Origin of the sequence: Ralstonia sp. UBA689 (assembly GCF_002298975.1) — a bacterium.
Lineage (GTDB): Bacteria > Pseudomonadota > Gammaproteobacteria > Burkholderiales > Burkholderiaceae > Ralstonia.
Genome location: NZ_DBMV01000026.1, coordinates 1 through 55963, shown reverse-complemented (window position 1 = coordinate 55963; position 55963 = coordinate 1). Strand labels below are relative to the sequence as shown.

General features: G+C 63.6%; 52 protein-coding genes and 4 pseudogenes (1 of these 56 cut by a window edge). 27 read left to right on the top strand and 29 right to left on the bottom strand.

Going from position 1 to position 55963, the window contains the following annotated elements; all coding sequences use genetic code 11:
- Both B4F51_RS12640 and B4F51_RS12635 read right to left on the bottom strand, forming a co-directional pair.
- Window positions 1-277 carry the 5' portion of a hypothetical protein gene (locus B4F51_RS12640; RefSeq protein ID WP_296225965.1) on the bottom strand. Its footprint begins 125 nt before the window's first position, so 277 of the gene's 402 nt are visible here — the first part of the coding sequence; it begins with the start codon at window positions 275-277; the stop codon falls past the left edge of the window.
- An 84-nt stretch (window positions 278-361) separates the two neighbouring features.
- The gene (locus B4F51_RS12635) at window positions 362-820 is read right to left on the bottom strand and encodes a hypothetical protein (protein WP_414706762.1); all 459 of its coding nucleotides are present in this window, start codon (window positions 818-820) and stop codon (window positions 362-364) included.
- Between the two features lie 189 nt (window positions 821-1009).
- Here B4F51_RS12635 and B4F51_RS12630 point away from each other — a divergent pair, with 189 nt between their 5' ends.
- The gene (locus B4F51_RS12630) at window positions 1010-1567 is read left to right on the top strand and encodes a sugar O-acetyltransferase (protein WP_296225962.1); all 558 of its coding nucleotides are present in this window, start codon (window positions 1010-1012) and stop codon (window positions 1565-1567) included.
- A gap of 25 nt (window positions 1568-1592) precedes the next feature.
- On the opposite strand, the gene B4F51_RS12625 is transcribed toward B4F51_RS12630, so the two are convergent.
- From B4F51_RS12625 to infA, 3 genes are all read right to left on the bottom strand, one after another.
- The gene (locus tag B4F51_RS12625) at window positions 1593-1805 is read right to left on the bottom strand and encodes a hypothetical protein (protein ID WP_296225959.1); all 213 of its coding nucleotides are present in this window, start codon (window positions 1803-1805) and stop codon (window positions 1593-1595) included.
- Window positions 1806-1906: 101 nt separating this feature from the next.
- A complete protein-coding gene (locus B4F51_RS12620; protein ID WP_296225958.1) occupies window positions 1907-2161 on the bottom strand; it encodes a translation initiation factor 1 in 255 nt (84 codons plus the stop codon).
- A gap of 80 nt (window positions 2162-2241) precedes the next feature.
- Entirely contained in the window at window positions 2242-2463 is a 222-nt protein-coding gene (infA, locus tag B4F51_RS12615; protein WP_296225981.1) for a translation initiation factor IF-1, read from the bottom strand.
- A gap of 1000 nt (window positions 2464-3463) precedes the next feature.
- Here infA and B4F51_RS12610 point away from each other — a divergent pair.
- Complete coding sequence (locus B4F51_RS12610; RefSeq protein ID WP_296225957.1) at window positions 3464-3667, top strand: cold-shock protein; 204 nt, start codon at window positions 3464-3466, stop codon at window positions 3665-3667.
- 80 nt (window positions 3668-3747) lie between these two features.
- Here the strand turns inward: B4F51_RS12610 and B4F51_RS12605 are convergent, their stop codons facing one another.
- Complete coding sequence (locus tag B4F51_RS12605) at window positions 3748-3957, bottom strand: transposase (protein WP_296225978.1); 210 nt, start codon at window positions 3955-3957, stop codon at window positions 3748-3750.
- Window positions 3958-4011: 54 nt separating this feature from the next.
- Window positions 4012-5283 carry an IS256 family transposase gene (locus B4F51_RS12600; protein WP_414706764.1) on the bottom strand — a complete coding sequence of 424 codons (1272 nt, stop codon included), beginning with the start codon at window positions 5281-5283 and terminating at the stop codon, window positions 4012-4014.
- A gap of 57 nt (window positions 5284-5340) precedes the next feature.
- Between B4F51_RS12600 and B4F51_RS12595 the strand changes: the two are divergent.
- Window positions 5341-5480: pseudogene (locus B4F51_RS12595) on the top strand (transposase); the annotation flags it as partial.
- 59 nt (window positions 5481-5539) lie between these two features.
- Here the strand turns inward: B4F51_RS12595 and B4F51_RS12590 are convergent.
- Window positions 5540-5689, bottom strand: coding sequence for a hypothetical protein (locus B4F51_RS12590; protein WP_296225955.1), 150 nt, complete (start codon window positions 5687-5689; stop codon window positions 5540-5542).
- A gap of 41 nt (window positions 5690-5730) precedes the next feature.
- Window positions 5731-6716 (bottom strand): annotated as a pseudogene (gene chrA, locus B4F51_RS12585) (chromate efflux transporter); the annotation flags it as partial.
- Window positions 6717-7237: 521 nt separating this feature from the next.
- Here chrA and B4F51_RS12580 point away from each other — a divergent pair.
- The 3 genes and pseudogenes from B4F51_RS12580 to B4F51_RS12570 form a co-directional block, all read left to right on the top strand.
- Entirely contained in the window at window positions 7238-8620 is a 1383-nt protein-coding gene (locus tag B4F51_RS12580; protein ID WP_296225954.1) for a hypothetical protein, read from the top strand.
- A 1079-nt stretch (window positions 8621-9699) separates the two neighbouring features.
- Window positions 9700-12771 (top strand): autotransporter outer membrane beta-barrel domain-containing protein, encoded by a 3072-nt coding sequence (locus tag B4F51_RS12575; protein ID WP_296225953.1) that lies wholly within the window; start codon window positions 9700-9702, stop codon window positions 12769-12771.
- Window positions 12772-12909: 138 nt separating this feature from the next.
- A pseudogene (locus B4F51_RS12570) lies at window positions 12910-13157 on the top strand (transposase family protein); the annotation flags it as partial.
- Window positions 13158-13184: 27 nt separating this feature from the next.
- Here B4F51_RS12570 and B4F51_RS12565 read toward each other — a convergent pair.
- Window positions 13185-13615, bottom strand: a pseudogene (locus tag B4F51_RS12565) (hypothetical protein).
- 170 nt (window positions 13616-13785) lie between these two features.
- Between B4F51_RS12565 and B4F51_RS12560 the strand changes: the two are divergent.
- Window positions 13786-14289, top strand: coding sequence for a sugar O-acetyltransferase (locus B4F51_RS12560; RefSeq protein WP_296225952.1), 504 nt, complete (start codon window positions 13786-13788; stop codon window positions 14287-14289).
- 8 nt (window positions 14290-14297) lie between these two features.
- Here the strand turns inward: B4F51_RS12560 and B4F51_RS12555 are convergent, their stop codons facing one another.
- A complete protein-coding gene (locus B4F51_RS12555; protein WP_296225975.1) occupies window positions 14298-15167 on the bottom strand; it encodes an IS3 family transposase in 870 nt (289 codons plus the stop codon).
- Window positions 15168-15599: 432 nt separating this feature from the next.
- On the opposite strand from B4F51_RS12555, the gene B4F51_RS12550 reads away from it, so the two are divergent.
- A complete protein-coding gene (locus B4F51_RS12550; protein WP_296225951.1) occupies window positions 15600-16493 on the top strand; it encodes an amino acid ABC transporter substrate-binding protein in 894 nt (297 codons plus the stop codon).
- Between the two features lie 147 nt (window positions 16494-16640).
- Here the strand turns inward: B4F51_RS12550 and B4F51_RS12545 are convergent, their stop codons facing one another.
- Both B4F51_RS12545 and B4F51_RS12540 read right to left on the bottom strand, forming a co-directional pair.
- Window positions 16641-17999 (bottom strand): nitrate/sulfonate/bicarbonate ABC transporter ATP-binding protein, encoded by a 1359-nt coding sequence (locus B4F51_RS12545; RefSeq protein ID WP_296225950.1) that lies wholly within the window; start codon window positions 17997-17999, stop codon window positions 16641-16643.
- 32 nt (window positions 18000-18031) lie between these two features.
- On the bottom strand, window positions 18032-19801 hold the full coding sequence (locus tag B4F51_RS12540) for an ABC transporter permease (RefSeq protein ID WP_296225949.1): 1770 nt from the start codon (window positions 19799-19801) through the stop codon (window positions 18032-18034).
- 259 nt (window positions 19802-20060) lie between these two features.
- Between B4F51_RS12540 and B4F51_RS12535 the strand changes: the two genes are divergently transcribed.
- Window positions 20061-20348, top strand: coding sequence for an acylphosphatase (locus B4F51_RS12535; protein WP_296225947.1), 288 nt, complete (start codon window positions 20061-20063; stop codon window positions 20346-20348).
- A 17-nt stretch (window positions 20349-20365) separates the two neighbouring features.
- Here B4F51_RS12535 and ppk2 read toward each other — a convergent pair whose 3' ends face one another.
- The 4 genes from ppk2 to B4F51_RS12515 all read right to left on the bottom strand — a co-directional run bounded on the left by ppk2 (window position 20366) and on the right by B4F51_RS12515 (window position 25455).
- Window positions 20366-21271, bottom strand: coding sequence for a polyphosphate kinase 2 (gene ppk2 / locus B4F51_RS12530; protein ID WP_296225945.1), 906 nt, complete (start codon window positions 21269-21271; stop codon window positions 20366-20368).
- 142 nt (window positions 21272-21413) lie between these two features.
- Window positions 21414-22811: a phospholipase D-like domain-containing protein gene (locus B4F51_RS12525; RefSeq protein WP_296225943.1), complete on the bottom strand. Its 1398-nt coding sequence runs from the start codon at window positions 22809-22811 to the stop codon at window positions 21414-21416.
- Between the two features lie 307 nt (window positions 22812-23118).
- The gene (locus B4F51_RS12520) at window positions 23119-23976 is read right to left on the bottom strand and encodes a 23S rRNA (adenine(2030)-N(6))-methyltransferase RlmJ (RefSeq protein WP_296225941.1); all 858 of its coding nucleotides are present in this window, start codon (window positions 23974-23976) and stop codon (window positions 23119-23121) included.
- Between the two features lie 60 nt (window positions 23977-24036).
- A complete protein-coding gene (locus tag B4F51_RS12515; RefSeq protein WP_296225938.1) occupies window positions 24037-25455 on the bottom strand; it encodes a CoA transferase in 1419 nt (472 codons plus the stop codon).
- A gap of 116 nt (window positions 25456-25571) precedes the next feature.
- Between B4F51_RS12515 and B4F51_RS12510 the strand changes: the two genes are divergently transcribed.
- Window positions 25572-26804, top strand: coding sequence for a citrate synthase family protein (locus B4F51_RS12510; RefSeq protein WP_296225936.1), 1233 nt, complete (start codon window positions 25572-25574; stop codon window positions 26802-26804).
- Window positions 26805-26817: 13 nt separating this feature from the next.
- On the opposite strand, the gene minE is transcribed toward B4F51_RS12510, so the two are convergent.
- The 3 genes from minE to minC are packed head-to-tail and all read right to left on the bottom strand — an operon-like array spanning window position 26818 to window position 28737.
- A complete protein-coding gene (minE, locus tag B4F51_RS12505) occupies window positions 26818-27072 on the bottom strand; it encodes a cell division topological specificity factor MinE (protein WP_147214336.1) in 255 nt (84 codons plus the stop codon).
- A 14-nt stretch (window positions 27073-27086) separates the two neighbouring features.
- Window positions 27087-27905: a septum site-determining protein MinD gene (gene minD / locus B4F51_RS12500; protein ID WP_232041433.1), complete on the bottom strand. Its 819-nt coding sequence runs from the start codon at window positions 27903-27905 to the stop codon at window positions 27087-27089.
- A gap of 46 nt (window positions 27906-27951) precedes the next feature.
- Window positions 27952-28737, bottom strand: coding sequence for a septum site-determining protein MinC (gene minC, locus B4F51_RS12495; RefSeq protein ID WP_296225928.1), 786 nt, complete (start codon window positions 28735-28737; stop codon window positions 27952-27954).
- Between the two features lie 322 nt (window positions 28738-29059).
- On the opposite strand from minC, the gene B4F51_RS12490 reads away from it, so the two are divergent.
- The 3 genes from B4F51_RS12490 to B4F51_RS12480 are packed head-to-tail and all read left to right on the top strand — an operon-like array spanning window position 29060 to window position 33175.
- On the top strand, window positions 29060-31123 hold the full coding sequence (locus B4F51_RS12490) for a bifunctional 2',3'-cyclic-nucleotide 2'-phosphodiesterase/3'-nucleotidase (protein WP_296225926.1): 2064 nt from the start codon (window positions 29060-29062) through the stop codon (window positions 31121-31123).
- Window positions 31124-31136: 13 nt separating this feature from the next.
- Window positions 31137-31949 carry a tetratricopeptide repeat protein gene (locus B4F51_RS12485; protein WP_296225925.1) on the top strand — a complete coding sequence of 271 codons (813 nt, stop codon included), beginning with the start codon at window positions 31137-31139 and terminating at the stop codon, window positions 31947-31949.
- Between the two features lie 29 nt (window positions 31950-31978).
- Window positions 31979-33175 carry a fimbrial protein gene (locus B4F51_RS12480; protein WP_296225923.1) on the top strand — a complete coding sequence of 399 codons (1197 nt, stop codon included), beginning with the start codon at window positions 31979-31981 and terminating at the stop codon, window positions 33173-33175.
- 15 nt (window positions 33176-33190) lie between these two features.
- Here the strand turns inward: B4F51_RS12480 and B4F51_RS12475 are convergent, their stop codons facing one another.
- From B4F51_RS12475 to B4F51_RS12465, 3 genes are all read right to left on the bottom strand, one after another.
- Window positions 33191-34168, bottom strand: a complete 978-nt coding sequence (locus tag B4F51_RS12475) for a 2-dehydropantoate 2-reductase (RefSeq protein WP_296225922.1) — start codon at window positions 34166-34168, stop codon at window positions 33191-33193.
- A 219-nt stretch (window positions 34169-34387) separates the two neighbouring features.
- Complete coding sequence (locus B4F51_RS12470; protein WP_296225920.1) at window positions 34388-35326, bottom strand: DUF2272 domain-containing protein; 939 nt, start codon at window positions 35324-35326, stop codon at window positions 34388-34390.
- 141 nt (window positions 35327-35467) lie between these two features.
- On the bottom strand, window positions 35468-35746 hold the full coding sequence (locus tag B4F51_RS12465; RefSeq protein WP_004628548.1) for an HU family DNA-binding protein: 279 nt from the start codon (window positions 35744-35746) through the stop codon (window positions 35468-35470).
- A gap of 625 nt (window positions 35747-36371) precedes the next feature.
- Here B4F51_RS12465 and B4F51_RS12460 point away from each other — a divergent pair.
- Window positions 36372-36911 carry an SET domain-containing protein gene (locus B4F51_RS12460; protein ID WP_296225917.1) on the top strand — a complete coding sequence of 180 codons (540 nt, stop codon included), beginning with the start codon at window positions 36372-36374 and terminating at the stop codon, window positions 36909-36911.
- Window positions 36912-36918: 7 nt separating this feature from the next.
- Here the strand turns inward: B4F51_RS12460 and B4F51_RS12455 are convergent, their stop codons facing one another.
- Entirely contained in the window at window positions 36919-38589 is a 1671-nt protein-coding gene (locus tag B4F51_RS12455; protein WP_296225915.1) for a sensor histidine kinase, read from the bottom strand.
- 10 nt (window positions 38590-38599) lie between these two features.
- The gene (locus tag B4F51_RS12450; protein WP_296225913.1) at window positions 38600-39313 is read right to left on the bottom strand and encodes a response regulator transcription factor; all 714 of its coding nucleotides are present in this window, start codon (window positions 39311-39313) and stop codon (window positions 38600-38602) included.
- A gap of 86 nt (window positions 39314-39399) precedes the next feature.
- Between B4F51_RS12450 and B4F51_RS12445 the strand changes: the two genes are divergently transcribed.
- Window positions 39400-39627 (top strand): DUF3717 domain-containing protein, encoded by a 228-nt coding sequence (locus B4F51_RS12445; protein WP_296225973.1) that lies wholly within the window; start codon window positions 39400-39402, stop codon window positions 39625-39627.
- An 18-nt stretch (window positions 39628-39645) separates the two neighbouring features.
- Here B4F51_RS12445 and B4F51_RS12440 read toward each other — a convergent pair whose 3' ends face one another.
- Window positions 39646-39951, bottom strand: coding sequence for a 4a-hydroxytetrahydrobiopterin dehydratase (locus B4F51_RS12440; RefSeq protein ID WP_296225912.1), 306 nt, complete (start codon window positions 39949-39951; stop codon window positions 39646-39648).
- A 47-nt stretch (window positions 39952-39998) separates the two neighbouring features.
- The gene (gene phhA / locus B4F51_RS12435; RefSeq protein WP_296225911.1) at window positions 39999-40934 is read right to left on the bottom strand and encodes a phenylalanine 4-monooxygenase; all 936 of its coding nucleotides are present in this window, start codon (window positions 40932-40934) and stop codon (window positions 39999-40001) included.
- Window positions 40935-41072: 138 nt separating this feature from the next.
- Between phhA and B4F51_RS12430 the strand changes: the two genes are divergently transcribed.
- The 4 genes from B4F51_RS12430 to B4F51_RS12415 all read left to right on the top strand — a co-directional run bounded on the left by B4F51_RS12430 (window position 41073) and on the right by B4F51_RS12415 (window position 44347).
- On the top strand, window positions 41073-41549 hold the full coding sequence (locus B4F51_RS12430) for an Lrp/AsnC family transcriptional regulator (protein WP_296225907.1): 477 nt from the start codon (window positions 41073-41075) through the stop codon (window positions 41547-41549).
- Window positions 41550-41627: 78 nt separating this feature from the next.
- Window positions 41628-42398 (top strand): lysoplasmalogenase, encoded by a 771-nt coding sequence (locus B4F51_RS12425; protein WP_296225905.1) that lies wholly within the window; start codon window positions 41628-41630, stop codon window positions 42396-42398.
- A gap of 35 nt (window positions 42399-42433) precedes the next feature.
- Window positions 42434-43435 carry a delta(1)-pyrroline-2-carboxylate reductase family protein gene (locus tag B4F51_RS12420; RefSeq protein ID WP_296225903.1) on the top strand — a complete coding sequence of 334 codons (1002 nt, stop codon included), beginning with the start codon at window positions 42434-42436 and terminating at the stop codon, window positions 43433-43435.
- Between the two features lie 192 nt (window positions 43436-43627).
- Window positions 43628-44347: an OmpW/AlkL family protein gene (locus B4F51_RS12415; protein WP_296225902.1), complete on the top strand. Its 720-nt coding sequence runs from the start codon at window positions 43628-43630 to the stop codon at window positions 44345-44347.
- A 62-nt stretch (window positions 44348-44409) separates the two neighbouring features.
- On the opposite strand, the gene B4F51_RS12410 is transcribed toward B4F51_RS12415, so the two are convergent.
- A complete protein-coding gene (locus tag B4F51_RS12410; protein WP_296225900.1) occupies window positions 44410-45099 on the bottom strand; it encodes a TetR/AcrR family transcriptional regulator in 690 nt (229 codons plus the stop codon).
- Between the two features lie 192 nt (window positions 45100-45291).
- Here B4F51_RS12410 and B4F51_RS12405 point away from each other — a divergent pair, with 192 nt between their 5' ends.
- From B4F51_RS12405 to B4F51_RS12385, 5 genes are read left to right on the top strand one after another with little or no spacing between them, the layout of a single operon-like run.
- Window positions 45292-46482, top strand: a complete 1191-nt coding sequence (locus B4F51_RS12405) for a porin (protein WP_296225898.1) — start codon at window positions 45292-45294, stop codon at window positions 46480-46482.
- A complete protein-coding gene (locus B4F51_RS12400; protein WP_296225897.1) occupies window positions 46482-46865 on the top strand; it encodes a c-type cytochrome in 384 nt (127 codons plus the stop codon). The genes B4F51_RS12405 and B4F51_RS12400 overlap by 1 nt, the downstream gene beginning before the upstream one ends.
- Window positions 46849-48324 carry a D-arabinono-1,4-lactone oxidase gene (locus tag B4F51_RS12395; RefSeq protein ID WP_296225895.1) on the top strand — a complete coding sequence of 492 codons (1476 nt, stop codon included), beginning with the start codon at window positions 46849-46851 and terminating at the stop codon, window positions 48322-48324. The genes B4F51_RS12400 and B4F51_RS12395 overlap by 17 nt, the downstream gene beginning before the upstream one ends.
- Complete coding sequence (locus tag B4F51_RS12390; protein WP_296225893.1) at window positions 48317-49591, top strand: alanine racemase; 1275 nt, start codon at window positions 48317-48319, stop codon at window positions 49589-49591. Before B4F51_RS12395 ends, B4F51_RS12390 begins: the two co-directional genes overlap by 8 nt.
- A gap of 18 nt (window positions 49592-49609) precedes the next feature.
- On the top strand, window positions 49610-51685 hold the full coding sequence (locus B4F51_RS12385; protein WP_296225892.1) for a neutral/alkaline ceramidase: 2076 nt from the start codon (window positions 49610-49612) through the stop codon (window positions 51683-51685).
- Window positions 51686-51747: 62 nt separating this feature from the next.
- Here B4F51_RS12385 and B4F51_RS12380 read toward each other — a convergent pair whose 3' ends face one another.
- Window positions 51748-51948: a heavy-metal-associated domain-containing protein gene (locus B4F51_RS12380; protein ID WP_296225890.1), complete on the bottom strand. Its 201-nt coding sequence runs from the start codon at window positions 51946-51948 to the stop codon at window positions 51748-51750.
- 149 nt (window positions 51949-52097) lie between these two features.
- Here B4F51_RS12380 and B4F51_RS12375 point away from each other — a divergent pair, with 149 nt between their 5' ends.
- The 3 genes from B4F51_RS12375 to B4F51_RS12365 all read left to right on the top strand — a co-directional run bounded on the left by B4F51_RS12375 (window position 52098) and on the right by B4F51_RS12365 (window position 55723).
- A complete protein-coding gene (locus tag B4F51_RS12375; RefSeq protein WP_296225888.1) occupies window positions 52098-54323 on the top strand; it encodes a heavy metal translocating P-type ATPase in 2226 nt (741 codons plus the stop codon).
- Window positions 54320-54772, top strand: a complete 453-nt coding sequence (gene cueR, locus B4F51_RS12370; RefSeq protein ID WP_296225887.1) for a Cu(I)-responsive transcriptional regulator — start codon at window positions 54320-54322, stop codon at window positions 54770-54772. Before B4F51_RS12375 ends, cueR begins: the two co-directional genes overlap by 4 nt.
- 75 nt (window positions 54773-54847) lie before the next feature.
- Window positions 54848-55723, top strand: coding sequence for an alpha/beta hydrolase (locus B4F51_RS12365; RefSeq protein ID WP_296225885.1), 876 nt, complete (start codon window positions 54848-54850; stop codon window positions 55721-55723).
- Window positions 55724-55963 lie beyond the last annotated feature (240 nt).

The window sequence follows — 55963 nt, the reverse complement described above, 5'->3', positions numbered from 1 at the left end:
GCGTCACGGTCGCATTGGCGTTGGACAGCATGAGCGCCATTGGCTTGCCGAGAATCGGGCTGCGCCCCACGATCACGGCTCGCTTGCCGGATACGTCAATCTCGTAGTGCGAAAGCAGGTGCATGATTCCCGCTGGGGTGGCAGACCCGAATGCGGAGCCACCGAGCGCCATCAGCCTAAAACCGTGGCTGGTCACCCCATCGACGTCCTTTGCAGTGGCGATGCAATCGAAGCAGGCGCGTTCGTCAACGTGAGCCGGAACCGGATGCTGGAGCAAGATGCCGTGCCCATCATGTCAGGAAGCTTGATCTAACCTTTGGATTGGCGCCAATTCGCGTGACTGGGGCCAACGCCCACCCAATCATCCGCGCATTCGCAACAGATCAGCGTACGAGACCAGCTTGCGTTTCCCTGCACCAAGCGTCTTTCGCTTCGACGTCGAGCGGCCCGGTTTGCTGCGCTCGAACTTGGCGGCGGCGCGTGCGTCTTCTTTTGCGTGGATGCCTGCGGCCTTGGCTTCTGCCTTCAGCCGCTCGGCTTCCAGCCGGGCAGCAACACGTTCCTCCCGGGCAACATCGTGCGCGGCCGACATGATTTCGGCCTTGAGTTGATCGCGCCGTTGCTTGGCGGCGGCACGGGCGGCCTGCAATTGCGCCTTCCTCTGCTTGAGCCAGTCTTTTCTGTTCACCGGCGCAGGTCTGGCCTCTGGGGGCACGCTCAGGCGTAACGCCCTGCTGATGGCGGATTTCTCGGCTAGATGTGTGCGTCGCGCGTTCTGTTTCGTATCAGTCACGGTGCATCGCCCTCCGCAACAGCACATCCGTGCTACCCATGCGCCACAGTTGATGGATGTCTATGGTCATTTCGCCAACCTACCATACGACTCCATGCCGCGCTTGCAGTGGGGGCTAACGAGCAAAGGTATCCTCGGCGGCTCTCTGCTCCTGACGCAGTGGGGAAATGAGGGATCATTCCGAACCTGTGGCCAGCATAGAGACTGAAACATCAGATGACCAAAGATGATCACGCCAAGATAGTCCGGGGGCGGACGCCAGAATCCGCGAAGATGGTGGCCAATGTCAAAAGAGCGGGGGTACTCACTGCCGCACTTAACCGTTTGACGTTCAACGATGCTGACGAAGTGCGTGCCGTGTTCAGCGAACTCATCGGTCAGCCGGTCGACCCGAGCTTTGTGCTGATTCCTCCGTTCTATACCGCTGGCGGAGACGAAATTCGCGTAGGGCGGAATGTCTTTATCAACCAGAACTGCACCTTCTACGACCTGGGCGGCCTCCACATCGGAGACGACGTGATGATCGGGCCGAATGTCAGCATCATCACGACGAGCCATCCGCTGGAGCCTTCGCAGCGCCGATCCGTCACCATCGGAAAGCCCATCGTGATTGAGCGAAACGTCTGGATCGCTGCGGGTGCAACGATTGTCGGTGGCGTGACGGTGGGGGAAAACTCAGTGGTCGCTGCGGGCGCGGTCGTCACCAAGGACGTTCCCTCGAATAGCCTCGTCGGAGGAAACCCGGCGCGGTTCATTCGGTCGATCGATGGTTAACGCAAACACCTCGAAGACTGGGCGCCTACTGCTCAAGCGACCACCCTTGGTTATCCACGTTTTTTTCGTCGCGGTAGATCCACCGTGCACCGCAGGTCGGGCATGCGAACGTGCTCACCGTAACGGCAAGCGCCGTAGACGACTTGAGGCGTTGCGTGTCGGTGATTCTTAGCAAAGCATGGCCTGGCGCGCCGCGCTTATGGACTTCGATGGCAAGGCAAGCTGAGCAAAGTGTCATGCCAAACTTTCTCTCAAAAGATGTGAGCCCATGGTGGCGCGCTGGCTTCTGGATAAGCCGCAGCGTCGGGTAAAGGTTCGTTCAGTTGTACTGCTTCCAGACTACACGCCAAAGACAGGGGCGCCGTACTGCAACAGCAATTGCTCGATCTGGCTCATGTCATCCGTGTGGGGTGTCCGGTCTTCCGTGACGCGCGACGGGCCACCGTACACGGCCGCCACATGCCGGCGTACCGTCAGCACTTGATTGGCCGGCGGCGCGACAACAACTGCGGCGCCCGGCTCGTGCCGGTAGCTGCCATCCTTCCAGCCCTCGGGTGTCAGATGCAATTCTTCCCATTCATCGCAGGCAGACATGGTGATTTCCTTTTCGTTGGATTCTGGTTGAGTGGTGCCACTGCCGACGGAGTCACCCCACGTCAGGCAGCTTGCGCGGTTCAATTCTTGTGGCGATAGTTGATCCGACCCTTCGTCAGGTCATAGGGCGACATCTCCAGCGTGACCCGGTCACCCGCGAGGATGCGTATGCGGTGCCTCTTCATGCGGCCCGATGAATAGGCCCAGATCTGGGCGCCATTCTCCAGAACTACGCGAAAGCGATTGTCTGGCAGCACTTCGGCAACTTGGCCGCCGAATTCCACGAGTTCTTCTTTAGCCAAGTTGGGCTCCTGCCGCGGCGCTATGGGCCGCACGATGTGGTTGGGGGCGGCAAGCAACTTGCCGGGAGGGGAGTCGCGCGATGGCAACCCTTCCTGCGCGCTGGGCCGCACGCCTTGCGAGTGCTTCCGTGCGATGTACATCGGCGCGCATCGAGACGTTGGCGAGGATGTGTTCCATGCCGTCCCGGTACTCACTGATGAGGTAGGTGGCGAACCAGACGCCTGGTTCTTGTTCAATCGGGTACACGGACACCGTGTATGGGGAGTTGACTTGATTCAATACGCTGCAATGTTTCGGACGATCTCTCAACGCAGGTGTGGTGCAGGCATGCAAGCCACTTCCGGCTGGTGAGTTACGTCACGATGGGGTAAGGCCAATGCCTACGCGCATGCATTCAGGCAAGGCGCGAGCGATTGGCGACGAAGTGACCGGACTTGCGTAGGCTGGCATGCCTAGTACATGCACGCCGCGTACGGAGCGGACGGGCCGCCGGTCAGGTAGGTAATGGGCTGTGTGGCCCAGGGAGATTCGGGTGTACGCCCGACGGGTGACCGATGCTGTATCGCTTCTTGTGTTCGGCACCCGGCCCGATCAATGCGAAGAAAGGGCAAAGGTCGCGTATGGTAGCAGCTTCTGGCAGTCGCCGCTTGCGGCAAGCCGGAGTGACTCGGCGCAGGGCCCGGCCATCGTGTGGTGGAAGGCAGCCATGGGGAGGATGCGAACCTTCCCTGTGCGCGGCGGTTGCGATCCATGGGCGACATGGAAGGACTACGATGCGCGCCGGCAGTCATATCGATGCATTGAATCCGGTTTTCGATTCGATATTCATTGACACGACACCGCAATACCTGTAGAACCCGTCTCGCAGGATCTTCAAGCAGTTACTCCGATGTTCTGGGTTGTCACGCCAAGTGGCGGCTCCTTTGCTCCATGTTTCTTCCTTGATTGTCGTGCCTGATGAGCACAGGCTCATTCAGAAAACTTTTGAGGATATCCAACATGGAAACCGGCACAGTAAAGTGGTTCAACGACTCCAAGGGCTTTGGCTTTATCACCCCTGACGCAGGCGGCAACGACCTGTTCGCTCATTTCTCTGAAGTCCAGGGCAATGGATTCAAGTCCCTGCAGGAGGGGCAGAAGGTTCGTTATGTCGTAGGCATGGGCCAGAAGGGCCCCACCGCGACCAAGATCGAATCGATCTGATCGATCGGGTCTGCCAGGAAGAAACCCCGCCACGCGGTAATGCCGTTCAGTTAAGACTTGAACGGCATTTTTGTTTTGGTTCATCGGACTTTCGTGTGGGTCACGCCAGCGGGATATAGGTTGAGACCGCCGCAATGGAAATAGACGGCGATCTTGAAGTGGTCCGGATTTCGATAGCCGCAAGCGCGCTTCTGGACTGTGGCGATCTTGGAGTTCAAGCCCTCGGCAACGGCGTTGGTGATGCGATGGGCAAAGAAGGTCAACACGTTGGGCAAGTGGCGCGCGATCAGCTTGGCGGCCTGAGCCTGTCCGCATTTTTGTGGGCGAGGCGGTTAAAGAGATCATTACCCGCGCGCCATCGTGAACCGGTCGCCGAACAGGATAGCAAACTGGTTCATGGCCGATTTCCAGTCGAAGGCCGCCCGCACGGACTTGGCCAGCACATTGCGCAGCGCCAGCCAGAGCAGCTTGATGGCGGCCTCGTCATTGGGGAAGTGACCGCGCGTCTTGATGACCTTGCGTAGCTGGATGCTCAGACTTTCAATCGCATTGGTCGTGTAGATGACCCGCCGAATCTCTGGCGCAAACGCAAAGAACGGCGTGACGTGCTCCCAGGCACGCTGCCAGGAATGCACGATGGTCGGATACTTGGCGCCCCAGGGGCCGTCGGCAAAGGCCTGCAGCGCTTGCTGGGCTGCCTCAACGCTTGCCGCCGTGTAGATCGGACGCAGCGCCTGGGCGATGGCTTTACGATCCTTCCAGCTCGCGTATTCCAGACTGTTGCGAATCAGATGCACGATGCAGGTCTGCACCGTCGTCCTCGGATAGGCCGTGCCGATCGCCTCGGCCAGCCCCTTCAGACCATCGACCACGGCGATCAAGATGTCCTGACAGCCGCGTGCCTTGAGCTCGTTGAACACCTTGAGCCAGAACTTGGCGCCTTCGGTCTGCTCGATCCACAGGCCCAGCACGTCGCGCTGGCCGTCGGCCTGGATGCCTAGGGCCAGGTACACCGCCTTGTTGCTGACCACGCCGTCATCGCGAATCTTGACCCGCAAGGCATCAAAGAACACCACGGGGTACATGACTTCGAGCGGGCGGCTCTGCCAAACCAACGCCTCGGCCATCACGTCATCGGTGACCGAGCTGATGAAGTCGGGCGAGACTTCGGTGCCGTAGCTCTCGGCAAGGAAGGCTTGAATCTCGCGCACGCTCATGCCTCGTGCGTACATGGCGATGATGCGCTCGTCGAAGCCGGTGAAGCGACGCTCATGCTTGGGGATCAGGATCGGCGCGAAGCTGCCGTCTCGGTCTCGCGGCACCTCGACCCGGACCGGGCCGCGATCGGTGATGACCGTCTTGCCGCTGGCACCGTTGCGTTCGTTGTCTTGACCAGGCGGTTTGGGCTGACCCGGCTGATAGCCCAGGTGCAGATTCATCTCGGCGCCCATCGCGCGTTCGATGAGCGCTTTGTTGAACGCCAGCATCAGGTCCTGCTCCTCGCCCGGTGTCATCGGCCCCTTGACCAACTCGTCCAACAGTTCCTTGGGCAGTTCAGGCAACGGCCCTCGCGCCGCTGCCTGCGACGCCAACGTGCGTTTCTTCTTCATCGGCATATCCATCACTTCTACTCCTCATGATATGCCTCGCACACAAAATCTCGGATAGGCCCCCGCCACCCCATCAATACCAGCGTCGTCGAAGGGTATCAACAACACCATCAAGGTCATCAAACGCCGCGCTTACGGGTACCGCGACGAGGAATATTTGTTCCTCAAAACCCGCGCCGCGTTCCCCCGGTATTCCGCGATGAACCAGAAGAAGCCGGTCACGCAGACCGGCTTCTTGTTGCGCGAGCGCTAAGTCGAAGGCTCAGCAATTGCCCTTCTTCGCCTGTCCCGGCGGGCAAAAGCCGTTACCCGGGCCGCCTTGCGGGCGCGCCACCGGGCCATCGTCGGGCAGATAGACGCAACCGCCCAGCAGCGACGCACCCAAAGACAGGATGAGGATGATGTTCTTCATTGTGTTGTGAGGGGGCGGGCTTCGCCCCTTTTTCTCTCTGGTTAGAAACTGAAGTTGACGCCGGTCTGGTTGCCGGCCGAGACGTTGACCGCATTGCTGTGCGTGGTGCCCGATGCACTGGTAGCCTGCGCCGAAGCCACAATCATCGGCTCGAGCAGCTTCTTGAACCGCACCAGAAGCAGCACCGTGGCCACGGCCAAAAGCGCCGTCGACACATTGACGATGAAGCGCTTAGCCAGCACGATCACCGCGCCGGTAATGGCGCCCACGGCCGCTGCTGTTACTCCATCGACAAAGGCTTGGATGGCGGGCAGCTTGCCGCACTTCTTGAAGTACGGCGTCGGCAGGATGATGAACAGGTAGCACGGCAAAAACGTGCCAAGAGCGGCCACGCACGCGCCAGGCAGGCCCGCCACCAGGTAGCCGACAAAGCCAACGGTGATGACCACCGGGCCGGGCGTGATCATCGCCACGGCCACAGCGTCGACGAACTGCCTTTCGTTGAGCCGGTGGTGCTCCGTGACCACGCCGCCGTAGAGAAACGGCACGATGGCGAACCCCGAGCCGAATACGAATGCGCCGGCCTTGGCGAAGAACGGGCCAAGCTGCGAAAGCAGGAGCGAATCGATCGTGCCGAGCAAGCCGCTAGCCGCCGCGACGGGCGCGACAGCAACCACATTCATGCGGCCCTGGCGCAGCCACCTGGGCGGCGCGCGCCAGAACCACACCAGAACGCCGGCCGCCAGGAACAGCCACGCCACCTCGGACTCAGTAACGACCGCCACCTCCGCCAGCAACAGGTAGACGGCCCACAGCAGCTTGTCCTTGCCGACGCTCTTGTGGTGGTGAGCTTGTGCGCGCTGATGGCGATGATGCCGATCGCTGCCGCGCCCACGCCGGAGAACACCGATTGCATTCACGTCAGCCCGCCAAAGCACACATAAGCCCAGCCCAGCGCCACCACCATGAGGAACGAAGGCAGCAAGAAGGCAATGCCGACCAGCGTGGCGCCGACGATGCGGTAGTGCCCTCCTCATCCTGAACGGCACCTGCTGCAGTTGGCCGGCAACCTGGGTGTGTCCGCAACGCGCGCCATCAGCATCGCCGATGGCGGCGGCACCATCGCCGTCGCGTTACATCCAAGACGCGCTGAGTTCCGGTGACAAGATGAGGATCACAGAGGAAACACTCGTCACGGGAAAATGGCGCAAGCACGTCCACGATCAACAGACATGAAACACACCTGCCCGCGCCATCCGCTGTGCATTGCTAGCTTGCTGCTCGCCGCGTAAAACATCCACGCCGTTGAAGACCCCATGCGAGGTGGGGGACTTCGCTTTGCGCAAAAGAACCCATAGCCAAACATTGGGCATTGAGCACTGCCATTGTGCTAAATTGTTAATGTATTTTTGCAATTACGCATCAAAATAGATAACAACTACTTTCTGCATTTTTTAAAAACCACTTAAGCTTGCGGTATTCGCCTTTCAAAGACGACTGGCATGATCTTTGCGGATCGTCATTCAACTTTCACAGAAGGGGGATGACATGCCTGATCGCAAGGCCGCTTTACAAGACACCGCTAACACGGCGAACAAACGTAGAACGCTTTTAAAAACGGGGCTCATGTTGTCGTTGGGCGGCACTGGTTTGCTAACCGCTTGCGGCGGCGGCGGCGACGACCCAACCGATCAGGCGGCGCTTGACTCCGTACCGCTGACCCCGGCACCCACGGCGCCAATCCCCGTCCCGGCACCGCCGGTTGAAGGCGTGACCACCAAGCCCGTCGAACAGAACGTGGTGAGGTTTGCGCGCATTCTGAATCTGCAAACTCCGACCTACCAGCCACCGAGCAATCAGCGCGAAGCCGACGAAGACATCCAAACCTATGTCACACGCGCACTCAATGCCAAATTTGATCTGCTCAAGAACACATTAACGCAAGGTTTGGAGGCAAAGACCGAATCTTCGGATATCACCTATTTCGTGGTTCCGGAGTTTTACTGGAACGTGCACTGGGACGCCGTGAAGAACGAAGCAGAATTGAAGGCTTTCTCTGCCTTGTGTGTCACGCAGGTGCAACAGCATGTGCGCAATCTCATTGCGCTGTTCCCTCGTGAGAAGTTCGGCAAGCTGGCCTTGTTGCCAGGCACGACTCAGGTCGTCAAGAAGCAGCTCGACGATGCGGCGCCCCCCGCCCCGGCCTCCGGTGTTGCGTCCGCCATCAAAGATAAGGACCTTCCTGCGTATGAGGCATTGAACTATGTGCTGGTGATCGATAACTTCAGCAAGAGCAACCCGGATGGAAGCCGTCCGATCTCAATATGGCCAAAGCGCAATGTCTCGGGTATCGACTTTGACACGTACAAGCGTACAACGGTGTCCAAGGGCTTGAGGCAGTACTGGAAAGTCAATTTAGGGGCGTTCAGCATTTTGGTGTTGCAGAAATCCGGGACCACCGCGGCTTACTATGCGCAGGGCAAACGGTTCACGGGGTTCGATAACGACCCATTGGGTGGAGTGCCATTCGGGATTGACGTGTGCCTGGACTACGCTTTGGCCTACACGGATAATGAGTATCTGCGGATGGGACAGATTGAGGACACCAACTACATCCTCGACTTCTTGATTGCCTGCGGCATGAACTGGAACCCGAAGCACAAATACCTGCCGTCGGTCCAGTACGTCATCCGGAACGACGGGATGGGCAACGGGCAGTGTGAGATATACGCCTTGGGGTCGCCGGCCTCGCGCAACGGCATCAGTGCGCGGGAGAAGACCATAAAGATCGATCAAAAGGCGATCGTCGCCCTTGACAGTAGCATCCTGTACGACTCTCGCATCGAGATTCATCCGCTGTGGCAAGACCCTGTTCAACGGCCAGTGCCTACAGAACCGTTGCCTTCACCTATCGAGCCACCACGGGCATGAGTGGCGCTGGTACCGGTGGTCTTCCCGCGGTGCTAGTACGAAGCGCAGGTATCGCCCGCTGTTGAACACGTTTTGTGGCGCCGCCCCGCGCCCGGACTGCGCGGGGCGGCAGGCGTATACGCGTGCTTCGTCGACCGCCACTGCCCGATGCCGCTCCTGCCCCGCGATATCGCTCCGTAGGCGGCCGACACGCTAGCCATTGGCGCCTTCCCGAGCGGCCCACGCCATCTATCCATCACACGGATCTTTTCGGGCATTCGGGTGTGCGAGCGGTGGCTCGGGTTCCGCGCGTTCTATTAAGTCTTTCAGTTTGCTTTGTGTCGTGGCGGTCAGATTGCGGCAGTTCCCCGTTTCTTAAGGTTGCACGTACGACGGCTTTTCTCATCATTGAATTGGGACCGCAGTTTTCTGTGCCACACCGCGCGCGGCTCCAGCACGCGATTCGCACCATGAGAGCGTGCCGGGTCAATGGCAAACGGCGCATGGCAGCGCGCTCCATGTTTACCTATTGGCCGAGATAAATCTGTGCAGACGTCGCGAGCACAGCTGATTATTAAATGACGAAGGCATTTACATTCGTTTTAAATTTCAGGTGAATCCCATTCCTAGAATCGCTCTCGTCTGCACTGCTTCGAACACCACAGTTTGATCGGCGCAGTACGGGGCAGTTGCTCTCGGCAACAAATCGCCCGGCTTTGCTTCGCCAAAGAACCTGGCGTTGCGACACAGCGCTGGCGAGAGGCTCATCTGCCTAACTGGAAGTGGGACTTAACCATCATCAGCAAAAAAGGGGGAGTCTGCGCAAACTGCGCTACGTCGGTCCGGGAAACAGGCGTAGCAGCTTCTAATGCGGTGCGCGCGGACGCAAACGTATGGGTACACCATTCTTTCATCGCCGCCGCGGGCGGCTTCACGTCGTCACCATCGCTCTGGTCGCATCGCCGTTTGCCTTGTTTGGGGCGCTCGCGCATGCAAACTGCACAACCACCGGGCAAACCACCGTCTGCGATGCAACATCGCCAAACCCATTTACCTCGACGGTCGGCACTGGGGACAAGGCGTCCGAGGACAACCGCGTCGTGATCGTGCGAACGGGCAGCACGTTGAGGGTGGGCGACACGAGCGCCATTGCGGTACGCGACAACGCCAGGATCACGGTGCAATCGGGCGCTACAGTCAGCGCAAGCGCGACAACCACGGATGGCTTTTACGGACTCGGCGGCAATACCATCGACTTCCGCAACAACAGCACGCTTACTGTGCAGCGGGGCGGACAAGTGCTTGCCACTGGCACACAGGATGTTGCGGAGGCGCTCAACCCGCTGGGCACGGGCAACACCATCATCAACGACGGTCTGATCCGCTCAGCCAGCACCTCCGCCATCTGGTTTGAGACCGAAACCGGCACAAACACCATCTTCAACAATGCAACGGGGGTCATTCAGACCGATGTGGCCAACGGCCACGCAATCGGTGCGGAGACTGACGGGTCGATCCATTTCACCAATCGGGGCAAGGTTGTCGGGGCTGTGTACTTTGCCAACAGGGATGACGCCTTGCACCTCTATACCGGCTCGTCCATCAGCGGCAGCATCACCGGGGGCGACGGCGCCAACCTCATTACCCTGAACGGCACAGGCAACGCCACGCTCGGCATCGTTAGCGATTTCCAAACCTTGCAAAAGCAGGACAGTGGCACGTGGACGTTGCCCGAGAACCTGGTCATCATGGGCGTGACCAGCGCAAAAGTGCAGCAGGGCACGTTGATCCTCCAGGACAACAATGGTGAGTACACCGGCACGATGCAGGTGGATGCTGGCGCCACGCTGCAAGGCGATGCGTTGAGCGTGACGAAGGCCGTAACGAACAATGGTCTGGTGCGCTTCCAGCAGGATGTGGATGGCAGATATACCGGCCAGATCGTCGGTGCAGGTGCGGTGGAGAAGACCGGCACCGGCACGCTGACGCTGGGCGCGGGCAACACGCATGGAGGCGGCACGACCATCACGCAGGGCACGCTGGCCATTAACGCCGACAGCGCCCTTGGCGACACATCGGGCGCGCTAACGCTCAACGGCGGTACGCTGCAATTGGCCAGCAACGTGGACGTGGCCGCAACGCGCGCCATCAGCATCGCCGAAGGCGGCGGCACTATCGACACACAGGGCTATACATCGACCGTCGCACAGCGGATGACTGGGGCTGGTTCACTCACCAAGGCGGGCAACGGCACACTCGTCCTGGCGGCAGACAACGCGTATCAACGCGATACCACCATCGCCGCCGGGACACTGCAATTGGGCAAAGGGGGCACCTCGGGCAGCGTGGCGAGCAATGTCACCAACAACGGCATGCTGGTATTCAACCGCTCTGACGTGTTCACCTTCGGAGGCGCTATCTCCGGCACTGGCGGCATCACGCAGGCCGGTACGGGCACGACCGTGCTGACTGCCAACAACGCGATCCAGGGCGATGCGTTGGTTGCCAGCGGGGCGCTGGCTATCGGCGACGCGGCGCACGCCGATGCCGCACTCGGCGTGTCAGGCACCCATGCGCCGCAGAGCTTGCGGACGATGGCCGCCGGCAGCGGCGGCAATGTCCAGATCGCAGCCAACGCCTCGCTGGGCGGCTACGGCACCGTGAACGGCGCCGTCACCAACAGCGGCACGGTGGCCGTGGCCGATGCGCTGGCAGCGTTTGCCACCGGGGGCAGCGGCAGCCTGACGATCAACGGGTCACTGAACAACGCAGGCATGGTGCAGATTGGTGGCGCGGGCGTCGGCAACAAGCTGGTGGTCAACGGCAACTACGTTGGCAATGGCGGCGTGCTGGCCATCAACACCCAGCTGGGCGCCGACAACTCGCCGACCGACAAGCTTGTCATCTCGGGTGGCACGGCGAGCGGCAATACGGCGGTGCACGTCACCAATGCCGGCGGTGCCGGCGCGAAGACGACGGGCGATGGCATTGAAGTTGTCAGCGCCATCAACGGCGCGACCACGCAAGCCAATGCCTTCGCGCTCGCACACCGTGTCGTGGCTGGCCCGTATGAGTACACGCTGCAACGCGGTGGCTCGGCCAGCGCGGATAGCTGGTATCTGCGGGCTCTGCAGACCGCGACCCAAGCCACGGGCACCGACATCACGGACACGGGTACCACCCAGCCAGCGCTGCGTCCGGAGGTATCGCTCTACACCGCCATTCCGTCGCTGACGTTGCTGTACGGCCGCACGCTGCTTGATACGCTGCACGAACGCGTGGGCGAAGAGAGCAACCAAGCCACGGGACCGGCAGGGACGTCCCCCGTGCTGCGCACCGGCTGGGCACGCGTGATCGCGCAGAAGGGCAGCCGCATGTCGGATGGCAATGGCATCTACGGCAACCAGGGCCCGGCGTTCAGCTATGACTTCGGTGGCGTGCAGGTCGGTGCCGATGTCTACCAGCGCCAGCGCGAAGACGGCAGCCGCGACCACGCCGGCGGCTACTTTGCGGCCGGCCGCATTGCCGCAGACGTGACGCACGCCGATGGCGCAGACGCCGGCCGCGACACCGTCAACGCCAACACGGTTGGCCTGTACTGGACGCACTTTGGCCCATCGGGCTGGTATCTGGATGGCGTGGTGCAGGGCACGCGCTACGACGCCGATGCCTCGCCGCATGGCGTGAACGGTTTGAAGACGCATGCGCTCAGCTATGCAGCGTCGCTCGAGGCGGGCTACCCGATCGCGTTGTCGCCGCAATGGCGAGTCGAGCCGCAAGCGCAAATCGTGTATCAGCGTGCCGCGTTTGCCGATGCCAACGACGGTGCCGCCGATGTGCACTTCAACTCGGTGAACTCGATGCTCGGCCGCCTGGGCGTACGGGTGAGCAAGCGCTGGGGCGAATCGCCGGAGCGTCAGCACACCGCCTGGGTGCACGCCAACGTATGGCACGAGTTCCGCGGCCAGACGGGCACCCAGATGTCGTCGCCGGACGGTGGCTTCGTGCCGTTCACGTCGCAACTGCCGAGCACGACGCTGGAGCTGATGGGCGGCCTCACGGCCCAGGTGGCGAAGAACGGCGTGTTCTATGCCAGCCTAGGCTACCAGATCAGCGCTGACCGTCGCCTGCATGGGGTGAACGGCAAGGCGGGGGTGCGTTGGGGGTGGTGATGGGACATCGCTGGTCCAGCCCGTGAACAACAAGAGCCGCATCAAGCGGCTCTTTTTTTGTTCTTCGTAGGAAACCGTGGAGCGTTCGGTAGCAATTGCGTAACCTGAGGCCCGATTTGATGGGGGCAGGAGGCGGAATTGCTCGATCGCAAGGCACATCAGGCGCTGGGTTGCTGGACTGGCTATCGGCTGGAACAAGTGGAATGGCCGGAAGGCGTAAGCCATACGCCGTCGCTCTGTATCTGAAGCCGGTGATGAGCAAAGTGATGCACTGTGAGCAATGCGGGGCGCGTTGCTCACATATCCATGAGACGACGGTTCGGCGGGTGCGAGACATGCCGCTGTTCGAGTATCGGGTCGTGCTGCACGTGCCGCGCCGGCGGGTCTGAACCGGTCGCCGAACCTCCACCAGATCACCAGCGCATTCGCAGCAGATCAGCGTACGAGATCAGTTTGCGTTTTCCCGTACCGAGCGTCTTTCGCTTCGACGTTGGGCGGCTTGGTTTGCTGCGCTCGAACTTGGCGGCAGCGCGCGCGTCTTCCTTTGCGTGAACGCTTGCGGCTTTGGCTTCTGCCTTCAGGCGTTCTGCTTCCAGCCGGGCGGCAACGCGTTCTTCTCGGGCAACATCCTGCGCGGCCGACATGATTTCGGCCTTGAGTTGATCGCGCCTTTGCTTGGCAGCGGCACGGGCGGCCTGCAATTGCGCTTTTTCTGCTTGAGCCAGTCTTTTCTGCTCACCGGTGCAGGCCTGGCCTCTGGCGGCACGCTCAGACGCAACGCCCTGCTGAGGGCGACTTTCTCGGTTAGCAGCGCGCGGCGCGCGTCCCATTTCGCATCACTCACGGTGCGTTACGCTCCCCAACGGCACATCAGTGCCACCAATGCACCACAGTTGGTAGGTGTCCATGATCCTCATCTCGCGAACCTATCATAGGACTCCATGCAGCGCTCGGGTGGAGGCCATCGGACAATGGCATCCTCCAGCGCAATGTGGATAGATACAACAACCCCAAATGACCCAAGATGATCGCACCACGATAGTCCGCGGGCGAACGCCCGAATCAGCGAAGATGGTGGCCAATGTCAAAAGAGCGGGGGCGCTCACCGCCGCGCTTAACCGTTTGACGTTCAACGATGCCGACGAAGTGCGTGCCGTGTTCAGCGAACTCATCGGCCAGCCGGTAGACGCGAGCTTTGTACTGATTCCTCCGTTCTTTACCGCCGGCGGAGACGAAATTCGCGTAGGGCGCAATGTCTTCATCAACCAGAACTGCACCTTCTACGACTTGGGTGGACGCCACATCGCAGACGACGTGATGATCGGGCCGAATGTCAGCATCATCACAACGGGCCATCCCCTGGAGCCTTCGCAGCGCCGATCCGTCACCGTCGGAAAGCGCATCGTGATTGAGCGAAACGTCTGGATCGCGGCGGGCGCGGTCGTCACCAAGGACGTTCCTCCGAATAGCCTGGTCGGAGGGAACCCGGCGCGGTGCATTCGTTCGATAGCGGGTTAGCCTTTCGATCAGGTGTGCCTTCGCGTCCTGATCGTGCGTTGTGCGAACCTGGTGTACGAAGCGCAGGTAGAGTCCGAGGTTAGAAACTCTTTCTTCTCATATACCAGTGCGAACTGCGCCGGGGTCAGGTAGCCAAGCGAACGATGAGGCCGCTCGGTGTTGTACTCGATACGCCATTCCTCAATCAGCTGCCTGGTGTGGCGCATTGAGACGATCCAGTGCTCATTCAGGCATTCATCGCGGAACCGCCCGTTGAAGCTCTCAATGTAGGCGTTCTCCACTGGCTTGCCTGGCCTGATGAACGACAGCGTGACGCCCGCTTCGCAGGCCCATGCATCCAGCACCTTACCAGCGAACTCCGGACCGTTATCCACCGTGATGGACACGGTCAAGCCCCGCATCTCCTTCAGCAGTTCCAGCACTAGCTTGACCCGTAAGCCCGGCAACGAGGTGTTAACCTCGATGACCAGGCACTCGCGCGTGTAATCGTCGATCACATTCAGGCATCGAAACCGCCGACCGTAGGCCAGCCCGTCGGAAACGAAGTCCATCGACCAGCTCTGGTTCGGGCCGGTTGGCAGCGACAGCGACTTGCGTTCGACGGCAGCAATGCGCTTGCGTCGCCGCTTGCGCACGCTCAGCCCCGCCTTGCTGTACAGGCGCCAGATGCGCTTGTGGTTGGCCAGCCAGCCCTCCCGTTGCAACAGCACGTGAATCCGGCGATAGCCGTAGCGGCGCTTCTGCGCAGCGATGGCCATCATCCGACCAGTCAGCGCTTCATCGTCAATTCGGCGGCGCGATTCGTAGTGGAACAGCGAGCGCGAAATCCCTACCGGCCCGCAGGCCCGGGTGACACCATAGCGCGTTCGGTCATCAATATCTGGACCGTTTCACGCTTGGCCTGCGGGCTTGCTACTTTCGGGACAGCAGGTCCTAATCTGCTCTTCGGTAAATCGCTTCTTCATGACCGCTCCTCTTCGAAACGGACTCTACATCGTCAGCGTACTAATCTCCGGGGGCAGGTCACATCAACCTCTTCGCGCAACGATAAGGCGCCGACAGCTACGACCAGGCCGTGAGGCGCTCTCGGCCTGTTCCTTTTCGTGCGCGGCAGGGTCATGCCGACGCGCTACATGTGCTCATACACCCGCCGCACCGGCCCTGAAGGGCCACCGGTCGGATGGTCGCGCCGCTTCATAGCGGTTGACCTGGCTCAATGACGGGATCGGAATAGCGCCTAGAGTCAGAACAGGGGTTTGTAGCCGCGACAAGCCTACAGCGCGCGCGGGACGTTTCCACGGAGAAGAAAAATGAAGCCGATTTGCACAATCGCCTCTGCCCTCATCGTGGCTGGCCTTTCGGTCGGGATGGCAGGTGTACATGCTCAAACGCTGGAAAAGGTCGCTGCGACGGACAAGATCACGGTCGGCTATCGCGAGGCGGCCGTTCCGTTCAGCTACTTGCTCGGCCCGCATAAAGCCGTTGGCTTTTCCGTCGACCTGACGCAAGCCATCGTTGACGATGTGCGCAGCCGGTTGAAGAAGCCGTTTCTCAAGGTCGACTACCTCCCCGTGACCGGACAGAATCGCATTCCGCTGCTGGTCAACGGAACGTACGATTTGGAGTGCGGATCGACCACCAATACCAGCGCGCGCGGCAAGGAGGTGGCCTTCTCGATCAACTTCTTCTACGCAGGCACGCGTCTGCTGACCAAGCGGGATTCCGGCATCAGCAGCTACGCAGACCTGTCGAAGAAAACGGTCGCCAGCACTGCCGGCAGCACGAACGAAAAGGTGCTGCGAAAATACGCCGCCGACCACAACATCGATGTCCAGATCGTCTTCGGCAAGGACTACGCGGAGGCCATGCAGCTCGTGGAAAGCGGTCGCGCGTCGGCATTGGCCTTGGACGACGTGCTGGAGTTCGGCATGCGTGCCAATTCGACAAACCCCGCTTCGCTTGAAATCGTGGGAGATACCTTGCAGGTGGAGCCGTATGCCTGCATGGTCCGCAAGGACGACGCGGAGTTTAAGAAGCTTGTAGATGGAACCCTCACGCGGCTCATGAAATCCGGAGAATTTACGGGGCTCTACAAAAAGTGGTTTGAATCGCCCATTCCGCCAGCCGGTGCGAACCTGAATATGCCGATGAGCGAGGCACTGCGGGCGAATCTGAGGGCCCGTAGCGATAAGCCGGCGCAGTAGTGCTTCTGCGCGGATTCCGGCAGTGGATGGTCGCCGCCGTATCGGCAGGCGGGCGCGTCACCACATCGCAAGAGATCAAAGCCCCAACATGAAAAGAGCCGCACAGCGCGGCTCTTCTTTCTGGCGGTCAGCGCCGCCGGGGCGGCCTTATGCGGCAGCCGATCCGTCCCCACCTTCCGCTTCACGCTCTTCCCGTTCCTCCCGCTCCTCGCGCGGCAGGGTCAGCATGCCGGTGTTGTACACATACTCGTACACCTCGCCGTAACGGCCCCATTCAATGCCGATCTTGAGCACGCGCTCGGCTTCTTCGGGCTTGAGGTAGGCCTCCAGCTCGCGCAGAACCTGCTCTTCGCGGATCTCGCCGTCTTCATTGGCGTCCAGTTCGGTGCGGATGTGCGAGGCGAGGGCCACCTGTTCGAGCAGCTTTTGGCCGAACAGCACCTTGCGTTCGGGCGGCTCGGTTTCCATGTAGGTCTTGCCGAACGGGGTGACGATGATGTCGCCACGCTCGATGGTGGCCAGTTGCAGCAGGGCCAGCGCCTCGCAGGCAGGCAGCAGATCGTCGTCGGTCACGCCGGCTTCTTCGGCCAGGTGCGGCAGGTCGGCGCGGCCGTTGAACGGGGCTTCCACCAGCAGGTCCAGAATGGCCTCCATCTGGCCGATCTCGGCTTCCGGCAGGCGGTAGGCCAGTTGCTGCGCAGCGGATTCGGCGCCCACGTGCACGCCCACGCGCTCGGGCGAGGTCATCAGGCCGTACACCTCGTCGATGAGGTTGCGCACGGCGGCGGAATCGCGGTTGCGCGGGCGCGCGAAAGGCACACGCACTTCGGCGCGGATGCGCCCCGGATCGCTGGAGAGGATGACGATGCGGTCGGCCATCATCACCGCCTCTTCAATGTTGTGCGAGACGATGAGGATGCTCTTGATATTGGTGCGGCGGTCTTCCCACAGGTCGAGCATTTCGTCGCGCAGGTTCTCGCCGGTCAACACGTCCAGCGCGGAGAACGCTTCGTCCATCAGCAGCAGGTCAGGCTCGGTGACGAGCGCGCGCGCAATGCCCACGCGCTGGCGCATGCCGCCCGAGAGTTCGCGCGGCAGGGCGCTGTTGAAGCCCGACAGGCCGATCAGGTCGATGGCCTGCTCGGCGCGTTCTTCGCGCTCAGCCTTGGGTACCCCTTGCGCTTCCAGGCCCAGCTCAACGTTCTGCTGCACGGTCAGCCACGGAAATAGCGCGAACGACTGAAACACCATCGCAATGCCCTGCACGGGGCCGGAATATTCACGGCCGCGGAACAGCACCTGGCCGCGGTCTGCACGCACGAGGCCCGCCATGATGCGCAGCAGGGTCGATTTGCCCGAGCCCGATTTGCCCAGCATGGCGACGATCTCGCCCTGGCGCAGGTTGAGGTCCACGCCTTCAAGCACGGCGCGGTCGGTGTGGTCTGCCGTGCGGAAGATCTTCGAGACGCCGCGCAATTCGATGACGGATTCGCCGATGGTGCCCATGATGTGTTCTCTGCTGAAAAGTCGTCTTCGTCTTACAGGCGGGTGCGCTCTTGCGCAATCTGGTACAGCCGGTTCCACAGCAGCCGGTTGAAACCGACCACGAACAAGCTCATCACGACAATGCCCAGCGCAATGCGCGGGAAGTCACCCTTCGATGTCATCTCGGCGATGTAGCTGCCCAGGCCTGTGGCGACCAGCGTGCGGTCACCCCACGTCACGTATTCGGAGACGATGCTGGCGTTCCACGACCCGCCGGCGGCCGTCACCAGGCCCGTGAGCAGGTTGGGGAATACCGCCGGGATCAGGAAGCGCTTCCACATCAACCAGCCGCGCAGGCCGAAGTTGCGGGCGGCCAGGCGCAGTTCCATGGGGATGCCCGACGCACCGGCAATCACATTGAAGAGGATGTACCACTGCGTCCCAAAAATCATCAGCGGCGACAGCCACACGTCCGGGTTGAGCGAGAAGCGTGCGATGAACATCACCACCAGCGGGAACATCAGGTTGGCCGGGAATGCCGCCAGGAACTGCGCCACCGGCTGGGCAATACGCGCTACGTTGGGGTTCAGGCCGATGCGGATGCCGATCGGCACCCAGATCACCGCAGCCAGGGCAATCAGCAGCAGCACGCGCGTCATGGTCAGCACGCCCAGCCAGACCACACGGCCGACCTCGGCCCAGCCCACCTCGGAACGCACGAACTGCAGGATGTGCCAGACCGCCGCCAGCGCGGCCAGCAGGATGATCACGTCGGCCACACGGTTGGACCAGCGGAAGCGGGCGAAGCCGTTGCTGTTGGAGGCCGTAGGCCGCGTGCGCTCGGCGCCCCAGGCCAGCGTGCGCTCGGCCAGCGCGGCGGTGCGCTCAAGCAGCGCCTTGACCCATTCGGAGCGGCGCAGCAGGTCCAGCAGCCACGATTGCGGTTCGCGCTCGGACGACATCGCGTCGAAGCGGAAGCGGTCTGCCCAGGCAATCAGCGGGCGGAACAGAAGCTGGTCATACAGCAGGATGCCGATCAGCATGGCCAGGATGGCCCAGCCGATGGCCGGCAGGTTCTGCTGGGCGATCGCCAGCGAGATGTACGAGCCGATGCCCGGCAGCTTGATGTCGTGGCCCGACACCGAGATGGCCTCGGAGGCCACCACGAAGAACCAGCCGCCCGACATCGACATCATCATGTTCCACAGTAGGCCCGGCATGGCAAACGGCACTTCCAGGCGCCAGAAACGCTGCCATTTGGACAGGCGGAACACCGTGGCCGCCTCTTCCAGGTCAGTCGGGATGGTGCGGAACGATTGGTACAGCGAGAACGCCATGTTCCACGCCTGCGACGTGAAGATGGCGAAGATGGCCGCGCACTCCACGCCCACCAGGTTGCCCGGGAACAGCGCGATGAAGCCCGTGACGGTAATCGACAGGAAACCCAGCACCGGAATCGATTGCAGGATATCCAGCGCCGGCACCATCACTTTCTCGGCCGTGCGGTTTCTGGACGCAATGGCCGCAAACGCAAAGGAGAACGCCAGCGACGCGCCCAACGCCAGCAGCATGCGGATACTGGTGCGCAGCAGGTAGTAGGGCAGTTGGGCCACGTCCAGGCTCACATCCAACTGCTCGCCCGGCGTGTAGGGCACGTTCATCTGCTTGGCGGCAAAGGCCACCAGCACGATGGCCGCCAGGATGATGGGCAGCAGCGCCAGGTCGAAGCGATTGGGCGGCGCCGTCAACAGGCTGCCGAAGTTGACCCCAAGGTTGGTACCAAAGCGGCCCCGGATGGTGGTTTCGTTGTCGTTTTGCTGCATCGTGGATAACCGGGACAGAACGCTTGCGAAAATCGCGCCGTCGAGGTCAAGGCGCGGTACGTGGCGTGGATGGCCGAGAGAGGCGCTTGGCACCTGGCGGCAAGCCGCCTAGTTTACCTTGCGTAGCGCCCGATCCCGCCGTGCGGTTGTCAGTCTGCCTGCGTCACATTCCAGAAATGTGACAGAGATGCGACAGTAACAATCGCGCTGGTTCGTCATCGTCCTCCCAACTCGCCATCCGCCGTCTTCCGGAGCCGCCATGTCTGCTATTGCCCAAGTGATCGTCACCGTACAGGGTCGCGTACAGGGCGTGGGCTACCGGGCCGCCTGTGCCGACATGGCCCGGGCGTTGGGCCTGCGCGGCTGGGTGCGCAACCGCCGCGATGGCGCCGTCGAGGCCTTCCTGGCCGGCCCCGAGGCCTTGGTGCTGAGCATGCAGGAATGGATGTGGGAGGGCCCCAACGGCGCCCTGGTCACCCGATTGGACGTAACCCCGGGCGACGGTGAAGCGCTCGTGCCCGGGTTCGAGATCCGCTTGACGCTGTGAGCGGGGGGCCTCGCCTGCTATCCGTAGACGTTCGGGACGATCATCTCTTCCGGCACCGGGTGGCGGATATATTCCGCGTGGTGCACACGCTCGGGCAGCTGCACCGCCGGATGCGGCACCGGGTGATAGGGCACCTGGTTCAGCAGATGGTGGATGCAGTTCAGACGCGCGCGCTTCTTGTCATCGGCCAGCACCACCCACCATGGCGATTCGGGAATGTGCGAGCGCTCGAGCATGACTTCCTTGGCGCGCGTGTAGTCTTCCCAGCGGCGGCGGCTTTCCAGATCCATGGGGCTCAGCTTCCACTGCTTGAGCGGATCGTCGATGCGGCTCTGGAAACGCACTTCCTGCGCTTCGTCCGTCACCGAGAACCAGTATTTGACGATCTGGATGCCCGAGCGCACGAGCATCTTCTCGAACTCGGGCACGGAGCGGAAGAACTCTTCGTATTCCTCGTCGGTGCAGAAGCTCATCACGCGCTCGACGCCAGCGCGGTTGTACCAACTGCGGTCGAACAGGACGATCTCGCCGGCGGCGGGCAGGTGCGCCACGTAGCGCTGGAAGTACCACTGCGTGCGTTCGCGGTTGGTGGGCGCGGGCAGGGCGGCCACGCGGCACACGCGCGGGTTCAGCCGCTGCGTGATGCGCTTGATGGCGCCGCCCTTGCCGGCGGCATCGCGCCCCTCGAAGATCACCACCAGCCGGTGGCCGGTCTCGATCACCCAGTCCTGCAGCTTGACGAGCTCGCCCTGCAGGCGGAACAGCTCGCGGAAGTACATGCGCCGCGTTTCGCGGGCTTCTTCGCTGATGCTCTCGCCACCGTCGAGCCGGTGGTCGTCGATTTCCATCTCCAACTCCTCGTCCAGCGTGTCGAGGAGGTCTTCCTGCAGCCGCGCCTGCCGCGCTGCGTCACGTTCGCTCATGGTGTCCTGCTCCTGCCGTCCTGCCAGATGGGGCACGCCGCCCTGGGCGGCGCATGTTCAAGCATACGCCCGACTACGTAGCACACGCATGTGGCAGGGAAGTGTCACGCATGACTTCTTCCGGTGGCAGGTGGTTACCAGCTCAACGTGCAAGGGCACAACGCTGCTGTTCTTTGGCAGCACGACGCAGCAGCGGTGAAGACGGTCCGTACACCATGCTCTGATGCAGCCGATCCATCTCCTGCTGGAATTCCGCAGCCAGGGCAGGGGATTCGATCACCAGCAGGTTCTCGTCATTGGTCCTGTTGGCAGCGGCGGACCAGTTATGCGAACCCGTGATCACGGTCCGGCGATCAATCACGGCGATCTTGTGGTGCAACTTGTCGCCTTCGGGCAGCCACGGGTAGCCAACGTGTGTCGCCACCTTTTCCCACGGATGCGTCTGCGGCTTCAGCTCACAGTTGGCATCGAATCGCCGGATACCCCACATGTCGAGCGTGGCGCTGCTGGCGTAGTAGACGAAACTTCGGTCAATCGCACCGCGCAGCGCGATATTGCGGTGGGTATGGGCTTGCCGCAGCGCCTCGGCCACCCACGCATCGGTGAAAACGTAGGCTGCAATGTCAATGCTGGAGGATGCGGTGGACAGTGTCCTGGCAATCAGTCCGGACGATGTCGCATCGTCCGACTGGGATCTTGAGAACGGTGAAAATTGCACCTGCACCTTGCCATCGGCCGTTTGAATTGTGCGTGCTGGTCGATAAGGCTTGCGCACGCCGAACTTGCTTCGCTTGGTGGTGCCTGGGCCATCTCCCCACAGATAATTGAACTCGGCTTGATAGAGCTGCGCCAGTTCCACGCTCTTCACAACAACGAGATTCTCTGCGTTGCCCCTGCTATTGGGTAAGCCAAAGTCACCAAAGAATCCGCTGTGCGTGAAATTGGCCGAGGTGCTCACGACAACCGCACCATCAATGACCAGGAACTTGTGGTGCATCAGCCCCGAGCCCTTGCTGCCATCGTTTGTATCGTCGATGACCGGGATATTCGCTTGCGTGAACAGCGTCGGCACATCGCGGGCTGCGCGTTCTTCGTCGGAAATTTCACCGTCACCGTTGATATCGACCAGGGTATTGATCTCCAACCAGAGTTCCTGCTGCTTGTCGCTCAAGGCAGCAACCTCGTCCGTCGAGAGATCAATCCAGTTGCGGTTGTTGCTGTTGTCAAGAACAACGCGAACCGCGACCCCTCGCTGCTTGGCCTCAACCAGCGCACGTGCGATATTCGGCAGCGTCATGCTCATCACCGCCACGTCGATGCTGCGCTTGGCATGACCAATCTGCTGAACGATCACGCGCTCAAGATCATCCCCATTGCGCACGATATTTCGGTAAGGCTCCGTGAATTGCGAGGATGTGCGCTGGTTGAAATAGGCCATCAACGATTTTTCAGTCGCCGGGTTGGACTGGGCCAATGTCGCCTGAATGGAGAAAATCAAGGCAAAAGTAAGCCCTGCCTTGGTTAACAAGGTTTTATTCATGTTTCTACAGTGATTGACTTTGATCAGCTAATAAACAAGCTGAATTGATGTCGGTTATTTAATTTATTTCTTTGACCGACAAGTATCTGCAAAATCTTATTGAATTTGCACAATCCGCCTGTTTCGCCAGGCAGCAGGTACAACGTGAAGCGCTTGACTGCGTTGCCTGGCCAGGCGGGCCCACTGGCATGGGCCTGCCTGAACATGAGAACTGGAGCGACTCACCGTGCGTGAGTCACGCCCTGCCTTAGGCCAGAAGGTCGTTCATCTGTTCGGTGACGATCCGAACAATCCTCGCTGGGGTACCTCAGCTTGTCTGCCCTTCCAGCGTGAACTTCGCGCCGTCGTCCTGGCCGAGCAGGCGCACCAGCGTGGGCATGGCTTCCTGCAACTGCGCCTTCAGCGTCCACGGCGGGTTGACGATGAACATGCCGCTGCCGTGCAGGCCCAGGCCGCCCTCGACCGGGTGCTTGACGGTGAGCGTGACGTGCAGCCAATCCGTCGGTCGTAACTGCTTCAGGCGTGCAGGAAATTGTGCGGCTTCACGCCGCTGCACGAGCGGATACCAGATCGCATACATGCCGGTGGCAAAGCGTTGCAGGCTGTCCTGCAGGGCTTGCACCGTGCGGGCGTAATCCTGCTTGTCTTCGAACGACGGATCGATCAGCACCAGCGCACGGCGCGGCGGCGGCGGCAGGATCGCCTTGATGCCGGCAAAGCCATCGCCGTCATACAGCATGACCTTGCGTCCGGCACCGCGGAAGTTGTTGGACAGCACCTTGATCTCGGTGCTGTGCAGCTCGAACAGGCGCAGGCGATCGGCGTCGCGCAGCATCTGCCACGCCAGCCACGGCGAGCCCGGGTAGCGCTTCAGTTCGCCATTCGGGTTCAGCTCGCGCACCTGATCGAGGTAGGCGTCGAGCAGGGGCGGCAGCGTTTCGCCGGCTTCGGCCGCGCGCCACAGGGGGCCGATGCCGGTATCGAACTCGGCCTTCTTCTGCGCCCATTCGTGGTCCAGCGCGTAGAGGCCCGCGCCGGCATGCGTGTCGATGTACCAGAACGGCTTGTCCTTCTGCGTGAGGTAATCGAGCATCTGCACAAGCACGGCGTGCTTGAGGACATCGGCATGATTGCCGGCGTGGAAGGCGTGACGGTAACTGAGCATCGGCGGGCCATGTGCGCCCGGAGCATCAGGCGCGGGCAAAGAAAACGGTAGGCGCGAATGCTACCACCGCGCGGGGTGCGTCCCCAGCGGCACGCTAGGCAGCGTCCAGCGCGGCGGCGTGTCGGAGAGCTGCCCCGCGTGACGCAGCGCCGTGAGCGTCCCAAAACCAGACGGCGTCGTTTCCAGGTAAGCGCCGATGTCTTCATAGCGCGGGTCGGGCGCATCAAAGCCGTAGGCCATGCGGCCGAAGCTGCGCAGCCATTGCGCCGTCTGCGCGAGCGACACTCGCACGTGCCAGCTGCCACCCTCGGTCATGCGACGCGCAAGCGCCGTCATGGCACCGGCGGCCATCAGGTAGCCCGCTGCGTGGTCCAGTGCCTGGGCGGGCAGCGGGCGCGGCTTGGCCTCGCCAGCGGCATTGGCTTCGGCCCAGTTGAAGCCGCTGGCGGTCTGCACCAGCGAATCGAAACCGCGCCGATTCGCCCACGGCCCGGCATGGCCGTACGCGCACAGGCTCAGGTAGACGATGCCCGGGCGCAGGGCGGCGGCTTGTGATGGGCTGAAGCCAAGTGCGGTCACACCGCCGGGGCGGTAGCCCTGCACGAAGATGTCGGCATCACGCAGCAGGGCGCGCAGTTGTTCGGCACCGGCCGGATCACGCAGATCGAGTTGCGCGGACCGCTTGCCGCGCCCCGTGTCAATCACCAGCGGCGGAATCGCGGGCAGGTGCGGCGCGGTGATGAGCAGCACATCCGCTCCGTGTGCAGCCAGCGTACGGCCGCTCACCGGGCCGGCAATCACGCGCGTGAGGTCCAGCACGCGCACGCCTGACAGCGGCCGGCCCTCGGCCTGCGCCGGCAATGGCTGGGCCGGTGCATCGCCAATGCGCTCGATCGTCATGAGCGGCTGGCTGGCCACGGCAATGCCTTGCGGGTGGCGATCCCATTCTTCAAACGCGCGCGCGGCGGTGACGACCATGCCGGCCTGCGCGGCGGCGTCCTCGAAGGCTTCGGCCTTCCATTGACTCAGCGCGGCGGCCACGGCATCGCGGTCGTACGCGCAGCCGAGCAGCTTGAGCACACCGTCACGGTGATGCGGGAAGTTGGTGTGCAGACGCACCCAGCGGCCATCGCCGCAGCGGTAGAGCCCGGCGATCTTGTCCCACGGCTCGGGCGGCAATTGGCCGGCGACGCGGAAGTAGCGCTCCGAGCGGAACTCCAGCGCCGCGTGCCGCATATCAACCGACACGGTTTGCTGGCGGCCGGTGCGTAGCGTATCGACCTGCGCGGCGGCCAGCGCGGCGGCGGCAATGGTGCTTTGCGCCAGCGTGCCCACGGCAAACGAGGAGGGCAGCGCCGGCTCGGTGCCCGCCAGCGTCACGCGCGAGAGCGCATCGTCAGGTTGACCGAGCACGGACCACAACTGGGCGAGCGCGTTGGCCGGGGTGATGGTCTGCACTTCAGCAACCGATGACGACATGGCAAGACTCCGCAGAGAAGGTGTGCCTGCATTACAGACCCGCGCTGTCGATAGCGTCAACATTGACTAGACTGATCAACCTCGATGGCCTTTCGCCTTCACGATCCATCCGCCCGATGACCACCTACCTCGACGCCGCTGAAGCCGCTGAACGCCTGCACATCTCGCGCCCGACGCTGTACGCCTATGTAAGCCGAGGGCTGCTGTCGGCGTACCCGTCGCCCGACGGACGCGGCAGCCGCTACCGTGAGGCCGACGTGGCCCGCTTGGCCGATCAGCGCGCCGGCGGCCGCCGCCCGCGCCAAGTGGTGCGCCATGCGCTGGACTGGGGCCTGCCGGTGATGGAATCGGCCATCACGCTCATCGACCACGGCCGGTTGTTCTATCGCGGTGCCCCCGCTGTGGAGCTGGCCGAGCACGCCGCGCTGGAGGCCATTGCCGCCCGGCTCTGGCAATGCGATGAGGCGGTGGCCTTCGACACGCCCGCGCCGGTCCTGCCCAAGAGCTGGTATGCCGCGCTGGCCTCGCTAGCCGAGGTCGATATCCGCCAGCGCTGCATGGCGTTGTGCACGCTCGCACTGCCGGCATTGGATGAAGCCGTGTGGCGGCAGGACAGCGAGCGCACCGCGCGCGATGCCGGTGCGCTGTTGCGCCTCGTGTTTGCCGCCATGCTGGGTCGCTCGCCGGATGCCGCACCGGTGCACCTGCAATGCCAGCAGGCGTGGGGCTTGGACGCGCACGCCGCCGAGGCCATCCGCGTGGCACTGGTGCTATGCGCCGATCACGAACTCAATGCGTCGAGCTTTGCGGCGCGCGTGGTTGCTTCCACGGGCGCGAGCCTGGGAGCCGCGGTCAGCGCAGGACTGGCTGCCCTCACCGGCGGCCGGCATGGCGGCACCACGGCGCGCGTGGAAGCGCTGCTGAGCGAGCTGGAAGGGGAGCGGTCGGTGGCAACAGCATTGCGCCGTCGGCTGGATCGCGGCGACACGCTGCCGGGTTTTGGGCATCCGCTGTATCGCAAGGCGGACCCACGTGCCGATGCCATCCTGGCACGGCTGCCGAAGGCCGGTGCGGCGCGCAAGCAGCTGCAAGCGGTGATCGATGCCGTGGCCGATCTAACCGGCGATGGACCGTCGGTGGATTTCGCGCTGGTGGCCACCCGGCGTGTGCTCGGTTTGCCCGAGGGTTCAGCCTTCGGCCTGTTTGCGGCGGGGCGCACAGCGGGCTGGGTTGCGCACGCGCTGGAGCAGCGCGCAGCAGGGCAATTGATCCGCCCGCGCGCCGCCTACGTGGGGCCGATGCCGGCCGCGCCAAAGGCATCGGCGGGCCGCATCATTCGCGTCAGATAACGAAGACGCTGGCTTACGCCTGCGGAATCTCGATCTTCACCTCAAGCACCTCCAGGTTGTCCTGGCGCTCGAGGTTGACCTTGATGTCGTCGTTGCCGATCTTCACGTACTTGGAAATCACAGCCACCAGCTCGCGCTGCAGCGCGGGCAGGTAATCGGCGGGGGCACCGCCACCGGTGCGTTCATGGGCGAGGATGATCTGCAGGCGCTCCTTGGCGACGCTTGCTGTTTTCTTCTTCTCGCCCAGCAGGAAAGACAGAATCGACATGGATGGTGTCCTCCTTATTTGCCGCCGCCGAACAGGCGCTGCAGAAAGCCGGGCTTGTTGTATTCGACATAGCGCAGTTCCTTCTCCTTGCCCAGGAAGCGGTCGATCACGTCGTGGTAGGCGTTGGCCACATCGGAGCCTTCCAGGTGGATGGCGGGCAGGCCCTGGTTGGATGCCTGCAGCACGGCTTCCGATTCCGGAATCACGCCGATCAGCTTGATGCGCAGGATTTCCTGGATGTCGGACAGCGACAGCATCTCGCCTTCCGACACGCGCTTCGGGTTGTAACGCGTGAGCAGCAGGTGTTCCTTGATTGGTTCCTTACCTTCCACCGCGCGGCGCGATTTGGATGACAGGATGCCCAGGATGCGGTCGGAGTCGCGCACGGAAGACACTTCCGGGTTGGTCACCACGATGGCCTCGTCGGCAAAGTACATCGCCATCAGCGCGCCCGATTCGATACCGGCCGGCGAATCGCAGACGATGTATTCGAAGCCCATCTCCTTGAGGCCTTCGATCACCTTCTCGACGCCTTCACGCGTGAGGGCGTCTTTGTCGCGCGTCTGCGAGGCGGGCAGGATGAACAGGTTCTCGCACTTCTTGTCCTTGATGAGGGCCTGGTTCAGGTTGGCCTCGCCGTGGATCACGTTGATCAGGTCATACACCACGCGGCGCTCGCAGCCCATGATGAGGTCGAGGTTGCGCAGGCCGACGTCGAAGTCGATGACGGCGGTCTTATGGCCGCGCAGCGCGAGGCCGGCGGAAAACGCCGCACTGGTGGTCGTCTTGCCGACGCCGCCCTTGCCGGAAGTGACAACGATGATCTTGGTCATGGCTCGTAGTTCAAAAAGTTAAATCGCTCGGCACGCACTCGGCGTGTTACTTCATCCGCAACGGTTCGAGAACCAGCGTGTTGTCCGCGAGCCGGATCTGCGCAGGCTTGCTGGCAAAGGCTTCCGGCCACGGGGTTTCGCCGGTGCGGTAGATGCCGGCGATGGAAATCAGTTGGGGCTCCAGGCACGTGCAGAAGATGCGTGCATCCAGGTTGCCCTTGACGCCCGCCAGCGCGCGGCCGCGCAGCGAAGCGTAGACGTAGATATTGCCCTCGGCGATCACCTCGGCGCCGTCGCTCACCAGGTCGAGCACGACCAGGTCGCCGCGCGCATAGATGCGCTGGCCGGAACGCAGGGGGCGGTCGATGATCATGGTGCCAGGCTGCATGGCCACGGCTTCAACGGGAGGCGCTGAAGGGGCCGAAGGGGCAGTGGTGGTTGCAGGTGCCGGCGCCGGTGCGGCTTCGGCGGCAGGTTCCGACGCTTCCTTGTCGTCCTTCTCGCCACGCGGGCGACGGCCGTGGCTGTCGAGCAGCGGCAGGCCAAAAGCTTGCGCCCATTCGGCCTGCTCGGGGCTGGCGACCACGCCGATGGCACGGGCACGCAGCGTGGAGAGGGTCTCCACCAAACGGTCGATGGGCAGGCGTTCGTCCTCGGCCAATCGGCGCACGTCGATGGCGATCACGTCGTTGGAGAAAAACTCCGGCGTGTCGGCAAAGCGGCGCGTGAGTTCGGCGGCCAGGGCGTCCATGTCGGCGGTGCGCGGCGACAGCAGCAGGGCATCGACGGTGCCGCTGCGGATCTCGAACAGCGGCGCTTTCTTCTGGGACATAGAACGGCTACGCGGAAAAATGGGCTCATTCTAACGTTGTTGACGAAACGTCCCGGATTTTTTCGCCCCAACGATCCCCCATTCGGTGGAGACCTGCAGCCGGCGCGCGTCTTCAACCGTAAGGTTCACGCGGAATTGTCATCGGTCAGTCACGGCTTCGTCATGCTCCCTTCCGATACTCGCTGGCTCTGAGTTCCCCCGGCTCAGTCAGCAGTCCTTTCGCGTTGCGCAAACGATCTCGCACGCGTCACGTAGTTCGCAGTCCCGCTGTCTCGTAGTCCTGCAGTCCGCATACCAAAAAAGAACCTTCAGGGAGAAGTTCATGCGAGTCCGACCGTTGTACTCGGCGGCGTTGCCGCTTGCTGCATTCTTGTCACTGTCGCTGGCTGCCTGCGGCGGTGGCGACGATAGCCCTGCTGCCACCGGCAACGCCACGCCGGCCGCTGCGCCCACCGGCACCAAGGCCACGCTGGCCGTGCTGGAAACCACCGACTTGCACACCAACGTGCTGTCGTACGACTACTTCAAGCTCGCTGCCGACAACTCCTTTGGCTTCGAGCGCGTATCGACGCTCATCAGCCAGGCCCGCTCGCAGTTCCCGAACACGCTGCTGCTGGACAACGGCGACACCATCCAGGGCACCGCACTGTCGGACTACCAGGCCATGGTGAGCCCCGTCGCCTGCAACCAGACGCTGGCGATCTACAAGGTGATGAACGCGGCCAAGTACGACGGCGGCGGCATCGGCAACCACGAGTTCAACTACGGCCTGCCGTATCTGTCGCAGGTCACGGGCAACACCTTCAACGTGGGCGGCATGCCCGATCCTTCCGCACAGACCAAGTGCGCAGGCCCGAACTTCCCGCAGGTGCTGGCCAATGTGATGAGCGCGAAGACCAACGCGCCGCTGTTCCAGCCGTACACCATCATCACCAAGACGGTGACGGCCACGGCGCCGGACGGCAGCACCGTGAGCGCGCCGGTCAAGGTCGGCATCATCAGCTTTACGCCGCCCACCATCACTAGCTGGGACAAGCGCTGGCTCGACGGCAAGGTCTACACCGTCGGCATCAAGGAAACCGCCGCCAAGTACATCCCCGAGATGCGCGCGAAGGGCGCCGACCTGGTGGTCGCGATTTCGCACGGCGGGCTGGATAACTCGACGTACTCGCCGACGATGGAAAACGGCAGTTGGTGGCTCTCCACCGTGCCGGGCATCGATGCCATGCTGATCGGCCACTCGCACCAGCTCTTCCCGGATGCGAAGAGCACGGTCAGCCAGTTCAACCTGCCGGGTGTGGACAAGGTGGCCGGCACCGTGAACGGCGTGCCGACCGTGATGGCGAACTACTGGGGCAAGCACCTCGGTGTCATCAAGCTTGGCCTGACGTTCAACGGCACGAACTGGGCTGTCGACAAGACGCAGACCACGGTGGAAGCGCGCTCGATCCAGAACGCCGACAAGACCTATGTGGCCGCCGACCCGACCGTCTCCGCCGCGATTGCTGCGGAACACCAAGCGACAATCAACTATGTGAAGACGCCGGTGGGCAGCACCGACTTCCACATGAGCACGTACTTTGCCGACGTGGGCGACCCGGGCGCGATCGAGATCGTCAACCAGGCGCAGGCCGATTACGTGTCGGCGTACATCCAGGCAAACCTGCCGCAGTACGCATCGCTGCCGGTGCTGTCAGTGAGCGCACCTTTCAAGAGCGGCTTTGGTGGCGGGACAGATTTCACCGACGTGACGGCCGGCCCGCTGGCAATCAATAACGCAGCCGATCTGTACCTGTATCCGAACACGGTCTACGCGGTGAAGGTGGCGGGCTCCGACATCAAGAACTGGCTGGAGACAGCGGCCAAGCGCTTCAACACCATCGATCCGACCAAGGCGACGGTGCAGAAGCTGGTGAACACGTTCCCGGGCTACAACTTCGACATGTTCACCACGCCGGACCTGACCTACGAAATCGACGTCACACAACCGGTGGGCAGCCGCATCAAGAACCTCTTGTACAAGGGCGTGGCGCTCGACCCGGCGGCGCAGTTCATCGTGGCAACCAACAACTACCGTGCAAGCGGCGGCGGCAATTTCCCGGGCCTGGACGGCAGCAAGACGATCTATGCATCGCCGGATGCCAACCGCGACGTGCTCATCAGCTACATCAAGAAGATTGGCAGCGTGAAGCGTGCAACCAATGGCTCGCAGCGTAGCTGGCGCTTCACCAAGCTGGCGAGTTCGGTAGCGCTGGTGCAGTTCTCGTCGGCGCCCAACCACGTTGCCGATGCCACTGCTGCGGGCATCAACAACGTCACGCAAGTGGCGGCGGATGATGGCAGCGGCAAGGGCCTTGCGGTGTACCAGATCGACCTGACGCAGTAAGCAGGAGCCGACCATGCCATCTCTTCGTTCTGCATGGGCTACGGGGGGCGATGCCCCGGCCGCTGAATCGCCGCGCCAGTCCGTACCGATGCTGACGGTTGCCGCTGCCCTGGCCGTCGTCGTTGCCGTGGGCGGGTGGCTTTCGCATGCGCGGCAGGCGCCGAGCGTCGACGCCACGCAGTTGGAAGCGTGGCGTGCGATGGTGGTCCAGGCAATGGAGCCCGAAGCGCTGCGGCAACTGCGCCAATTGGCGCGCAGCGGTTCCGTTCCTGCGCAATCCGCACTGGGCGAAGCGCTGCTCGGCGCGCACGACGGCACGTTGCGTAACGAAGGGATGCGCTGGCTGGAAACGGCGGCACCGAGCGACGCGCGAGCAGAACTTTCGCTCGGCAAGGCGTTGCTGCTGGGCACTGGCGGAGTGGCGCGCGATTACCCGCGCGCGCTGCGACTACTGCGTCAATCGGCCGATAAGGGCGATGCCGCTGCTGCGTATTACCTCGGCCTCATGTACCGCAGCGGTTACGGCACCGCTGCCGATGCGACACAGGCCGCGCACTGGTTCGATCATGCTGCGGGCCACGGTATTCCGTCTGCGATGTTCATGCTTGCCAATGCGTACCGCGAGGGTGACGGCGTGCCCCGCGATGAGGCGCGCGCGCTGGCGCTATATCAAGACGCAGCCGAGCACGAACTGCCCGAAGCGGTACAGGCCCTGGCGATGGCGTATCAGAACGGTGAACTCGGGCTCAAGCGCAACGACGCGGCGTATCACCAACAGTGGATCGAAACCGCGCATGCGCTGAAGCATCCTGCGCTCGCGCCGTAAGTTTCGCCGCGCTTTTCTCCTTCCTGCGTTTGCTGCTCAACACGATCCTCGCCGGCATGGCGATGGATCGTGTTCGTCCTTTTTCACACGGCCCTGCGGTAATAACTAGGCACCATGTGCATCGTCCGACTTTGCAGAATCAGACCATTCCTAGCCACACGCTTTGCCGCACGTGTTTTTATTTGCCCGACGATAACGAGCGGAGCAAAAACATGCGCGTGTGGTGCGCAAGCCTAGTAGCAGGCCTGATGTTGATTGCGGCAAAGAGTGCATTTGCCATGTGCGAAACTAAGACCTATCACACACTGGTTCGACCCGGACCAATAGTGGTCCCGCGCGATTTACCTGTGGGTGCAGTCATTGCTGAGGTCGCATCGGACACCACGACGATCTTCAATTGCTGGCATGAACCCTGGATTTTCTCCGAGTCGGTGGGACTCTGGGCTCTCCGCTCCAACGGCTACGTGGGCGAGTTCAATCGCGTGAGCGTGTTCTCCACCAACATCGAGGGGATCGGCGTTGCAGTCGGCGCGACGCCGAGAGGCTCGAATGCGAACAATCGGTGTATCGATGAGATTTTGTGGGTGCGCTACAGAGACGATGAACCCGTTCTCTGCGAAAGGCCCTTCTCGTTAGAGGGCTCGTTTCTTGGGCCAATAGTGGCCAAAGCCTTCGTCCGCTTTTACAAGACGGCCGCGACCACCGGTACGGGCACGATTATAGAGAGGAAGGTGGGCGGCTACACGTATAGGGGCACAGGTCCTACAGGTTTTCGCTCGGATGCCGGGATCACCATCGCTTCTGTTGACGTCAGCTCGGTGTCTTGCACGCTTGGCAGCGCCGCAATTAACGTGAAGATGGGCGACGTGTCCACTGCTGCATTCCAAGGGCCAGGCACCTCGACTGCTTCCCGGACACAGGCTTTCAAGATTCCGCTGAACTGCGCAAAAGGTACGAGCATCAACGTGCGGCTGGATGGCACCGCACATGACGCCAACCAGGGCATGCTGAAATTGGACCAAGGCCCAGCCACTGCCGCTGGTGTGGCCATCCAGCTCCTCTACGACGACAAGCCGGTCAAAATCGGTGAGCGCTTCAACGGGGGCGTAGCCGATGCCGATGGGGAATATTCGATTCCTTTGAAGGCCCGCTACGTGCAAACCGCTGGCAGCGTCACGCCCGGCTTCGCCAACGGCAGCGCTACCTTTACGCTCACGTATCGGTAGTTCCGCCTTGTTGTTTCAGTAAAGCCCGCGGGTCCGGGCATGCAGGCGCACCAGACCCAGCAGCGCATCAATCTGCGGCGTCGGCACGCCCACATGCTGGCCGATCTCTCGCACCGACGCCACCAGTGCGTCGATCTCTAACGGCCCGCGCCCGGCCTCCGCATCCTGCAACATTGACGTCTTGAACGCGCCAAGCTGACGCGTGACGGCACTGCGCTCTTCGCCGCTCTGTTCGATCGGGCAGCCGATGCGTGCGCCGATCATCTTCGCTTCTTCCATCACCGCCAGGCAGAAAGCCGAGACCAGCGGATCATCGAGAATCCGATCACACGTCGCGCCCGTGAGCACCGACACTGGGTTCATCGTCATGTTGCCCCACAGTTTGAACCAGATGTCACGCTGGATAGCATCGCTGCGTTCAATCTGCAGGCCGGCGCGTTCGAATAACGCGCTGATTGCTTCCAGTCGCGATGACGATCCACCGGCCGGTTCACCGAGGATGAGCCGTTTGCCGAAGCCGTGACGCACGTGCCCCGGTGCAGACGTTGCACACGTCAGATGCACCACACAGCCGAGCACATTCTTGGTTGGAATTGCGTTGGCAATCTGGCCGTGCGGATCGACCGACTGCAGGCGGTGATTTTGCAGCGGGCCTGGTCGGTCAAAAAACCACCATGGCACACCGTTCATTGCCACCACCACAGAGGTGTTCGGGCCGATGAGCGGGACAATGCTTTGGGCGACGGCTTCCATGGCTGGTGCCTTGACGGCAACGATCACCACGTCCTGCGCGCCAAGTGCGTGCGCGTCATTGCCCGCATGCACAGGCACTGTGTGTGTGGTGTCGTTCTCGGTCAGGCGCAATCCGCTTGTTTGCAGTGCTTCAAGCGTGGCACCACGAGCCAATACGTTGATGGGTAGATCGGCCAGTGCGAGCTTCGCGCCAAGATAGCCGCCGACAGCGCCGGCGCCCACGATGCAGATGCGTGTCATCAGGTCAGACTCGAATCAGGAACGGTAGGAAAGGTCGATGCGGCCGACAGCACGGGGCAAGGCGGCGATTACATCTTCGTCCGCGCCAGCATCGGGAGAGAGCGAAAGCATCGTCATGACCTGTCTCCTGGTCGCAGCGCCGATCGGGTTGCCAACGCGTTAGTGATTCACATGTTAATTAAATCGCGCCGGACGTCAAACTGCGTAGCGTCTGCGCTGTCAGGGCAATTGGTTGCGCAAGACGACCAGCCATTGCATGACCGAGTTCGTGTACGGCTCCACCTGGTTCGCGTCGTTCAGCTCGATGATGCTCATCGAGGCAGACTGCTGCACATTGCCGCCAATTGCCTTGACCTCATGGCGGATCGGGTCAAGCTCGACGACGAGGTCGCAGTGCATGGGCGTCATGCCCGCATGGATCTCGGCCGGGTCGGACATGAAGCGATCGGCGCCGCGTGCGGTACAGATCAGGTCGCCGGGGCGCGGCACGGCCGGCGCACGCTCAAGCACGAAGGCGGGATGGCGAAGCAGGTGATCACGCACGTCGGTCACGTATTCGGCATGCGTAGCGCCGGTAAGGAACTGATCGTTGTGCAGACCCGCCTTGCGCATGATCCACGAGATGAACACGGCTGACCATGCCCAGGCCCCGGTGGTCAGTTGCTGGCAATTCGGTGTCTTGCCGACGATGCCCCAATAGCGCTTGGCCAGCATGCAGCCGCGTGCAGTGGCCTCGCCGCCGGTGCCGTCCGGGTAGCGCAGGCACGGCGCAGGGGCAGGTGTTGACGCAGTGATGGCTGGGTTGGGCAGCGGCGTGTCGGCGCCGGCTTCTTCATCGGACGGGGCGGGTGCCGGTTCATCGGCGGTCAGCCAGCGGCCCTGGGGCTGATCAGGAAAGCCTCCACCGGCCACGCAATACGTGTCGTCGCGACCCACGCGCACCACCTGACGCCCCCAGCGATCCCATTCTGTCAGGGCAATCTCGATCATCTTTTCGCGCGGCGTTGCGCCGGGGCGGGTCTGCACGACTTCGTTGTCGGGCAGCGGTTCGGCTTGCGGACGCGCGGGCGGCGTCGTACAGCCGGCAAACCAGAACACCGGTGCAGTCAGAACGATCGGAAGGGCAATGCGCAGAACGCGCTGGAGGGGGCGGGACATGGTTGGGGGAGGGGATGGCCTGACGAGGAGACAGGCCTTCCGACGTGGTACGCCAGCGCTGCGGGCTGGTCACGCATGCATGTGGCATGCCACGTCGTCGGCGCGCCCAGACGCACTGGTCACGCCAAGGTCGCCATCACCTTAGGCGTTGACGGCGTCCTTGAACTTTTGGCCGGCCTTGAACTTGACCGTCTTGGCAGCTTCGACCTTGATCTCTTCGCCGGTGCGCGGGTTACGGGCCATGCGCTCGGCGCGTTCACCTTGGCTGAAGGTACCAAAGCCGATCAGGCTGACCGCATCGCCCTTGCCAACGGATTCCATGATGGCTTGCAGCGTCACGTTCAGTGCCTGCTCGGCCTTGGCCTTGGTCAGACCGTCTACGCCGCTGGCGATGGCGTCGATCAGTTCAGTTTTCGTCATTGCTTGACTCCCTTCAAGAGTAGATAAAACACACATCAGAGCCTCCGGGGGATGGCTCCACGGGCGACATGATACCGGCATGCGCTTGACGCTGGCATGTGAGCTTTGTAACCGCACATGGCATGCAGGTTCCGCAAACCCGCATGGCGCTTGCTTTGCGAGGCGATCCAATCACATCGGAATCCATTCCGGCTGTTTTGGTTCGGCCTTGGTTGATGCGTTGTCGATAGGATCGACGCAGTCGAACGATGGGTTTACCTTTTTCTTTATGTATACAGATAGTAGTAGTAAATAATGCCCTTCCTTTTCTGTGGATAACTGGAAAAAGCGCTTTTTGTTCAAGCACTTGTTGCAAGCAAAACTGCTTGTACAGCGTGTGCCCCGACGTGGATGACTTGCTGGTTTTGCCGCTCTGTCCGTTGGCAGGGGTGTCACTTGTGCCCACGCCATCGACAGGGGAGCCACAGAGAGCCAACAGGCTTTGCTGGTAGTTATCCACAGCGGCAGGCTAGGTTATCCACATTCGCCCGATGGCAAGGCGGTGCGGCACGTGTTGAGGTGCCATGCTTTTGGTGTAGGCTCACGGCTTCGCTGATCGACGTTCCCTGTTTGACTTCCGACGCCCATGACACGCCTGTATCCTGACGCCAAACCCGTTCTGGCCGACCTGTCGCCCGCACCGGAGGCGCTGGCCAAATTGCGCCGCCGCGATCGCATCGAGGTGCGGGAGTCGGGCGTGCACGGACGCGGCGTGTATGCCGTCGCGCCGATTGCCAAGGGCAAGAAGATCATCGAGTACAAGGGGGAGCACATCTCGTGGAAGGAGGCGCTGCGCCGCCATCCGCATGACCCGACTGACCCTAACCACACGTTCTACTTCAGCCTGGAAGACGGCAGCGTGATCGACGCCAAGTACGGCGGCAATCGCGCGCGCTGGATCAACCACGCCTGCAAGCCGAACTGCGAGGCGCGCGAGCAAGACGGCCGTGTGTTCATCCACGCGCTGCGCGACATTGAACCCGGCGAAGAGTTGTTCTACGACTACGGCTTGGTGATCGAAGGCAAGCAGACTAAGGCGCTCAAGGAACAGTTCGCATGCCGTTGCGGCGCGAAGAAATGTCGTGGCACGATGTTGGCACCGCCCGAGAAGCAAAAGAAGAAGTGACGCCGTCTCAGGCGAGGCTGTCCGTCAGCGGCAGCCGCAACACGAAGCGCATCACGCGACTGCCGTCGCGCGCGACAGCATCGTCGATGGCGACGGTGCCACCGTGCAGGCGCACGATGTCGTGCACGATGGCCAGACCCAAGCCACTGCCCTGCGGTTGACCGGGCCGGTGGTCCGCATCGCCGCGGAAGAAGCGCTGGAAGACTTCGCTGCGGCGCTCAGGCGGAATGCCGGGGCCATTGTCCTCCACACTCACCACGCCCCACCAGCGCGAGGCTGCATCGGCCTCCATACCGGCGCGCAACGTGACGCGCCCGCCTGAGGGCACGTATTTGATGGCGTTATCGAGCAGGTTGTTGATGGCTTCGCGCAGCAGCACGGCGTTGGCCAGCACCGGCGCCTGCAATGAGCCTGGCGAGGTCGCCTCCTGCGGCCAGGCCTCGAAGCCGATATCCAGGCCATGTGCCAGAGCGCGTGGCACCCACTCCGCGCCAGTATCTAAGGCAAGCGATATGAGATCGACCCGCATAGGTGGCCCCAGTTGATCGAGCGTCATGCCCGGTTCGGCACGGGCCAGCGTCAGCAACTGGTTGGACAGGCGGATCGCCCGGTTGGCGCCCGCCTGCAGTTCCAGCAAGGCAGGGCGGGCGTCTTCCAATGTTGTTGCCTCCACTGCGCGATCGGCGTGCAGCTTCAGTGCGGTCAACGGGGTGCGCAACTGGTGCGCGGCATCGGCGATAAAGGTGCGCTGGGCTTCGAGCGCATCGCGCAAGCGGGCGAGCAACGCATTCATCGCGTTGATGAGCGGCTGCAGCTCGGCAGGCACGCGTTGTGCGGATTCGGCGGGCAAGGGCGTCACGGACTGTGCACTCTGCTTGTTGAGCGTGTCGGCCAGTGTCTGCAGCGGTTGCAGTTCTTCCTTGAGCACCAGCGACAGAATCAACCCGCCGATGGCCAGCAGCACGATCAGTGGAATCGATACGGAGAGCAAGACTTCCTTGGCCGCTGCATCGCGGTGGTCGAGCAGTTCGGCCACCTCCACGACGATGCCCTCTTCGGGTTGTACCGCATCGGGCGGGGTGAGGGGATTGGCGGCAGCGGCGGTCTGCGCCTGGGTCGGAGCCAGCGCCGGGCGTGTGACGTCGTCTTCAGGTTCGGGGGGAAGAGGCTGGCGCGGCGAGCGCGGCTTGGGCACATCTGCGCTCACGCCCGGCACCAGCAGGTGCACCGCGCGCACCTGCTTGCCGTCGACCCAGCTATAGAACACGCGTGCCTCGCCGATGCGCACCTGGCCTGAGCCGTAGCCGAGCAACGTGTCGCGGCCCGCCAGCGTACCGTTGGAGCCGGCGATGCGCCAGTAGATCCGGTCTTCGCCGCTGTGCTGCACGAGTGTCTGCGCGGACAGCGTAATGTCATACAGCTTGGCAGCACTGACGTGCGGACCGGCCAGTCGCATCTGCTCGGCCAGCGTATTGGCCACACCCACCAGCGCACGGTCGAACACCTGCGTGGTGTAGTGCGACGCCAGCCAGTACGACAGTGCACCGGTGCCCACTACCAGCCCGAACAGCGGCGTGGCCAGCGCGCGCAGCAGGTGCAGGCGCAGGCTGACGGCACCGTTGGCGGACGCTTCCGCCGCTGGCGCACCCGAGGCAGCGGGGCGGTGGCGCTTGAACATGTCGGGTGGGTTACGCCGTGGCGCCGCGCGCCTGCAGCAGATAACCGAAGCCGCGCACTGTGACGATTTCCGCCTCGGAGTGCTCGATCTTGCGGCGCACGCGGTGTACGTAGACTTCAATGGCCGTGTCGCCCACCACGTCGTGGCTGGCCTCGCCGATGGCGTGGCCGAAGCTGGCAAGGTGCTCCTGCAATTGCACCTTGCTCACCACGCGGCCTTGACGCAGCATCAGCAGCTCCAGCACGGCAAATTCGCGCGGCGATAACTCTAGTGGCGCCGCATCGACGAAGATACGCCGCTCGACCCCGCTCATGCGCAGCCGGCCGACCAGGATATCGGGGCGTGCAACGGGTTCGTCCGGCGCACCGCGCCTGCGCAGCAGCGCTTGCACGCGGGCCACCAGTTCGAGCATTTCGAATGGTTTGAGCAGGTAATCATCCGCGCCGGCATTCAGGCCGTTCACCTTGTCGAGCAGGCTATCGCGCGCGGTCAGGATCAACACCGGCGTGGCACGGTCACGCGCGCGGAACTGCGAGAGCAGCGTCATGCCGTCGATGCCCGGCAGACCCAGGTCCAGGATCACCAGATCGAACGTCTGCTTGGCAAGCTGTTCCGATGCAAACACGCCATCGTGCACGATATGCACACGGTGCCCGGCGTGCGTGAGCCCGGCATGGATGCCGCTGGCAATGGCGCGGTCGTCTTCAATCAGCAGGATGCGCATGGCGTGCGGCCCTTCAATCGGGATCAGGTAGGGGGAGGATGGGAAACGGGCAATCCGTACGGATGATGCAGCGCTACAATGCGCGGATGACCGATGCCCTGCTCACCATCACCGACCTGGAGGCCGCCATCAATTACTGGCGGGCCCTTTCGCCCTCCGAGGGTGAGGAATTGCGACTGTGTGCCGAGGCGTCGGCGTTGGCCAAGCCGTATGCGCTGATGATTGTACAAGGCGCCACCCGCATTGCCCCTGAGCAACTGGGCGACAAGGCGCGGGCGGCGTATGAGGCGTGGCGTTCAGCCGTAGGGAGCTGAGCGCCAGCGTCGGAGACGTTATTTAGCGCCGGTGCTCTTCGCGGCCTGCTCGATGAAGCGCGCGAGATCGGCGTCACGGTGCGTGAGGCCGTTTGCATCGTGCGTGGACAGCGTGATGTCCACGCGATTCCACACGTTGAACCACTCCGGGTGGTGATTCATCTGCTCGGCCTTGAGCGCCACACGCGTCATGAAGCCGAACGCGGCGTTGAAGTCAGCAAAGGTGAAGGTTTTGTGGATGGCGTCGCGGCCGCTCTGCAACTGCCAGCCGGGCAACTCGGCAAACAGGGCCTTGCGTTGGTCTTCGTTGAGGGTCGGCATCATGGTTTCGCGTGAATAGCTTGGATCGATGGGCGCAGTATAGCCAGCGCTCAGATATCTGCCGTGTCCGCCCAACCCTCGCGGTTGCCCACGTTGAGCACTGTGTCGCCATCCATCACATCGCCGGCGCCGAAGGTCGGCAGCGCGGCGAGTTCTTCGTAAAGCGATGTGAAGTCCGGGCGCGTGGCGTCAAACAACTGCTCGAAGCTGTCGATCGTGAAATAGGTTTTCTGGAAGGTGTCGATGCGGTAGCGCGTGCGCATGATGCGGCGCACATCAAAGCCGATGCGGTTCGGGCTGGCCGAATCCAGGGCGTACACCGATTCGCTCTTGCTCGACACAATGCCCGCGCCGTAGATGCGCAGACCGGCCGGCGTGCGGATCAGGCCGAACTCCACCGTGTACCAATATAGGCGCGCCAGCATGTCGAGCGCACCCAGACGCGCCGCCTTCAGGCCGCCCTGGCCGTAGGCCTGCATGTAGTCGGCAAAGATCGGGTTAATCAGCAGCGGAACGTGGCCGAAGATGTCGTGAAAGCAGTCCGGCTCCTGCAGGTAGTCGAGCTGGTCCGGGCGGCGCATCCACCAGCTTGCCGGGAAACGGCGATTGGCCAGGTGATCGAAGAACACTTCGTCCGGTACCAGGCCCGGCACGGCAACGATCTGCCAGCCAGTGGCGCGCATCAATGTTTCGTTGAGCTGGTCGAACGACGGCACGCGCTCGCGGCTCATGCCCAGCGTCGACAGGCCTTGCAGAAACTCATCGCACACGCGGCCCGGCAGCAGCGCTTCCTGGCGGTCGTACAGCGTGCGCCAGGTGGCATGGTCGGCGGCGGTGTAGCGGTGCACCGGTTGTTCCATTGTGAAGTCCGCGCGCAGCGTCTGGCCGTCCAGGCCTTCGGCAAATTGTTCGCGCAGTTTGTCAGTCAGGGTGCCGGTAAAGCCGGCCGGTGCGGGGGAGGGCGCCGCCGTGGTTGCAATGGCCATACGAAGTCTCGTTGAGATGCAATCGGAATGCGGCGAGTGTAGGGGCGAGGCCACGCGGATTGGCCGCAAAACCATCGCCCATTGCACGTTGTTTGCTGGTTTCGTGCAAAATTAACGGCATCAACGCAGGAGATGTGCATGATTTCCCTGGATACCTTCGATCTGGCTCTGTTGGCGGAGCTCCAGCGCGATGGTCGCGCGACCCATCAGCAGCTCTCGGAGCAGGTGCACCTGTCGGCCAGCCAGGTCGGGCGGCGCCTGGCCCGGCTGGAATCGGAGGGGGTGATCGAAGGGTATCGGGTGGTACTCTCGCCGACCGGGCTGGGGCTGGGCGTGACGGTGTTCGCCAGCGTCAAGCTTGCCCACCATGGCGACGCCATCGTCGAGCGCTTTCGCGAAGAGATCATGCTGCTCGACGCGGTGCAGGAGTGCTACTCGGTGGCCGGCGATGCCGACTATATGTTGCGCGTCGTGGTGCCCGACCTGCCGGCGCTGTCCGAATTTGTCATGCGCAAACTCATGCGCGTGCCGGGTGTGGACAACGTGCGTTCCAATATCGTGCTGACGGCGCTGAAGCGGGATGGCGCGTTACCGCTATCCCACCTTGGTGGGTAGGCGTTTGAGCGTTGGGCGCCTTGCGCCTGGGTGGCTGACGTGTCACGCTGCACACGTACTGGAAGGGGGAAGGCAACGATGGTTGAAGGACACACCACGCATCCGGCGCATGCGCCGGCTCATCGTGTGGGCGGCTACGGCATGCCGGCACGGGTTCGCGCGTGGTGGGTGGCCGCTGCGGTGGCAGGCGTCACCTACGGCGGCATGCTGACCATGGTGGCCGTGGACGTGCCGCCGGGCACGCCGCTGGCCGGGCGCATCGTCGCGCAGCCGCTGTGGAAGATGCTGATGGCGATGCTGCTGGCACGCGCCGCCACACTGCACGAGGTGCCGCGCGAGCGCCGCTGGCTGGTCGGCGCCATGCTGTTCTCCGCGCTGGGTGATCTATGGCTCGCGTTGCCGGCCTGGAAGTTCTCGTTCATCGCGGGCCTGGGCTGTTTCCTGCTGGCCCATCTCTGCTACCTGCGCGTGCTGGTGGGGTTGCGCGGAGCATCGTCGCCCATCCGGCTGATCGGGGTGGGGGTCATGATCGGCGTGGCCATCGGCATGCTGGTCTGGTATTGGCCAGGCCTGGGTGAGATGACGGGGCCGGTCATCGTTTACATGATCGTGCTGTCGTCGATGGTGTGCGCGGCCTTGCTGGCCCGCTTGCCGGGGCCCCTGACCGCCTGGGGGGCCATCGCCTTTGCCGTGTCTGACGCGATGATCGGCATCGGTGTCTTCGTCTTCCCGTTCACCGACCATGAACTGGCGATCTGGTGGAGCTACGCCGCCGCCCAGCTTCTCATCAGCGCCGGGTTGCTTACGCGCCGCGCGCCGCTACCGCCGCGCCGGGTCGTTCCGGCGTAAGCCCGTCTTCGTTGTCTTCTGCCGCAGGAGCCCCGATGTTGCAGACCCTCGACGCCGCCGCGACGGCGGCCCGACTGCCGTACGCCGCGCTGGCCGATGCTATCGCCCAGGTGCTGCGCGATGCGCGCGCCGGCCGGGCCCAGGCACCCGCGCGGCTGGTGATGCCGGTGCCCGGCCCGGGCAGCCTGTTGCTGATGCCGGCGGCCAATGCCGACATCGCCATCACCAAGATGATCACCGTGCATCCGCACAACCCGGCGCGCGGCCTGCCGGCTATCCATGGCGAGGTGGTGGTGATGGATGCTGCCACCGGCGTGCGGCGCCTGCTGCTCGATGGCCCCACCGTCACCGCGCACCGCACGGCGGCCGTGTCGTTGCTGGCCGCGCGCCTGCTGGCGCCGGAGCCGTCGGGCGATCTGTTGCTGATCGGTGCCGGGGCGCAGGCGAAGGCGCATCTGGAGGCTTTCCGCTTCGGACTCGGCACGCGGCGCGTGACCATCATTGCGCGCACGGCCGGCAGTGCGGAGGCGCTCGCCGCGCATGCGCGCAAGCTTGGGCTGGACGCCACCGCGCTGGCCGGAGGAGATGCGGCTGGCGTGGCGGAGGCCGCCCGCACGGTGCTGCCCCAGACACCGCTGGTTGTTACCGCCACGCCGTCGGCGCTGCCGGTGCTGCCTGATCTGGCCGAGCCGGGCCACCCTGCCGGCTATGCCTGGAGGCCGCAGCACTTCATTGCGGCGGTTGGGGCGTTCCGGCCCGACATGGCCGAGTTGCCCCCGCGCCTGTGCGTGCAGGCTGCAGCCGCCGACCGCCTCTATGCCGACACCCTGGTCGATCTGGAGGTTGAGGCCGGCGATCTGCTGCAGGCCGGTGTGCCGTGGTCGCGTGTGCGGCCGCTACAACAGTGCGTGGATGCGACGCCGGATGCGCTTATGAAGGCGGTGCCGGTCTTGCCCGTGGTGTTCAAGAGTGTCGGCAGCGCCTTGTGGGATCTGGCGGCGTGCGTGCTGGCGCTTTCACGGGACCAGTCTGTTTAAAAAACCGGCACCCGGCGAGAAAGCCCGTTGGAAGCCAGTTTTTCATGGTGCTTATAACAGGAAACCTCTAGAAAAAGGGTTCTAGCCAAGGCAATCACACGGGATAATGGCCGTCCCTCCGCCTGGGAGGAGACTTTGAACGCACCGGTATCGTTTGCGCCGGGGGCGTTTCTCACAGGAGCACAGATAGAGATGGCCTATAAAAAAGCACTGGCGGCCGCCGCCGGGATGATCCTCGCCACCGCCGCGCACGCACAGGCTGCCGGCAGCAACATCGTCAGCGCCGGCTGGTTCCGCGTCATGCCGAACAGCTCGAGCGACCCGCTGCTGGTCAAGAGCGTCGGCGGTATGCCCGTCAACCAATCGCAGTCGGGTACCGGCGCCAAGATCAAGGATGCCGATACCCTCGGCCTCGCCTTCACGCATTTCTTCACCGACAACTTTGCCGTGGAACTGGTGGGCGGCATCCCGCCGCGCCACAAGATCGAAGGCACGGGCTTGCTCTCGGGCTACGGTGAGATCGGTTCGGCCAAGCAATGGAGCCCGGCCGTGCTGGCCAAGTGGTACTTTCTGGATGCAGACAGCAAGTTCCGTCCGTACGTTGGTGCGGGCCTGAACTACACCTGGTTCTCCAACGCGAAGATCACGAACAGCGCCTTCCAGACGAAGCTGGCTGGGCCGGGCAGCACCAGCGACGTGTCGACTGACAGCTCGCTCAACCCGGTGCTGAACATCGGCGCGACCTACGCCATCACCAAGGACTGGTTTGTCGGCTTGTCGGTGTCTTACCTGCCGCTCAAGACGACCGCGACAATCGATTCCACGACGGCTACGGGTGTTCACGTCGTGAGCGAAGCGAAGATCAAGATCAATCCGGTCGTGACCTTCCTGAGCGTCGGCTACCGCTTCTAAGCCGGTTCGGCCAAACAGAAAGGCGTGCCACTGCGGCACGCCTTTTTTGTTGCCTGCAAGGTTCAGCTTGCAGAGATCGCCTTCACGCCCGCCTCCGTTTGCGGCCCCGGAAATCGCTGCAGCAGGCCCAGCAACAGCACGTCGATCATCAATTCCAGATGTGGGCCCGCGTCGATGCGCGGAATCCACGGATCGTCGCCCGTGGCGATGCGCAGCGAGGTCATGCCGTGCAAGCCTTCCCACAGCAGTTGCGTGATGAGGTGCAGGCCGTCTTCGTCGGCGTGGATAAAGCCTTCGGTGGCCAGCTCGGTGGCCATGCCGTAGACGAAGCAATACGGGTCTTTGTCTGGGTTGCCGTATTCGAGCGTTGAAGTCTCGACCGGAGCGGCCGGGCGCTGCTCCATGAACACCAGCGCGTATTGCACAGGGTGCTTGAGGCCGTAGCCGACGTAGGCGCGGGCCACCCGGCGCACGCGTTCAAGCGCGTTGTCGCCCTCGGCCGCCGCCTGCTGCATGAGCTTGTTGAGCTTGAGCAGGTCTTCGTCCATGGCCTGGGCGATCAGCGTGGCTTTGTCTCCAAACAGGGCGTAGACCACGGTGGTCGAGAACCCCGCTTCTTCCGCCACCTTGCGCATCGTCAGTTCACGCGCGCCACCGCGCAGCACGAGCTTGCGCACCACTTTGAGGATGTCCCGGCGCCGCTGGTCGAGCTCGCGCTGCTTGCGCTCGTGCAGGTTGCTGCTGCTGGCCATGTGTTTGAAGCCTGTCTCCCAATCGTGGGCCGATTTTAACCTGCCGATTGCGCCCGCAGGCCGGACAAGGGCGATCCGCCGTGTTTGAAACACATGCATCTCAGGGTGATCCCTGATTCAAGAACGTCGTTTTCTGAACAGAATTGCGTTACTAAAAAAAACAACGTTATTTCCACAGAGGAGAAGACCACCGTGAAGAGGACGACGCAGATTGCCTGCATGGCGCTGCCGCTGGTTGCGGGCAGCGCCTGGGCGCAGAGTTCGGTGCAGTTGTACGGGCTGGTGGATGCAGGCATCCGTTATGAGACGCATGGCGTGACGTATGGTGACGACGGCACGCCCATCGCCACCGGCTCCAAGCTCGGCATGACCAAGGGCGGCGGCATGACCGAGAGCTACTGGGGCATCAAGGGCCAGGAGCAGATCGGCAGTGGCCTCAAAGGGCTGTTCCAGTTGGAGAGCCACTTTGATCCGTCCAGCGGCCGGACATGGCCCAAGGGCGCTGCGGAGTTCTTCCAGATTGCGTATGTGGGCGTGGAATCGTCGTCGCTCGGGCAACTCACGCTGGGCCGCCAGTACAACGTGGTGATGGAGGGCGTCACCCTGGTCTACGGCTCCAACCTGTGGGCCGGCGGCGATCAGGATCAGTACGCCAACCTCTTCAAGCCCGAGCACACCATGATGGCGGGCAGCAAGACCAACAACATGGTCCACTACGGCGCGCAGTTGGGCGACGTGGTGGTGCTGGCGCAGTACGCGCTGGGTGAACGGGCCGGTGCGGCCAGCCAGGGCAGCCAGTTCGGGGCATCGGTGGCGTACATACCGGAGGCGGGGCCGGCCAAGTTGGGCGCATCGTTCCTGCGTACCAAGGACGATTTCACCAACGCCACCTTCAACGTCTACACCGCCGGCGGGCAACTGGCGTTCGGTGGCCTGACCATCAACGCCGGGTATATCGAGAACCGGCGCAGCAACAGCTTTACCTCGTTCGCTGCCGGGCCGTTCAGCCCGACCGACCTGGCGGGGCTGGGCATCATCTCCGCCGATCAGACGGTCGACCCGACGCTGCCCGGCGGTTTCAGCAAGCGGCGCATGACCTTCGGCGGCGTGAGCTATCGCATCTCGCCGGCCGTGACGGTGGCGGCCAATGCGTGGTTCACGCGCCAGTCGGGCTACACGCAGGACTTCGATGGCTCGGCCAACCAATACCAACTGGTGGCCGGCTACTTCCTCTCCAAACGCACGATGCTTTACGCCGAGGTCGACTACGCGCATTACAAGGGCGGCCTGGTCGGCGCGCAACTCGTCGGGCTGAATGCGCAGAGCCCCACGATCGCGAGTTCGCAGATCGGCACCATGATCGGCATGCGGCATACGTTCTGATGACACGACACACGCTTTCTCTCTGGATTGCCGCGCTTGCCCTGGCGGGTTGCGGCAGCAGTGCGCCGCCCACGCCGGATGCGGCCTCGCTGCAGCGCGCGGAGACGCTGCGGCCCGCCAGCGCCGCGCTCGCCGCGCAATACGAACGCTCGTGCATGGCGTGCCATGCGGCGGCCGGCAGCGGCGCGCCTCTCACCGGATCGACGACACAGTGGCAGCCACGCCTGGCGCAGGGCATGGACACGCTGGTGCGGCACGCCACAGAGGGTTTCAACGCCATGCCCGCCAAAGGGCTGTGCAGCGACTGCACGCAGGCCGATCTGCGGGCGCTCATCGGTTTCATGATTTACGGCAAGGACCACGCTCATGCCTCAACTGACTGAAGAAGTGCCTCCGGTGTCGAGGCAACAGCGGCGCGCCGCGCTCAAAGCCGGGGCGGGCGCCATCGCCGCCCTGGCGCTGGCAGGACGCGGCTCGATTGCGCAGGCGGTGGAGAGCGTCGCCGCACCGGCAAACGCCCCGACCGATACCGCACCGCCGGCCGCCCCCGCCGCAGATGCAGGCCGCCAAGCCTGGCAGAACTGGTCCGGCATCCACACGTGCCGGCCGACTGCCATCGCCACACCGGCAGATGAGACCGAACTGGCGACGGTGTTGCGCGGTACGGCGCCCGGCGTGCGTTGCGTGGGCTCCGGGCATTCCTTCACGGCGCTTGTGCCAACCGATACGACGCTGGTGTCCCTCGACCGCATGTCGGGCATCGTGTCGGCGGACAAGGCCACCGGCACCGTCACGCTGCAGGCAGGCACGCGCCTGGCACTGCTCTCGCGTTTGCTCGACGCGCAAGGGCTGGCCATGCGCAACCTGCCCGACATCGACGTGCAGTCGTTCGCTGGGGCCATCGCCACTGGCACGCACGGCACCGGGCAGAACCTGCCGGCGCTGCATGCGGATGTGATCGGCCTGCGGCTGATGACGCCCGATGGCAACGTGCTCGACTGCAGCGAGCGCGACAACCCCGACCTGCTGGCCGCCGCGCGCGTGTCGCTGGGCGCGCTGGGTGTGGTCACGCAGATCACGCTGCGCACGGTGCCCGCCTACAACCTGCATCGGCGCGTGTTCCTCAAACCGGTCGAGGCGATGCTGGAAGAAGCGCCTGCGCTGGCCGAGCAGCATCGCAACTTCGAGTTCTACTACCTGCCGTTCACCGGCTATGCCGCCGGCATCGTGCACGACGTCTATGAAGGTGACGACGTGCTGACGCCGCAGCCCGCCGACGAGGCCATGCTGCGCGACCTGCGGCGCCTGCGTGACTGGCTCGGCCACTTCCCAAAGCTGCGGCGCTGGACTGCACAACGCTTCATCGATGCCGACCAGACCGAGGAAGCCAAGAACCGCTCGTGGAAACTCCTGTCGACGCAGCGCCCGACCCGCTTCAATGAAACCGAATGCCACGTGCCGCGCAATGTCGGCATCGATTGCGTGCGCGAGGTGATCGCCGCGCTGGAGAAGCGCGACGACGTGTACTTCCCCCTCGAATTCCGTTTCGTGAAGGCCGATGACGCCTGGCTGAGCCCATTCCACCAACGCGACAGTTGCTCGATCGCCGTGCATGCCGCCCAGGGCGAGCCCTACGACTACCTGTTGTCGGAAATCGGCCCGATCTATCGCAAGTACGAGGGCCGCCCGCACTGGGGCAAGCTGCACGATGTCGGCCCTGAACAGCTTGCGGCGCTGTATCCGCGTTGGAGCGATTTCCTTGCCTTGCGTGGCCAGCTCGACCCGGAAGGCAAGATGCTCAATCCGTATCTGCGCACACTGTTCGGAGTGGACCATGGCTAACCGGCGGCGGTTTCTCCTGGCAGCGGGTGTGGCCGCAGTCGGCGGCGCGATGGCGCTGCGGCCGGGCGATCACGGCGGGCCGCATGCGCCGTACTTCGCGGGGTTGTCGACAGCGCTGGCGCGAGCCGGAATCGGCGTGCCGGTGATGGTGATCGACCGCACCCGCATGCTCGCCAACGCGGCGCAGGTCGTGCGCAACATCGGCGGAAAGATGGCGCTGCGGCTGGTGGCCAAGTCGCTGGCGTCGCTGCCGCTGCTCGATGAGCTGATGCAGCTCACGCAGACGCGCCGGCTGATGGTGTTCAACCTGCCGTATCTGCAACTGCTGGCCGAGCAGCGCGCCGACACCGATCTGTTGCTCGGCAAGCCGATGCCCGCACGTGCCGCGCAGGCGTTCTATGCGCAGTTCAAGGGCGGGGCCTTTGACCCGGCGCGGCAACTGCAATGGCTGGTCGATACGCCCGAGCGTCTGGCCGAGTACCGCGAGCTGGCACGCGCCGGGCACCATCCGGTGCGCGTGAACATCGAGATCGACGTCGGCCTGCATCGCGGCGGCGTGCGCGAAGACCGCGTCATGGCCGACATGCTCAACATGATCGCCGCGGAGCCGCTGCTGGTGTTCGGCGGGTTGATGGGCTACGACCCGCATCTGGTGAAGATTCCTGATTTGCCAGGCGCGCGCGCAGGGGCCGAGCGCGATGCAAAGGCGATCTACACGCGCTTTCGCGACATGGCGCTGCGCACGCTCAAGCCGGCCGCGCCCGAAGCACTGGTCTTCAACGCTGCGGGCTCGCCCACGTATCGCATGCATGACGGCAGCGGGGCGGCCAACGAAGTGTCGGTCGGCTCGGCGATGGTTAAGCCGAGCGATTTCGATACGCCCTTGCTGGACGACCTGCAGCCCGCCGCCTTCATCGCCACGCCGGTGCTGAAGTCCGGCAGCTTCTTGCTGCCCGACGGCGCGGAGGCCATCGGCCGACTTGCCACTGCGTGGGACGTCAACCAGCGCCACGGTTATTTCATCTATGGCGGCAACTGGCTGGCCGATCCGGTGTCGCCGCTGGGGCTGTCGGCCAGCGGGCTGTACGGCAACTCGTCCAATCAGCAGGTGCTGGTGGGTTCCGGCGCGCAGGGCCTGCGGCCGGACGACTTTGTTTTCTTGCGCCCGCGCCAGAGCGAAGCGGTGCTGCAGCAATTCGGCGAGCTCATCGTCGTGGAGGAGGGCAACACACTGCACCGCTGGCCGGTGATGCCCGCGATGCCCTAACCCGAGTCGGAGGCCATCATGATCGATCGCAGGACATGGAAGCATGGGGCGGCGCTGTCGGCCGCGTTGCTGGTGTTGAGCGCATGTGGTGATGATGGCGGGGGCGCGGCTCCGGCCGTGGCGGCCACGCGTTCGGTGCAGGGCGTGGCCCAGGCGGCTTCGGCTTCGGCCTACAACATCGGCACGGGCATCAGCGACATTACGGGCGAGGCCGCCGAGGCCGGGATGTTCGGCTATGCGAAGCTGGATCAGCAGACCAGCGGCATCCACCAGCGCCAGCGGGCCCGCGCGTTCGTCATTGAAGATCCGGCCAGCGGGCGGCGCGTGGCGATTGCCGTCACCGACACGGGGGCCGTCACGCAGGGCGTGCAGCAGGCGGTGCTGGCGCGGCTGAAGGCGCGGTACGGAGCGCTGTACACCGATGCCAACGTCCTGCTTACGGCCACGCACACACATGCGGGGCCGGGCGGTTTCTCGCACTACGCGCTGTACAACCTGAACAGCTACGGCTATCTGCCCCAGACCTTTGCCGCCATCGTCGACGGCATCGTCGAGGCCATCGCACAGGCGCACGACGACCTGCAGCCAGGCGAGATCGGCTTCAACCAGGGCGAGCTGCATGACGCCAGCCGCAACCGGTCTGCGCCGGCGTTCCGTGCGAATCCGGCAGCGGACCGGGCCGCGTTTCCCGAAGAGATCGATCCGCTGGTGACGCAACTGACCTTCCGCCGCGCAGGTCAGGCGGTGGGCGTGCTGAACCTGTTTGCCACGCACGGCACCAGTATGACCAACACCAACACGCTCATCAGCGGAGACAACAAGGGCTATGCGGCCTATCACTTCGAGCACGATGCGATGGGCGTGCGGTACCTGGAGGGCAAGGGGTTCGTGGCCGTGTTCGCGCAAACCAACGCGGGCGACATGACGCCCAACCTGAATCTCAAGCCGGGCAGCGGGCCGACCGAGAATGAGTTCGACAACACGCGCATCATCGGCGAGCGCCAGTTCGGCGTGGCACGCGCGCTGCTCGACGCGCCGTCGAGTCTGCTGGCGGGCGGGCTGGATGTTCGGCAGCGCTATGTCGAGATGGGCAACGTGACCGTGGAGCCCGCTTATACCGGCGACGGCCAGCGGCACACCACCTGCGCCGCGGCGATCGGCACGACGATGGCGGCCGGCAGCACGGAAGACGGCCCCGGCCCGGGTGTGGCGCAAGAGGGGCAGAGCAACCCGTTTCTGGCGGCGCTCGGCGGCCTCGTGTTCCCCATACCCGATGACCTGCGCACGTGTCAGGCGCCCAAGGAACTGTTCGTGCCCACCGGTGTGATGCGGCCGGTCCCCTGGACACCGCCCGTGCTGCCGGTGCAGTTGGTGCGCATCGGCCCGTTGTATCTGGCTGCGGTGCCTGCAGAGTTGACCATCATGTCCGGCTATCGCATCCGTCGTCAGCTTGCCCGCACGCTCGGTACCGATATCCACAACGTGCTCGCCGTCGGCTACGCGAACGCCTATTCGCAATACGTGACCACGCCGGAGGAATATGACGTGCAGGACTATGAGGGCGGCAGCACGCTGTTCGGCAAATGGACGCAGCCGGCCTACATGCAGGCGCTGGACCGGCTGGCGCAGGACATGGCGCAGGGTCGCCCGACACTGAACACGCTCACACCCGCAGACCTGAGCCGGCAGCAGATGACCTTCCAGACGGGCGTGGTGATGGACGCACCGCCACCGTTCCGCCAGTTCGGCGACGTGAAGACCGACGCAGCCGCCCGCTACACGTCAGGCCAGACTGTGACGGTGGTGTTCGTGACCGGCCACCCCAAGAACAACCTGCACCGCAACGACACCTTCGTGAAGGTGCAGCGTCTGGTGGATGGTGCATGGAAGACGGTGGCGGTGGACGGCGACTGGTCGACGCAATACCGCTGGAAGCGCGACTTCGGGGCCGAGTCCGATGCGCAGATTAGCTGGGCGATTCCGCCCGGCACGCCGGCCGGCACGTACCGCATCGTGCATCAGGGCGATGCGAAGAACCTGCTGGGCGCCATCACACCCTTTACGGGCGCATCACGGTCGTTCGAGGTGAACTGAGGAAAAGGGAGAAGGGCAGGGAGGGCAGGGCGGCGCGGCGGCCGCCCGCCTTGCATATATCTTTAGGCGACAGCCTTGACCGGATAGCCGGCCTGCTCGATGGCCGCCTTGACGGCATCGGTGCTGGCGCCGCTGCTGACGGCCACGGTCTGCTTGGACAAATCCACCTGCACGCTGGCGGCGGCATCGACCTGCTGCACGGCGCGGGTGACTGCGGCAACACAATGACCGCAGCTCATACCTTCAACGGAAAACGTCGTCATGGTTCGGGCTCCTGAAAAGAAGGGAAAAGGACACACGGCAGCAGTATGAACCTTCCCATCATGGGAAGCGCAAGCGTAAGATGAAGGCTTGACCTTGCCAAGATGGGAAGGTCTAGGCTGATGCCATCTTCCTCAAAACGGACGCTTTCATGACTGCCGCCAGCCTTGCCGACGCCGACATCGCCCCCGCCTCACTTGACCTCGATATCAGCGGGATGACCTGCGCCGCCTGCGCGGGCCGGGTCGAACGCGCCCTGCGCGCCGTGCCGGGCGTGACCGAGGCGAGCGTGAACCTCGCCACCGAGCGCGCCCGCGTGCACGGCGGCGCAAGCGCGGATGCGCTGGTCGCAGCGATCACGGCCGCCGGCTACGAAGCCCAAGTCGCTTCAGATGAGACCGCCCCCGCCGCCGCGGCCGAACCCGATTTCTGGGATGGCGCCGGCCCCGTGTGGATTGCCGCCGCACTGTCGGTGCCGCTGGTGCTGCCGATGGTGGCCGCCTGGCTCGGCATCGGCTGGATGCTGCCCGCCTGGGTGCAATGGCTGCTGGCGACGCCGGTGCAGTTCGTGATCGGCGCGCGTTTCTACAAGGCCGGCTGGAAGGCGCTGCGTGCGGGGGCCGGCAACATGGATTTGCTGGTCGCGCTCGGCACATCGGCGGCGTACGGTTTGTCGCTGTGGCTGTGGTGGCGCGCGGGCGGTGATGAGATGCCGCATCTCTATTTCGAGAGCGCCGCCGTGGTCATCACGCTGGTGCGCCTGGGCAAGTGGCTGGAGGTGCGTGCCAAGCGCCAGAGCGCGCAGGCCATCCGCGCATTGCAGGCGCTGCGCCCCGATACCGCCCGCGTGCGCGGCGCCGATGGCACGTTGCGCGATGTGGCCGTCGCCCGGGTGCGGGTGGGCGACGTGGTGTCGGTGCGCGCAGGCGAGCGCATTCCCGTCGACGCGGTCGTGCTGGAAGGCGCCAGCCACGTCGATGAATCCATGCTGACCGGCGAAAGCCTGCCCGTGCCCAAGCACGAAGGCGATCGCGTGACCGCCGGCGCCATCGCCACGGATGGCGTGCTGCTGGTGCGCACCATGGCCATCGGCGCAGACACGATGCTCTCGCGCATCATCCGCCTGGTTGAAGACGCGCAGGCCGCCAAGCCGCCGATTCAGCAACTGGTCGATCGTGTGAGCGCGATCTTCGTGCCGGCCGTGCTGGTGGCGGCGTTGCTCACGCTGGCCGGCTGGGCGATTGCCGGAGCGGGGTGGGAAACCGCCATCGTCAACGCGGTGGCCGTGCTGGTGATCGCCTGCCCTTGCGCGCTGGGGCTCGCCACGCCGTCGGCCATCATGGCAGGCACCGGTGCCGGGGCGCGGCGCGGCATCCTGATTGCCGACGCGCAGGCGCTGGAGCGCGCGCAGCAGGTGGATTTCGTCGTGTTCGACAAGACGGGCACGCTCACTATCGGGCAGCCGCGTGTGACGGCCGTGGAAGCCGCGCCCGGTGTTGACGCCGATGTGCTACTCGATCAGCTTGCCGCGCTGCAGGCTGAGAACACGCACCCGCTGGCACATGCCACGCGTGAGTACGTTGTCGAGCAGGGCCGCACCATCACGCCTGCGCAAATGCCCGAAGTGTTGGCCGGCCGCGGCACGCGTGGCATCGTGAAGGGGGCATCGCTGCAACTCGGCAATGCGCGCTGGATGGATGAGCTGGGGCTCGACCGCAGCGCATTGCAGGCGCGTGCGGTGGCATTGGAAGCGCAGGGCAACACCGTCTCGTGGCTTGCCCAGAGCGGCGAGGGCGGCGTGCAATTGCGCGGCCTGATCGCTTTTGGCGATGCGCTCAAGCCCGGCGCCAAGGAGGCGGTGGCCGAACTGCGCCGTCGCGGTGTGCGCACTGCGCTCGTCACCGGCGACAACGCAGGCGCAGCACGCAGCGTGGCCGAGGCACTCGGCATCGACGAAGTGGCCGCACAGGTGTTGCCGCAAGACAAGGCCGCGCGCGTGACAGCCTGGCAGCAGGGTGGCCGCGTGGTGGCGATGGTCGGCGACGGCATCAACGATGCCCCTGCATTGGCCGCCGCCGATGTCGGCATCGCCATGGCCACCGGCACGGACGTCGCGATGCAGGCGGCCGGCATCACGCTCATGCGCGGGGAACCTCGCCTCGTGAGCGACGCGCTGGACCTCTCGCGCCGCACCGTCGCCAAGATCCGTCAGAACCTTTTCTGGGCCTTCATTTACAACGTGGTGGGCATTCCGCTGGCGGCCTTCGGGTTGCTCAACCCCACCTTTGCCGGCGCGGCGATGGCGTTCTCCAGCGTGAGCGTCGTCACCAATGCGCTAATGCTGCGCCGCTGGCAAGCCACTGGAGACCGGGCATGACCCGCACCGGCGTCAACGAGACCCAAGGCCCCGTCAACATTGGCGAGGCTGCGAAGGCCAGCGGCGTGTCCGCCAAGATGATCCGCTACTACGAGAGCATTGGCCTGCTGCCACCCAGCCCGCGCACCGAGGGCAACTACCGCATGTACGACGCGCGGGCGCTGCACGTGCTGCGCTTTATCCACAGGTCGCGCTCGCTGGGGTTCGCGCTGGAGGAGATCCGCACGCTGCTCTCGCTGTGGCACGACCGCGAGCGCGCCAGCGCCGACGTGAAGGCCGTCACGCTGCGCCACGTGGCCGACCTCGACGCGCGCATCCGCGAGCTGCAAGGCATGCGCGACACGCTGATGACGCTGGCCAACGCGTGCCACGGCGACGACCGGCCCGATTGCCCGATCCTCGAAGGCGTGGCCGGCGAGACCGAAGGCAAGGGCGCCTGCTGCCACTGAGAGAACCCTCCATTGCCTTCCCTTGCGGCAAGGGGCGTCTATGCCACAATCTGGCAACCCAACGAGGAGACGCCCATGACGCAAGCCCCGGCCCAGGCTACGGCCCTTCAAGCGCAGGAAACCCGCCAGCGCATGAAGGACAGCACCGAACTGCTGGTTCGCACGTGGCTGCCCGCGCCCGAGGCTGGCGCACCGCGCGGCACCGTCATCCTCGTGCACGGCATGGCCGAGCACAGCGGGCGCTACCCGCATGTGGCCAAGGTGCTCACCGACCTGGGCCTGCGCGTGCGGGCATTCGACCTGCGCGGCCACGGCAAGAGCGGCGGCCCGCGCATGGCGCTCGATGCGCAAGACAATTACCTCACCGACCTTGCTGAAATCGTCGATGCTGCCGTCGCGGAATGGCATGAGATGCCCTTCGTGCTCGGGCACAGCATGGGCGGGCTGATCGTTGCGCGCTTCACGACCGCGCGTATCCGGCCGGTGCGCGGCGTGCTGCTGTCATCGCCCGCGCTGCGCGTGAAGCTGCCCCCCGGAACGGGCATCGTGCGGGGTATTCTCTCCGCCATCGCGCCTCGGCTGCCGGTGCCCAATCCGGTGGACCCGACCAAGCTGTCGCACGATCCGAGCATCGCTCCCGCCTATCGGGCGGACCCGCTGGTGCAGAGCACGATCAGTGCTTCCCTGCTGGAATTCATGCTCAATGCGATCACCCAGACGCAGCAGGATGCGCCGCGTCTGGAGGCGCCGATGCTGCTGATGGCGGGTGGGTCGGATTCGATTGTGGATCCATCTGGCAGTCGGGATTTTTATGCGAATGCGCCGGAAGATTTGCGCACGCTCGCCTGGTTCGACAGCGGCTATCACGAGATATTCAATGAGGCCGAGCCGTTGCGCAGTGAGGTGTTTGGGAAGATGACGGCGTGGTTGGCTGCTCGAATTGGTGTTTAAGAGCAGGCCGCTCAGTTGCGTCCGGAGTCGAGGCAAATGAGCGGCACAATGAGTTGCTGTTTTCTATCAAAGATTTCTCACTAAATCGTCCTGCTTGCATACCTTCGTCGTAAGTCTCGTGATGCGACTATATGCGTAGAACGGGGTCTGCGGTAGCGATGGTATGGATGAGTTGTCAAGGGTTGCGACTTCGTAGGTAGTCGGCCCTGAACAATTCTCCCAGTCCTTGCAGGGCAAGGC

Excerpts from the sequence above, each read along its gene's own strand:
- B4F51_RS12560 (WP_296225952.1), top strand. The coding sequence starts at position 13,786 with ATGACCCAAGATGATCGCACCACGATAGTCCGCGGGCGAACGCCCGAA.
- B4F51_RS12400 (WP_296225897.1), top strand. The coding sequence starts at position 46,482 with ATGACACGACACACGCTTTCTCTCTGGATTGCCGCGCTTGCCCTGGCG.
- B4F51_RS12630 (WP_296225962.1), top strand. The coding sequence starts at position 1,010 with ATGACCAAAGATGATCACGCCAAGATAGTCCGGGGGCGGACGCCAGAA.
- B4F51_RS12380 (WP_296225890.1), bottom strand. The coding sequence starts at position 51,948 with ATGACGACGTTTTCCGTTGAAGGTATGAGCTGCGGTCATTGTGTTGCC.
- B4F51_RS12450 (WP_296225913.1), bottom strand. The coding sequence starts at position 39,313 with ATGCGCATCCTGCTGATTGAAGACGACCGCGCCATTGCCAGCGGCATC.
- B4F51_RS12375 (WP_296225888.1), top strand. The coding sequence starts at position 52,098 with ATGACTGCCGCCAGCCTTGCCGACGCCGACATCGCCCCCGCCTCACTT.
- B4F51_RS12590 (WP_296225955.1), bottom strand. The coding sequence starts at position 5,689 with ATGAAGAACATCATCCTCATCCTGTCTTTGGGTGCGTCGCTGCTGGGC.
- B4F51_RS12475 (WP_296225922.1), bottom strand. The coding sequence starts at position 34,168 with ATGACACGCATCTGCATCGTGGGCGCCGGCGCTGTCGGCGGCTATCTT.
- B4F51_RS12535 (WP_296225947.1), top strand. The coding sequence starts at position 20,061 with ATGTCTGCTATTGCCCAAGTGATCGTCACCGTACAGGGTCGCGTACAG.
- B4F51_RS12540 (WP_296225949.1), bottom strand. The coding sequence starts at position 19,801 with ATGCAGCAAAACGACAACGAAACCACCATCCGGGGCCGCTTTGGTACC.
- minE (WP_147214336.1), bottom strand. The coding sequence starts at position 27,072 with ATGTCGATTCTGTCTTTCCTGCTGGGCGAGAAGAAGAAAACAGCAAGC.
- B4F51_RS12620 (WP_296225958.1), bottom strand. The coding sequence starts at position 2,161 with ATGTCTGCCTGCGATGAATGGGAAGAATTGCATCTGACACCCGAGGGC.
- B4F51_RS12425 (WP_296225905.1), top strand. The coding sequence starts at position 41,628 with ATGGTTGAAGGACACACCACGCATCCGGCGCATGCGCCGGCTCATCGT.
- B4F51_RS12420 (WP_296225903.1), top strand. The coding sequence starts at position 42,434 with ATGTTGCAGACCCTCGACGCCGCCGCGACGGCGGCCCGACTGCCGTAC.
- B4F51_RS12545 (WP_296225950.1), bottom strand. The coding sequence starts at position 17,999 with ATGGGCACCATCGGCGAATCCGTCATCGAATTGCGCGGCGTCTCGAAG.
- B4F51_RS12525 (WP_296225943.1), bottom strand. The coding sequence starts at position 22,811 with ATGAATAAAACCTTGTTAACCAAGGCAGGGCTTACTTTTGCCTTGATT.
- B4F51_RS12580 (WP_296225954.1), top strand. The coding sequence starts at position 7,238 with ATGCCTGATCGCAAGGCCGCTTTACAAGACACCGCTAACACGGCGAAC.
- B4F51_RS12550 (WP_296225951.1), top strand. The coding sequence starts at position 15,600 with ATGAAGCCGATTTGCACAATCGCCTCTGCCCTCATCGTGGCTGGCCTT.
- B4F51_RS12395 (WP_296225895.1), top strand. The coding sequence starts at position 46,849 with ATGCCTCAACTGACTGAAGAAGTGCCTCCGGTGTCGAGGCAACAGCGG.
- ppk2 (WP_296225945.1), bottom strand. The coding sequence starts at position 21,271 with ATGAGCGAACGTGACGCAGCGCGGCAGGCGCGGCTGCAGGAAGACCTC.
- B4F51_RS12465 (WP_004628548.1), bottom strand. The coding sequence starts at position 35,746 with ATGACGAAAACTGAACTGATCGACGCCATCGCCAGCGGCGTAGACGGT.
- B4F51_RS12635 (WP_414706762.1), bottom strand. The coding sequence starts at position 820 with ATGTGCTGTTGCGGAGGGCGATGCACCGTGACTGATACGAAACAGAAC.
- B4F51_RS12440 (WP_296225912.1), bottom strand. The coding sequence starts at position 39,951 with ATGATGCCGACCCTCAACGAAGACCAACGCAAGGCCCTGTTTGCCGAG.
- B4F51_RS12610 (WP_296225957.1), top strand. The coding sequence starts at position 3,464 with ATGGAAACCGGCACAGTAAAGTGGTTCAACGACTCCAAGGGCTTTGGC.
- B4F51_RS12625 (WP_296225959.1), bottom strand. The coding sequence starts at position 1,805 with ATGACACTTTGCTCAGCTTGCCTTGCCATCGAAGTCCATAAGCGCGGC.
- B4F51_RS12455 (WP_296225915.1), bottom strand. The coding sequence starts at position 38,589 with ATGTTCAAGCGCCACCGCCCCGCTGCCTCGGGTGCGCCAGCGGCGGAA.
- B4F51_RS12410 (WP_296225900.1), bottom strand. The coding sequence starts at position 45,099 with ATGGCCAGCAGCAGCAACCTGCACGAGCGCAAGCAGCGCGAGCTCGAC.
- B4F51_RS12445 (WP_296225973.1), top strand. The coding sequence starts at position 39,400 with ATGACCGATGCCCTGCTCACCATCACCGACCTGGAGGCCGCCATCAAT.
- B4F51_RS12365 (WP_296225885.1), top strand. The coding sequence starts at position 54,848 with ATGACGCAAGCCCCGGCCCAGGCTACGGCCCTTCAAGCGCAGGAAACC.
- B4F51_RS12460 (WP_296225917.1), top strand. The coding sequence starts at position 36,372 with ATGACACGCCTGTATCCTGACGCCAAACCCGTTCTGGCCGACCTGTCG.
- B4F51_RS12470 (WP_296225920.1), bottom strand. The coding sequence starts at position 35,326 with ATGTCCCGCCCCCTCCAGCGCGTTCTGCGCATTGCCCTTCCGATCGTT.
- cueR (WP_296225887.1), top strand. The coding sequence starts at position 54,320 with ATGACCCGCACCGGCGTCAACGAGACCCAAGGCCCCGTCAACATTGGC.
- B4F51_RS12430 (WP_296225907.1), top strand. The coding sequence starts at position 41,073 with ATGATTTCCCTGGATACCTTCGATCTGGCTCTGTTGGCGGAGCTCCAG.
- B4F51_RS12485 (WP_296225925.1), top strand. The coding sequence starts at position 31,137 with ATGCCATCTCTTCGTTCTGCATGGGCTACGGGGGGCGATGCCCCGGCC.
- B4F51_RS12520 (WP_296225941.1), bottom strand. The coding sequence starts at position 23,976 with ATGCTCAGTTACCGTCACGCCTTCCACGCCGGCAATCATGCCGATGTC.
- minC (WP_296225928.1), bottom strand. The coding sequence starts at position 28,737 with ATGTCCCAGAAGAAAGCGCCGCTGTTCGAGATCCGCAGCGGCACCGTC.
- B4F51_RS12600 (WP_414706764.1), bottom strand. The coding sequence starts at position 5,283 with ATGCCGATGAAGAAGAAACGCACGTTGGCGTCGCAGGCAGCGGCGCGA.
- B4F51_RS12490 (WP_296225926.1), top strand. The coding sequence starts at position 29,060 with ATGCGAGTCCGACCGTTGTACTCGGCGGCGTTGCCGCTTGCTGCATTC.
- B4F51_RS12390 (WP_296225893.1), top strand. The coding sequence starts at position 48,317 with ATGGCTAACCGGCGGCGGTTTCTCCTGGCAGCGGGTGTGGCCGCAGTC.
- minD (WP_232041433.1), bottom strand. The coding sequence starts at position 27,905 with ATGACCAAGATCATCGTTGTCACTTCCGGCAAGGGCGGCGTCGGCAAG.
- B4F51_RS12385 (WP_296225892.1), top strand. The coding sequence starts at position 49,610 with ATGATCGATCGCAGGACATGGAAGCATGGGGCGGCGCTGTCGGCCGCG.
- B4F51_RS12510 (WP_296225936.1), top strand. The coding sequence starts at position 25,572 with ATGACCACCTACCTCGACGCCGCTGAAGCCGCTGAACGCCTGCACATC.
- phhA (WP_296225911.1), bottom strand. The coding sequence starts at position 40,934 with ATGGCCATTGCAACCACGGCGGCGCCCTCCCCCGCACCGGCCGGCTTT.
- B4F51_RS12415 (WP_296225902.1), top strand. The coding sequence starts at position 43,628 with ATGGCCTATAAAAAAGCACTGGCGGCCGCCGCCGGGATGATCCTCGCC.
- B4F51_RS12515 (WP_296225938.1), bottom strand. The coding sequence starts at position 25,455 with ATGTCGTCATCGGTTGCTGAAGTGCAGACCATCACCCCGGCCAACGCG.